Source organism: Rhodococcus sp. NPDC059969 (assembly GCF_042738325.1).
Taxonomy (GTDB): Bacteria; Actinomycetota; Actinomycetes; order Mycobacteriales; family Mycobacteriaceae; genus Rhodococcus_F.
Genome location: NZ_JBHWUF010000002.1, coordinates 114,567 through 170,265 on the forward strand (window position 1 = coordinate 114,567; position 55,699 = coordinate 170,265).

Consider the following 55,699-nt stretch of genomic DNA (forward strand, 5'->3'; position numbering starts at 1 on the left):
AGTACCGTTGACGAGTTGCTGACCGCGACGCTTGGTGGCGAGGTCGAACATGTGCTTGGTGACTCGAACACCGCAGTGCGCAAAGGCTTTCGGTGACCGCGTCGAGTGGAGGAACGCCTGCAGATCGGGGCCGGCCATGATGCCCATTCCGAGGAACGACGTCTCGTACAACTGCCGACGGAGCAAGGCCGCAACATCTGGCCCGAGCTTTCGCAGACTCACCGGTTTCGGTCCGACGGACCGGTGACCGGTGCCGGCACCCGGTGTGTCACCGTGAATGTCGGCGATCTTGGCTCCGGGAACGAACTTCAGCGCGGTCTTGCGTTCGAAGAACTCGACCATCTCCGGTGCGCCGTCGAGGAGTGCATCCACCTTCGCGGCGTCGAAGTTGTCGCCGAGTCGGTTCTCCAAATATGTCCGCGGTGCCGAGCGATCCTCGACAACACCATCTGCGATGGCAAACATGTTGCGCGGAGTCCACATCCACCCACCCGACCATGCCGTTGCGCCGCCGCAGGTGTCGGCCTTGTCGACCACGAGGACGGACGCGCCGCCATTTGCTGCGGCAATCGCTGTGGAAAGCCCACCTGCGCCGGAGCCCACGACAACCACGTCGTAGGTGAGGGGGGTACTGCTGCTCATTTCTGCTCCTTGGCAGTTGTTGCGAGGGTCGGCGTCGACGACAGTTCGACAACCTTCCCGGTTCGTGACGATTCGTAGATTGCGGCGATGATGGCCAGCGACGCGCGGGCGTCGCGTCCGGTGACGGCGGGTTCGCGCCCGGTCAGGACGGCGTCGGCGAAGTCCTGCACCTGCAATGTATGGAAGTCGGTCAGTGCCGCATTGACCGCGCCCACATCAAGATTCGCGTCGGCGTCCGCGGAGTACGGCGACTGGAATTCCACTTCGCCTGTTACGGTCCAGATTTCGTTGACACCCTCGTGCCCTTCGGGGAACTCGAGGACACTGGCAATTGCTCCGGAGCGCCCGATCACCGTGACGCGGTTGCCCAAATTGTGATTGGCACCCGTGGTCGCGGTGACGGTGGCGGTGCCGCCCGAGGCAAAGGAAATCACCGCCGACGCGCTGTCCTCGGTCTCGATGTGCTCACCGTGAGTATGGGTGCGGATGAAGCCACTGACCGAGACGGCCTCGCCCATGAACCAGGCCAGCATGTCGATCTGGTGCACGGCCTGCGTCATGAGCACGCCGCCCCCGTCGGTGTCCCAGCGTCCGCGCCACGCGTCGGCCGAGTAGTAACTCGATGGACGATGCAGGATCACCGACGCCTCACCGAGCGTGGGAAGCCCGATCCGGCCGTCGTCGATCGCGTCCCGGATACGACGCGCTGCCGGCCAGAAGCGTCGTTGGAAGAGGACGCCGAAGGTGATACCGGCTCGGTCGGCGGCCTCGATCATGCGGTCGGCTGCGGCAACATCCACCGCGATGGGCTTCTCGCACAACACATGTACACCGGCCTCGGCCGCGGCAACGACGACCTCTTCGTGCACCGGGTGAGGCGTGCAGACGGTGCAGGCATCGAGACCGAGAGCAAGTAGTTCGTCAACGGAACTGACGGCTGCGGGAATGCCGTGGAGTGCCGCGAACTCCTGAGCGCGCCCAATATCGGGATCGCAGCAGCCGATCACCTCGACGCCGGGTACTTGTTGCAGAGCACGGGCATGGTTGCCGGCGATCTTGCCGCAGCCGACGATTCCGACTTTCAACGTCATCAGAAATGCTCCTCTGCTTCGACGTCCCGCGCCGCGGACTCGCCGCGGTCGAGACTGTTCAGTGCGGTGACGTCTTCGGCGGTAAGTGTCACGTCGAGAGCCGCCAGATTCTCGGCCTGGCGGGTCGGGTTAGCTGACCTCGCGACCGGGACCACGCCCTGCGAGGAGTGCCACGCGAGAACCACCTGCGCTGGGGTGCAACCGATTCGACCGGCAATCTCCCCGACGACGGCGTTGTCGAGCACGTCACCCCGACCGAGGGGGCTCCACGACTGGGTGAAAACGCCGAGCTCGTCGTTTGCCCGGCGCACCGGAATGCGAGCGAGCGACGGGTCCATCTGAATCTGGTTGACTGCCGGTGCCTCACCGGTTTCGGTGACGAGTCTGTGCAAGTGGTGCTCCAGGAAGTTCGACACACCGACGTACCTGACCAGTCCGGCATCGCGGCAGGCCAGCATCGCCTCGAACGACGCAACATAGCGATCGATTCGCGGGAGCGGCCAGTGGATCAGGAAAAGATCCAGCCGGTCGAGCCCTAGTCGTTCCAGGCTCTGCTCGAGGGCGCCCCGGATGTCGCCGGAAACCTGGTCGTTGCCACGAAGTTTGGTGGTGACAAACAGTTCTTCTCGCGGTACACCAGATTCTGCCAGCGCCACACCGACAGCATCCTCGTTGGCGTAGATCGCGGCGGTGTCGATGAGGCGGTATCCAGCCTCGATGCCGGAGAGAACGGACGTCGTGGCGTCCGCGCCGACGAGGGGCCAGGTTCCGAGTCCGATGGGCGGCAATGCAGTTGCGACCGGTGCGGCTGCCTGCGTAGTCATGCGTGAATCTCCTGACGGGCCGCAGCGGCGGCCGTGATCGTGACGGCGACATCGGCGGCGGTGACGAGTGCAGCGTGAATGGACCCGCCGTCTCCGCTCGCATCGCCGACGGTATGGACACCGAGGCGCGGTGCCAGTGAACGTAGTTCGGTCAGAAGCTCCGAGCGTGGCTCGACGCCCTGTGAGATCAGCAGTTCGCCGGGAGCGTCGACCTCGCTCAGCACACCGGCCGTCGAGATCGTGACCGAGTCGGTGTCGACCTTGGTGATGATCGAGCTCAGGTAGGTCGTGAGGTTCTCACTTGCGGCCAGGCGCGGCAGCAGCACGATCTTGCCGCGTCGTCCGACGTCGTGGGCGATGGTTTCCTGGGGACCGATCATCACGACCTGAGTGCCCTTCTGGAGGAGATCGTCGGCGACGGCCGCAGCCTCGCGATCAGCACCGAAGATCGTGATCGCATCGGGGGCAGGATCTTCGAGGACTAGGAATTCGCGGATGTCACGAACGGTGCGCGTTGCTGCTCGGGGGAGATCGACCGTGGGGCCTACGCCGCCGGCGGCCAGGACTATCGCGTCGAAGTCACGGCCGGCGAGTGAAGCGGCATCTGCCCTGGTCGACGTGTGGCACTGCACTCCGAGATCAGCCAGCTCGGCGAGATACCACTCCACGATCCGCCCGTATTCGGGATACTCGTGCAACTTTGACGCCAAGGCGAAGTCGCCACCGAGACTGGGGCGTTCGTCGTACAGGTCGACGCGGTGGCCGGCGAGTGCGAGGTCGCGGGCAGCAGCCATTCCGGAGGGGCCGGCTCCGATGACGGCGACTCGCACGGTGACATCAGCAGGCGTCGTGGGCTGGTCCAATTCACGTCCGACCCAGGGGTTCACCGAGCATGGGATCGGGCCGGCCGCCAGGCTGTCGATGCAGTAGTTGCATGCGATACACGGGCGGTAGCGGCCGCCGTCGATCGCGCGCTTGGGGAAGTCGGGATCAGCGTGCAGAGTCCGTGCCATGCTGACGAAGTTCGCCTGCCCGGATTCGATGATCTGCGCAGCGATTTCGGGCGATGTAATGCGGCCGGCTACGCCCACCGGGATGTCGAAGTCGCGCTGGTACTGCTCGGAGTACGGCGCGAGGAGGCCACGCGACCACTCGCCGGGCTGGATGATCCACTGTCCCGCTTCGTAGTTGCCCGCCGAGACGTCGAGGAAATCGAGTCGGTCGGTGTCGATGGCGTCGATGCGGGCACGGGTCGTCTCGGCGTCGAGCCCGCCGTCGATTCCCTCGAAGGCTGAGAATCGAAGTCCCAGAGTGATTCCCGGAGCATGCTCGTGTACCGCCGCGATGACCCTGTTGACAAAGAGAGTCGGGTCCGCCCACTCGTCGTCACGATGGTTGTAAGCGGGGGAGAGGAACTGGTGGATCAGATACCCATGCCCGCCGTGCAGGGAGATGACGTCGACGCCGGCCTTCTGGCATCGTGCAGCAGCCTCACCGAAACATTCGATGATGTGCTCGATGTCGTCACCGTCGAGTTGTTCGGGCATCTCGCCGCCGACCACCAAGCACGGAATCGGAGTCGGGGCAACGGGAACGAAACCGCTGACCGAACCTTGAGCCGTGCGACCACCGTGGTTGAGTTCGACTCCGACGAGCGCTCCATGCGCGTGAATAGCGTCGACCATCTTCTTGATGCCCGGAATCCGCTCGTCGACGTCGACGCCCATCTGCCGGATGCGCCCCTTGCCGTCGGCGCGCACGTAGCTCGCCTCGGTGAAGATCAGTGCCGCACCACCTTCAGCGCGGCGGGCGAGGTACGCGATGTACTCGTCCGTCATGGTTCCGTCGACCTCGCAGTAATTGCGCTCCATCGGAGCCGACACGAATCGGTTTCGAAGGCGGACGGTGCCCATGTCGAGAGGTGCGGCGAACGGCGCAGTCACGTTCATCAGCGCTCCTGGTACTTCGCGAGAAAGTAGGTGCTCGGTTGTGCTCATGCGTGTGCCGCCTCGGAGAGCAGATCGCGCAGATGACTGCGCATGCGGTCCGTATCGGCTTCGACACCGGTCAGGAGAGTGAAGGTGTCCGAGGCTTGTGCCACCAGCATCTGACCACCGTCGAGAACCGAGCATCCGAGAGTGAGTGCAGCGTCGAGTAATTCGGTCCGCATCGGCCGATAAACGATGTCCGCGACCCATAACTCGGAGTGCAGCGCCGCGGGGTCGAAGGGGGTTCCGGGATGACCGACCATGCCGATCGGCGACGCATTGACGACTCCGTCGCACGTAGCCAGATTGTCGCCGATCTGATCGATCGTCAAAGCCGTTGTGCACGTTGCAGGGAAGGCCGAGGACACGCGCGAGCACACATCGGCAGCACGTTCGGGATCGACGTCGGCGATGCGGAGGTCCGTCGTACCGGCCGCAGCGAGTGCGTACGCCACCGCGGAACCCGCGCCACCGGCTCCGGCGAGGACAACTCGATCCAAGGTGGCGTCAGGTAAACCGCGTTGCAGTGCGGTGAGGAATCCACTGTGATCGGTGTTGTGGCCGATCAGACGGCCGTTGTCGACGACAACCGTGTTGACGGCACCGAGCAATCGGGCATTGTCGGACAGTTCGTCGAGCGCGTCCACGACAACCTGCTTGCACGGATGGGTGATGTTCAACCCGGTGAAACCACCTGCGACGGCGCTCCGCACCACCTCGCCGGTCTTCTCGACCGAGACCGTCAGGTTCTCGAGATCGATCAGTTCGTAGCTGTAATCGACGAGTGCGAGTGCTGATGCTTCGTGCGAATGCAGCGCCGGCGAGAGGGAGGTCGAGATCCCCGCTCCGACAAGGCCGATTCGGTGACGTGTGAATTCGGTAGTCATGACATTCTCCTGCATAAGTGGGGACGGCCCCTCGCGGAAAATCAACGCGAGGGGCCGGTCCGGTCAAGCGTTGTTGCTGGTGAGCTCTGAGTCCTGCTTGGTCGGCAGTTTCGGCTTCGGTTGGCCCAGTTCAGCTGTGGGCGTCCGGTACGTCTCCGGCCCGGTCATGGCAGCGATGGCTGACACGACTGCAAAGCCGAGGCACATCCAGGCAACCGGCGTCCAGTTGCTCTTGTCTCCGGCCGAAATCGCTTGGGCGATAGCCGGTGTGAAGCCGGCGACGAGTAGACCGAGCATGAGGCTCACAGCCATACCGGTGTATCGGACCTTCGCGGGAAACTGCTCCGGGAAGTACGCCGGGTAGGTACCGTTGGGCATCGCGTAGAAGATGCCGATCATGACGATTCCCGAAGCGAAAACCATGGGAACGCTCTGGGTTCCGATGGAATGGAAGAACACGAAGATCATCAGCCCCGCTCCGATCGCACCGATGACGAAGATCGGCTTGCGCCCGTAGCGATCGGAGAGAATGCCGAACAGTGGCTGCGTCAGTACGGCAACAAAATTGGCGGTCGCGATGGCCCACAGCATCGTGGAGCGTTCGAATCCGGATTCGACGGCGTACGCCAGCGCGAAGACGTTGACGATGGTGTTGATCATCGCGAAGGTCGAGCTCATGCTGATGCGGATCACGGTGCGCCAGTGCGAGCGGAACATCTCGACGACGGGGATTCCCGCTGTCTCGTCCTGCTCTTTGAGTTCTTCGAACACTTCGGGCTCGTCGAGGGCACGACGCAACCAGAGCGCGACCACGGTCACGATGATGCTGAGCCAGAACGGAACTCGCCAACCCCACGAGTAGAGGTCTTCGTCGGGCAGGCTTGCCACCGGGATGAATACCAGGCTGGAGATGACGATGCCGAACATGATCCCGCTCATGGTGAACGAGGTGAAGAACGAGCGACGGTGATCAGGTGCGTGTTCGAGTGTCAGCGCCGACGAGCCGGGGGATTCACCGCCGGCGGAGAGCCCTTGAAGCAGGCGGAGCAAGACGAGGATGATCGGTGCGGCTATGCCGATCTGGTCGTAGGTCGGCAGGCAACCGACGATGACGGTCGCGACTCCCATGAGGAGAAGACACGCGAGAAGTGCGTTCTTACGTCCGTAGCGATCGCCGAGGTGACCCCACAGCACCGCGCCGAGCGGGCGGGCGACGTAGGCAACACCCAGGGTGCTGATCGAGAGCAGGGTTGCGGTTGATCCGCCGCCGGGGAAGAAGATCTTGGGGAACACCAGCGCGGCCGCGGAGCCGTAGATGAAGAAGTCGTAGTACTCGAGGGTGCTGCCGAGGAAGCCCGAAACGGCGGCGCGGCGCGCGTTCGCATTCGGATGTTCCTCGGTCGAGTTCGTGGAACCGGTGGAGGTAATCGGAGGTGCCATGTGAAGTCCTTTCGTCCCGATGGGCCGGCCGTGGTGGCACGTGTGGAGATGCACCACGCATCGGTGACGTCCCTCACCTTTCGGCGGCTGAGACGACAGTGCCACGAAGGACTATGGCGCGTCCAACACTAAATGAGTCTCAGATAATGACGTTATTGGTCTCAATGTCCGGGGTAGGCAGAATCTCCTCCGACGTCTCCAGTGCGACGGCGAGCGCATCGGTCATGTGCCGTGGTGACCAGGCAATTCCGTGATTCATGTACGTCGGGTCGCCGGTGAGCGGGACGAACACACTGCCAGGGGGCGTGATCGCAGCCATGCCCGATGTCATCAGGGCTACGCCGACGCCGGCAGCAACAAGCATCAGGATCATGTACGGATCGGTGATCTCCTGGACTACGCGAGGTCTGAAGTCGGCGTTCATGCAAGCCCGCATCGCGGTCTCCTGCAGTGCCGAGCCGGCCGAGAGCGGGGTGGTCACGAATCCGTCGCCGGCCAATTCGCGGAGATCGATCGCGTCCCTCTCGGCAAGGGGATGGTCGATCGGAAGCACGGCGCCGAACGCCTCCCGTCGAATGAGTCGGGTAGAGAGCGATGCGGATTCCACCGGTAGCCCGACGAAGGCGAGATCGAGGGCGCCGCTCTCGAGTTGAATGACCGCGTCGCGCGTCATGATCCGGCCGAGGAGTGTCAGTTCGACTTCGGGATAGCGCTGACGCAACGCGCGGGTGAGTGGCGGAAGTGCTTGATAATTGAGCACTCCGGTGAATCCGATCGTGACTCGTCCGTAGACGCCTCCCGACGACGCCCGCGTAGCGTGCCGTGCGGTCTCCATGTTCTCGATGACGCGATAGGCGTGGGGGAGAAAGGCATGTCCGCCGGACGTGAGTGCGACGCTGCGGGTGCTCCGTTCGAACAACTTGACGCCGATGTCCTTTTCGAGCTTTCGGATCATTTGGCTCAGCGGCGACTGCGCCATCTGGAGCCGTGACGCGGCCCGTCCGAAGTGAAGTTCTTCCGCAACCGCGACGAACGCGTGCAACCAGCGGGTTTCCATCGACAACGCCTCCAGGTATTTGACGTCGACGACAAACGCCATATATTCAGAATTTCTACACAGTGTGACGGCAATTATGCCTATTTGCAACATAAATTGAGTGCGTAACGCACAGAAACTCAGGAGTGAAGAGGATGCAGAGTTATCCGGAAGGTGTCACCGCGCTCATCACCGGCGGTGCGAGCGGAATCGGTGCCGCCAGCGCAAAGTTGCTGACGGAGAGGGGAGTTCGGGTGATCACGGCAGATCTTGCCGAGGGAGCGCACGAACAACTCGACGTGAGTGACCCGGTCGCCGTCGACGCGCTTCGTGCCCGAGTCGGCAGTGTCGACATCTTGATCAACAGTGCGGGAATTGTCGGGCCGTCAGCGCCGCTGGTCGAGGTTGATCTTGCGGCCTGGCAGCGTACGTTCCGCATCAACGTCGAGGGAACATTCCTCATGTGCCGGGCATTCGTACCGGGGATGGTTGCGTCGGGGTGGGGACGGGTCGTCAATCTCGCGAGTATTGCTGCTAAGGACGGAAACCCGAATCAGAGTGCGTATTCGGCGTCCAAAGCGGCCGTTGTCGCGCTGACGAAATCACTCGGCAAAGAGGTCGCCACCACCGGAGTGCTGGTCAACGCGATTGCGCCGGCGGCGGTGGAAAGCCCCATGAATGCCGGCACCGATCCTGCCATTCTCGCCCGTTCGCAATCTTTGACGCCGATGGCGCGGATGGGGAAGGCGGACGAGATCGCCGAACTGATCTCCTGGCTGTCGTCGTCTGCGGTGAGTTACTCGACCGGTGCCGTGTACGACGCCAGCGGTGGCCGCGCAACGTATTGAAATACCTTCTGGAGGAAGCCGATCAGAATTGGAGCAGTGACTGCCACAGTTCACGAGATGCATCCTGGTACTCGAGCATGTGCGAGATCAACTCTCGCAGTGGCTGCGTTGGTTCGAGCTCTTCCGGAAGTAGTGGATTGCGGACGATGACCGCGATGATCGCGCTGCCCAGGGCAAGTGATTCGCGGGCGGCTTCCTCGCGGCTGATTGCCGCCAGGCGGGTTTGCGCCTGTGTGAGTGCTTCGCGAGCCTCGGCGATGTCGGCCAACAGCGCCTCCGAGTTCCAGAGCGTACGGATAGTCGAATCATCCTCGGGGGTAAGGTGATCAACCTCCATCAGCGACGATTCGGGAGCGGCGCCGAGTCGGCGGAGAGTGCGGCGAGCGCTGTCGATTCCGCCGCCTAGATTGTTCGGACGGACGGCGAGTGTGGGCTTCCAGTCCTCGTAGCCCGCCAGGCGCAACGCTTGATCGTGCCGGCGGGCGGCGGTGCGGTCGCTTCGTTTGAGCCCTGAGTGCTCGACGGCGATCCAGGTGCCGTCCCAGGGGCGTATGCGATCGGTGCGAGTTCGCCACCCCTCGACCTCGCTGTAGGTGGGGATGCCGTCCGGGTTGAGGACGTACGTTCCCCGGGCGGTGCGACGCAGTTTGTCCTCGCGGCACAGACGGCCCGCTGCCACGCGAATGCTCGATGCGCTGACGCCGACAATCTCGCCGGCCCGGGTCAGCACAGCGGTGCTGAACTCGGTGTCCGGGCTTGCCGTTGCGAGGTCCAGCACAACTCGGGTTGCGGACATTCCTCGATCAGTTTGTAACAACTTTTGAACAACTCCTGACAAATTCTGTTACAAGTGGCATGGTGGGTACCGGGAAACCTTATCCGCGAGCAGTGAGGAAATATCGTGACCGACTCCGATCGACCAGGTGGCGATGTCTATGTGGAGCGTGACGGTGGCGTCACCGTCATCGTGATGAATCGCCCCGATCGCAAGAACGCGGTTGACGGACCGATGGCGGCGCAATTGCGTGATGCCTTCCTGGAGTTCGAGTCGGACGAGAGCCAGAAGGTGGCGATTCTGTGGGGTGCGGGCGGCACATTTTGTGCCGGTGCGGATTTGACCGCAGTCTCCGACCCCGCCCGCGTGCACGAGTTGCACCCGGAAGGCGGCGGCACCGGTCCGATGGGGCCGAGTCGGTTGGTGTTGTCCAAACCGCTGATCGCCGCGGTCAGCGGATACGCGGTGGCCGGAGGGCTCGAACTTTCGTTGCTCGCGGACCTGAGGATCTGCGAGGAAGATTCCGTGTTCGGAGTCTTCTGCCGACGCTGGGGAGTTCCTCTCATCGACGGAGGGACCGTGCGACTGCCGCGAATTGTCGGGCAGGGGCGAGCACTCGACATGATCTTGACCGGTCGTCCGGTCGACGCTCCGGAGGCGCTGTCCTTCGGTCTGGCCAATCGTGTTGTTCCAGTAGGGCAATCACTCCAGGCAGCCAAGGAACTTGCACACCAGTTGACCGCGTTTCCGCAACTTTGCATGCTCGCGGATCGCGCGTCAGCCTACCGATCGTTTGATCTACCACTTGCCGAAGCGCTGCGCGCCGAGGGCGTTGCAGGAAATCCCATTGTCATCGCTGAAGGTGTACGCGGCGCTGCTGCGTTCGCCGCGGGCGCCGGCCGGCACGGCCGATTCGAGAACAACCGGAATTCGAACGAGGAAACTGAACCATGATGCCCATAACCAGAGACCTGATCGTCCGTGGCGCGCGACAGCACGGGGCGCGAACGGCCGTCGTCTTCGGCGATCGATCGATGACGTTCGCGGAAGTGGACGAACTCAGCAGCCGATTGGCACACGCGTTCATCGCGCTCGGTATCGGGCATGGCGCACGGGTTGCGTTGCTGGTCAACAACTCTCTTGCCAGCGTGCCCGTCGATTTTGCCTGCGTCAAAGCCGGAATCAATCGGGTTCCGCTCAACTCGCGACTCTCGGTCGACGAGCACGCGAGGATGCTCGAGGACACCGACAGTTCCCACGTCGTCTTCGGTCACGACCTCGCGGACCGAGCCGCTGAACTCTCGGCCAGGTTTCCCGAGCGGACATTCATCGGGCTGGAAACGAACTCGGAGGGACAGAGTTCTCTGCTCGACCAAGCGCAGAGCATGCCTTCGGACATGCCTGACGTCGAGGTGGCTCCCGACGATGTGATCCTGACTCTGTTCACGTCCGGCACTACGGGAACGTTGAAGGCCGCGCAGCACACCCAACGCAGCTACGCCGCCATCTGCCGCAATGTGCTGCTCAATCTGCTTCCGGCGACTCAGGACGACACGATGCTGCATGCGGCATCGCTGATCCATGCCAGCGGTGTGTTCGTGCTTCCGTTCTGGCTCCGCGGCGGAAAGACCGTCGTCCTTCCCGGTTTCGACCCATCGACGTTCTTGAACTCGATAACCGAGCATCGTGCCACCGCAATCAATTTGGTGCCGACGATGATTCAGATGCTCCTCGAACGCCCTGATTTCGCGAGCGCAGACATCTCGAGTCTGAAATCCGTGATCTACGGTGCCTCGCCGATGCCGCTGGACACCATCGAGCGGGCAATGCAGGCATGGGGGCAACACCGCTTTCTGCAGTACTACGGGCAGACCGAGGCGCCTCTGTGTATCGCAGTCCTTCGGCCCGAAGACCACACGGAGGATCGACTACTGTCCTGTGGTCAGCCTGCCATCGACGTCGAGATCAGGCTGCTCGACGGCGAGGGACACGAAGTGCCGCAGGGAGAACCGGGTGAAATCGTGATCCGTTCGCCATCTGCGATCGCCGGATACTTCAACGCACCGGAACTGAATGCGGACACCTTCACCGAAGACGGTTGGGTCCACACGCGCGACATCGGCCAGTTCGACGCCGACGGATTCCTGTTCCTGAAGGACCGGGCATCGGACATGATCATCAGCGGCGGATACAACGTCTACCCCCGTGAAGTCGAGGATGCGCTCCTGACGCATCCGGCTGTTCGTGAGGTTGCCGTGGTCGGCACCGCCGACGTCAAGTGGGTGGAGGCGGTCACCGCCGTCGTTGTCCTCGAGGACGGAACCGTCGAAAACGACGCACTGCAAGCATCATTGGTCACTCACGTCGGCGAGCGACTGGCGTCGTACAAGAAGCCGCGCCGGGTGGTTTTTGCCGAATCGGTTCCGAAGACGGCCGTCGGCAAGCTCAATCGGAAGGCGCTGCGAGAGCAACTTCGCGACGCTATCTGACTCCGCGAGTACGGAATTGAACGCTGATTCTCGGCCCGAGTGCCCGCGCACTCTTGGGGACGCAGTGTTCCCAGGTGCGTTGGCACGATCCACCCATCACGAGTAGATCGCCGTGACCGAGATTGAACCGGATCGATTCGCCACCCCCGCGGGGGCGCAGTAGGAGCGGGCGAGCGGCACCGAGAGACAGAATGGCAACCATTGTGTCCTCGGTGCGGCTTCGTCCCGTGTCGTCCCCGTGCCAGGCAACGCTGTCGGAACCGTCACGATAGAAACACAGCCCCGACGTCGCGAAGGGCTCGCCGAGTTCGCCGAAGTAGTGGCTGCTCAGTACGTCTTTGGCTTCGGTGAGAAGCGCGTCCGGCAGCGGCTGATTCTCCGCGTAGAAGCACACCAGACGAGGTACGTCGACAACGCGGTCATACATCTGGCGCCGTTCTGATCGCCACGGAACCGTAGCTTCCAGGTTGTCGAACACGGCTTCCGATCCCGTCAGCCAGGCTGGGCGATGGTCGACCCATGCGCCGGCGGTGAGAATGCGTCGCTGCACCGTGCCGTCGAGATCGGCCAAAGAAACGCCGAGGTCACCGTTGTCGAAGAGAGACGGTTGCATCGTGGCGGTCATAGGGACCACAGTACACCGAAATCGAACATATGTTCCCATGAATTTGACATGTGGTGCTGGACGGCTGTTCATCCTTGCTGGGTGATGTTCGTCGGCGCGAACCTTTGAATACTGTTCTCACGCTATTTCGCCGATGAAGGGGATGTCATGACTGCTCCGCACCAATCTCATGCGAACCATCCTGTCCGACAAGGCTTTGCCATCGGGACCACGGTGGCGGCAGCCTGCCTGCTCTTCGTAGCGGGAATTGTCGCGCTGCTGCAAGGCATAGCGGCTCTCGCGGACAACGATCTTCTGATCGTCGGAGTCAATTACACCTTCGAATTCGACGTCACTACGTGGGGTTGGATTCACATCGTCCTCGGAATCATCGGCATCGCGGTGTCGCTGGGATTGTTCGTGGGAATGACATGGGCTCGCGGGATGGCCTTCGTGATCGCAGCTCTCTCGATCGTGGCCAATTTCTTGTGGTTGCCGTACTACCCGCTGTGGTCGATCGTGATCATCGCTCTCGACGTCGCTGTGATCTGGGCCGTCGCGACGTGGCGACCCGACGAGGTCTGATCAACTGACGAGAGTGAGTGGTTCACCTGCGACAGGCGAACCACTCACTCCGCTGTGTCCGGGCCTCCACGGTTGGCCACATCACTGCACGGCGTCAACGGCGCCTCGGTGATTCGCGATCCTGGTCCTCGCGCGGACGCATGTCCTTTGTCGATCGGTGTGGGAAGCCGTGGATCATCGAACAAGAAATCCAGCAGATCACGACCGTTGCGATTCCGAGTCCGATCGACGCGAATGGTTCCTGTGTGGCCAGCCACACGCTCAGTCCGATTGCCGTCCCGACGATCAGAATCAGGATGGTGTCGATTCGTGTCGTTTGCATCGAAATCATCGCCTGGCGCAGATTGTTTTCGGCGGCTCGCTTGCTTTGGCGGCCCGCCACCCGGCGAGTGACAGCCGGGGGCAGACCTTGCGCGGCTGACCCCTCGCTCTGGAAATCGCCGCCGCAAGTGATCAATACCCGCCACATTCGTCTGCGAAACTCCCCGCAGGAAGAACGGGACCTTGGACCTGCGGCCAGGGATGCCGTGCCTTGACTATGACGTAGCGTCATAGTTGATCCTGTTCGTATGCGAATCAGCGACGTGGCCAGGGCGGCGGGTGCCACTCCACGGACCGTTCGGCACTATCACCGACTAGGCCTGTTGGCCGAGCCGAGGCGGCTGTCCAACGGATACGGAACTTACGAGCTGCCCGATCTGGTCAGGCTGATGCGGATTCGTTGGCTCTCTGCCGCCGGCGTTCCGCTCGGCTCAATTGCCGCCATGATCGAGCCGAAGCCGATCGATGCAGGAGAACCGGACGACTTCGCCGACGACCTTTCCTCCCTGATTGCAGAGATAGACAGGAAGCAGCGTGTCCTCGCTGACCAGCGGGTGCGCCTCGAGGAAATGCTGTCGGCGCGAGGTGCCGGGCGGGTGGTCTCGCCGCTTCCCGTGGAGCTGGTGTCGGCGTTCGAAGAGTTGATCGCCTCGTCTCCGACGGACTCGGTGCGGCGCCTGTTCGAACGGGAACGCGACATGTGGGAGCTGGTGGCGATCTCGGGGGCAGCGCCGCACAAGCTGTTCTCCACGGCCACGCAGTTGCTGTCCGACGAGGATGACCGGAAGCGCATTGTCGATCTGTACCGCCGCTTTGCTGCATTGGCTGGGCGCGAGGTAGCCGAGGCTGCGGACGAGATCGCGGACTTGTCGGGTGAACTGGAGGAATCGTTGGCCGGGGTGCTGGGCGACGTGTCCTCAGACGGAGGATCCGCAGGTACGGGCTTCTCGGTCGGGATCGCGGATCTGGTGCCCGATCCGGCGCAACGGGAAGTGGTCGCGCGCGTCGCTGCATGTCTCATGTCAGGCGGTACGGCGTGATCCGATCACTGTGGTTGCTCTCGAGGGGCAGGGTAGACGGAAGTTCTCGTGATACAGCGACTTTCGGCTACTCGAGGGGGACCATGTCGATACCGGCGGCTTTTGTCGCGGCGAGTGTGATCGAGGCCGTGGCGATTCACTTCCTGGTTCCGTGGCAGTGGCTACGCGTCGTGCTGCTCCTCGCAACGGTGTTGTCGCTGATTGCGATTGGCGGTTGGCTCGCCGGACGGGTCGTGCACCCGCATCTCGTGTCGGCTCGAACGGTGGTGTTTCGATCCGGCACGGGCATTCGTGTCGAGGTGGACCGATCACGGATTTCGCGGGTGAGCATGGTCCGAAGATTCGGTGATACCGCCAATGCGGTGGTCGACGAGCATCTCGTTCTCCCGGGGCCCGACGGGACTGTCGTGGACGTCGAATTCGATCGACCGCTGCCGGTCTCGCTACCGAAAGGGCTGTCGAAGGGATCTAGCTTCACCATGATCGGTGGGCTGCGGTTGCATGTCGACCAACCTCGAGAATTCTGTGCTGCCTTGTCGCCGAACTGAACTCACATCGCGTCGTCTGCTGTCGCTCGTCGTGCGACTGCCGCACGAGGCTGGGACTGCCACCGTTTTCGATTGGCCGGTCAGATCGATTCCGCGCGGTTGGCAGCCTCGATGAATCGGGACCAGAACGGCACGCGGACGCTACTGGGAGTGAGTGTCTTTCGGCCCTGTCCGAGGGGGAACTCATTGGCGAGATATTCGAGGAGGTTTGCCCCGTAGTAGACGATGTCGGTCTGCCATGCGGAGATTACCGGCGATCCCGAGGGAGAGGGTGCGGCGGGCGTGAAGCGGTGTGCGAAGACCGGGACAAGGGGCGGCCACGCTCCGGTCTGTTGACGCACGATTGTGGCGACGTCCTCGGGTGAGGCGGGCATTGTGCCCCACGATGCCGGCCAGAACGGTGGTTGTTGATGCAGTGCATCCCAAATGAAACCTTCGGTGACTTTATCCAGCCAACTACTCAACTCGAGGTCGTCGGCGCTACGCCAGTTCGGCCAACGGTCGCCAAGTGGTAGCGCAGTGGCAAGAAGGCTCCGGTGGTCTGGGTTGAAGTGAAATCCAAACCGTTCGTGGAGGGAATCGAACTCGGCGTCGGTCAGGCCCTCGCTGAGTTCTATCCCGACTCCGTTGAGCAGTGCCGCTGCTTCGCGCCCGACGTGCTTCATTTCAGGAGTCTTGCAGATGCCACGTCCATAACGGCAACGATGCTCTGGTCGATCGCCGCACAATCGCCCGGCCGGCCTGTCGGTCAGACCTACGTTGAGGTTGTACATACTAGTTGTTACAGTCGAATCGTGAACTCAAAGGACCAGCTGACGGGTGCGATGGCAGAGCTGTTGTGGGAGCGCGGCTATGCGGCGACGAGCCCACGTGACGTGATGGCACGTGCCGGGGTTGGTCAGGGGAGCATGTATCACCATTTCAGTGGAAAGCACGAACTCGCGGTAGAAGCGCTGTCTGCAGTTACCGGAGAAATGACGGGCAAGTCATCTCCATTGGGTGGAGAAGGCTCGCCCCTCGAGCAGATGAAGCGCTACCTCTCGTTGCCGCGGCCGGGTATTCGGGGGTGCCGGGTGGGTCGGATGACCCAGGACCCGGAAGTGGTCACGGACCCAGAACTGATCGCAGTCGTCGCGAATGCCTTCGACACCATGCTGAACGATTGGGAGCGGGCGATCACTGCCACGATTGCTGCAGGAGAACTTCCGACGAGCATCGTCCCGGCGGATCTCGCGCGAACGCTCGCAGCCGTCCTGCAGGGCGGCTATGTACTTGCCCGCGCGCAGGGTGAACAGGGCCCGATGGACGCGGCGGTTCGTGGAGCCATTTCCCTGCTCGACGCCGCCCAGTCCGCTCTCCGCACCGATCACTGACCAACTCGAGAAAGAGAAATCAATGTCCGTTCGTATCGGAATCAACGGCTTCGGCCGTATCGGTCGCAGCTACCTGCGGGCTGCGCTACGCAGCGATGCGGATGTCGAGATCGTCGCGATCAACGACATCGCCGACGCCGCAACCCTCGCTTCGCTCCTGGAGTGGGACTCGGTGTCCGGTCATCTGGACGGCGTTGAGGTCGACGGGGACGCGATTCTCGTTGCAGGAAAGCGCATTCGCGTCACCTCCGAGCGCGAGCCGTCCCTCATCCCCTGGCGAGCCGAACGCGTCGATGTCGTCATCGAGTCGACCGGCCGATTCACGGACTCGGTCAACGCTCGCCGACACCTGACAGCGGGAGCGCGAAAGGTGATTATTTCGGCGCCGGCCGACAGCGATGTCCCCGCAGTTGTACTTGGGGTAAACGATGACACTCTCGACTTGACGGAGGACGTGTTCTCGAACGGATCCTGCACGACCAACTGTCTCGCGCCGATGGTGAAGGTGCTGCACGAGGCGTTCGGCATCGAGTCCGGACTTATGACGACGGTCCACGCCTACACCAGCGACCAGCGCCTCCACGATGCTCCTCACAGCGATCTCCGGCGCGCCCGCGCCGCGGCATTGTCCACGATCCCGACTTCATCCGGCGCCGCCGCCACCATCGGGCGGATCATCCCAGAGTTGGACGGAAAATTAACCGGACTCTCGCTACGCGTCCCCGTGCCAGTCGGTTCCATCACCGATTTCACTGCCCATCTCTCACGACCGGCGACTGTCGTGGAGATCAACGAAGCGTTTCGCGTCGCATCGCAGACTCCCGAACTCTCGTCTTACCTTGCCTATTCGGAGGCGCCACTTGTCTCTGCCGACATCGTCGGCAATCCCCACTCGGCAATCTTCGATGCGCCCCTCACACAGGTCGTCGGCGAACAGGTGAAGGTTTTCGCCTGGTATGACAACGAATGGGGATTCTCGAACCGGCTCGTCGAGCTTTCGCAGCGGGTTGGCTCATAGCGAGTAGACGCAGGGGCGGAAGGCTTCGGTCGTGGAGAATGTGGGACGGAAACTGATTTCCCATGGGGGATCCTCGCATGGACCGCACTGGTGCGTGGTGCCCGCATGATTGGCCGCGATGTGCCCTCACCTGTTGCAGAGGGCGCTGAGTTGTCGAGCGAGTCCGCCATCGTTGCCGTAGATCGGAAGCCGGTGATCTCACCGTACTAGTCTCACCGTACTAGTCGGAAAGAGGGCTGGGCTCGAGGAAATCGGGAGGTGCGGCTGCCGCCGACCTGCATCAGATCGGGACGCAGTCGTTGTACCGTGAGCCATGCCGACCCTGCTTCGACGTGCATTCAAGATCGGCGCGGTAGCGCTGGCAACGATTGTGGTGGCGGCCTACCTTTATCTGGCCTTCATTTATCGCAGCGCTGATGTCTTTACACCGCCAGGACGCATCGAGTCTCTCGGCCGGACCTACCTGATCAGCAATTTCCCGCCGCGCACTCGGGAAGATCTCGAACAGCGATTCGCGCAGGGCCATCGTGAGCAGTACACCTTGGAGCAAGTGAGTTCCGTATTTCCGTGGCGCGATGTCTACCAGTGGCAGAATGACCAGATCCGCGGCCAGGCGACGTCCAGTGCATACCTGAAATGGGGCGAGACGTACATCAGCTATTCGCTATCGGGCGGCCCATGATTCCGCGGGGACCGAGTCGAACTCAGATCGCGTCGTCTGCTGTCGCTCGTCGTGCGACTGCTGCACCAGACTGCGACTGCCACCGTTCTTCGATGCGGCCGTACCGCCACACAAGGAGGGCGATCATCCAGGTGACGACGAAGAGTCCGACGATGATGAAGCCCATCGCGCCGAGATCCAGGTTCCCGATTGCGCCGAGAATTCCGTCGTGGATGTCGAGTTTGTCGGTGAAGATCGAGATTATTTCCTGGGTCCCGATCAGTAGGGCTACTGCCACCGAGAGCCCCGTGATCACCATGTTGTAGTAGATCTTTCGTACCGGTTGGGCAAACGCCCAACCGTAGGCGAAGTTCATGAACGATCCGTCGATGGAGTCGAACAGCGCCATCCCGGCGCAGAAGAGGATCGGTAGAACGAGGATCGAATACCACGGGAGCCCTGTCGCCGCTGCGCCGCCGGCGATCACCAACAGTCCGACTTCGGTGACGGTGTCGAATCCCAATCCGAACAGTAGGCCGACCGGATACATGTGCCAGGGCTTTCGGACCATCTTCATGACCGGGCCCAGGATCTTGTTCAGGGCGCCGCGGTTGTCGAGTTCCTTTTCGAGTTGTTCCTCGTCGAAGGTTCCGGCCTTGTACTTCGTGTACACCCGATGAATCCCGATGAGAGACAGAAGGTTCAGCATTCCGATCAAAATCAGGAACGTGCCGGAAATGGTGGTGCCGAACAAGCCGGTCCATTTCTCCAGATCGGAGTTGTCGTCGGAAAGGCTGGTGGCCAATTGCCGCACACCCAACGCCAGAAGTGCGACGAGAACGAAGACGATCGTGGAGTGTCCGAGTGAAAACCAGAACCCGACGGACATCGGTTTCTTGCCGTCCGCCACCAACTTCCGAGTGGTGTTGTCGATAGCGGCGATGTGATCGGCGTCGAAAGCATGGCGCATGCCGAGCGTGTACGCCGTGACGCCGAGCCCGATACCGAAGACACTGCCTTCGATCGTGTAGTGGCCGGGTACGACCAGACCGAGCAGAACCGCCCACCCGACGACGTTGAGTGCAACGACGGTGACGGTCATTCCGATGATGCTCCGACGCTGGCCTCGATCCAGACTGTGCCAAGCTCCGGCGATTCGGGTGCCCGTCGTCGTACTCGTCGTCGTGGACATCGAACCTCACCGATCTTTCAGTCGCGGCCGGCGGCCACACTACTGAAATCGTATAAGTGTTCAACTGTTCAGATAAGCGCCTAGAGGTTACAAATCACCCATCCAGGAGTAAAGATTCTTTTGCTCCCGGATGGGAAATCTTCAGGCGAACACGGTATTGACCAGGGCGACGTAGATCGTCGTTCCGACGACGATGCTCAGGACGGCATTCTTTCGCCACAGATGCGCGGCGATCGTGGCGCACACTGCGATCAGTTCGGGTATGCCGTGCGACGGTGCGGTGATCGACACGCCTTTGAGCGAATACATCACGAGGATCAGCATGACGCCGGCCGGCATGTAGATGCCCAGGTAGCCGACCAGAGCGGAGGAGCGCAGCGGCATGAGCGCGGCAAACGGTATCGCGCGCAGAGCGAAGGTGACCACGGCCATGACGGCGACCGCCGCAAAGATGTACGAGGTGTCAGGCATCGATCTTCGCCTTTCGTGAGTCGTAGACAAAGCGGCCGATCAGGAAGAGTACGAAGGCACCCATCGCAATTGGCAGCATGTGTTCCGGTGCCGCGAGCCGCGCGACCAGAGCGCAGGTGACCGCTGCGACCGGCACCGCGAATCCGTTTTGCGCGCGAATCGCTTCGATCGAGAGGACAACGAACAATGCCGTCAGGGCGAAGTCGAGGCCGACGATCGAGTCCGGAATCCATTGTCCTGCCGTTGCGCCCAGGATCGCGCCACCGATCCAATAGGCGTGCAGGTACAGCTGGGAGTAGACGATGGTGCGGCCGGTGAGTGCCTTGGGATCGGCAGTCACCGACATCGCGTACGCCTCGTCGGTCAGCGCGAACATGCTGTAGAAGCGAGCGAAGGGATTTCGAATCTTTTCCAGCGGAAAGCTCAAGGCGTAGAACACATGTCGGAAGTTGACCAACAGTGCGGTCAGTGCGACGTACGGCAGTGGCGTCATGGCCGCGACCATTCCGACGGCGAGGAACTCCAGCGATCCTGCGTAGATCAGCGACGTGAAAACAACTGCCCACCAAGGATTGAGCCCCTGTTGGACCACGAGAACTCCGAGAGCTATCCCGAGTGGGAGCAGGCCGAACCCGACCGGCAGCGACAGCTGGAAGGCGTGCCGCCACGCCGGAGTTCGAGGCGGGGATTCGACGGCAGGTGCGGCCGTCGACGATGCTGGTTCGATCACGACGCAAATCTATAACAAAGATCGAGGTGATCGATTGCTCAGAATGCCCACATAGTGAACGGTGCGCAATAATAGTGCGATGGATGCCATGGATGACGCAATTTTGTTTCACCTTCGCCAAGACTCGAGTTTGACCAACACCGAGTTGGCGGATCTGGTGGGGTTGACGCCCTCTCCTTGCCTGCGTCGGGTGAAGAAGCTCGAAGCCGACGGAATCATCACCGGGTACCGCGCGATCGTCAGTCAGGAAGCGCTCGGTCGAGGATTTCAGGTGATCGTCACTGCCGAGATCGGAGTCAACGACCAGGCGACCATCGAGGACTTCGAATCTCAGGTCGCGGCGTTCGACGAAGTGATCGAATGTCGGCGACTGTTCGGAATACCCGACTACTTCATCCGTGTCGCCGTGAAAGATCTGGCGACGTACGAGAACTTCATGGTCACCAAGCTCAGCGGGCTTCCGGCCGTCTCGCGGGTGACATCGCTGATCACCATGAAGACCATCAAGAGCGTCGACTGACGCCCAAACTCACCCGAACCTGCTCTTTCGTGTCGGTGCTCGGCGTTAACGTCGGAACATGGGATACGAATTTCAAGTCACAGTAGATTCGGCGCACCCGCACGAACAGGCGAAGTGGTGGGCCGCGGCACTCGGGTGGGCAGCGGAGCCTAGCGACGAAGACTTCATCAGAGGCCTCGTCGCCGCTGGTCACGCCAAGGAATCCGACACCACGACGTTCGAGGGAGTTCTCGTCTGGCGTGAAGGTGCGGCCATCAGCGATCCGGAGCATCCCGAACGTCCCCGCGTTCTGTTCCAACTGGTTCCGGAATCGAAAACGGTGAAGAACCGTCTCCACTTCGACATACGAGTGGGCGACAAGCGCGAGGATGTTGCAGCGCAACTCGAGGAGGTGGGAGCGACGATCCTGCACCGAGGAGCACAGGGTCCGAGCGTGTGGATCACGATGACCGATCCCGAAGGTAACGAGTTCTGCATCAGCTAGCGGTAGGAACTCGGCGTATCGCCGGTCCATCGTTTGAAGGCACGACGGAAGGCGCTGGGCTCGGAGAATCCCAATCGCGCCGAGAGCACTTCGACGGATTCTCCGCGTCGCAAACCGGCGATGGCTACGTCGCGGAGCACTTCCTCGCGTAGTTGATTCAGTGAGGTGCCGTCACGCCGCAGTAGTCGACGCAGATGGGGAACGCTGATCGAGAGCATCTCGGCGATCTCCTCGGCCGTGGAGGTTCGTCCCTTCACTCCGAGTTCGAGGACCCGTCGCACCTGTGCCGACGCGGTGCTGTCGTAGTCGCGTTCGGACATGAGCTGAATCGGCGATTCTCGGAGGTATTCCTCCAGTGTTTCTTCGGTCTGGATGATCGGTGCACGCATGGCCGAGTTGTCGAACTCCAGTGCCGCTCGCTGCGCGCCGAAGGTGACGGGCGCTCCGAAGATGTAGTCGTAGTCCTGGGCCAACCGCGCATCCGGCGCAGAGTACGGAAATTCGACGGCCCGCAGTCGGACGCGCTTTCCGATCAACCATGCGGAAAAGCGGTGGAGCAAGATCAGGACAAAATCGGTCGTCACACGTTCCGCAACATCCCGCTCGGCGACACCTTCGCGTGCTCGGACAGCGAAACTCACCCGGGTGCTTTCTTCGCCCTTCTCGATCGACAGTGGGGCCAGTGCCGGTAGTGCACGGATCACGTCGGACATTCGGACAAAGGCCGATCCGAGATCAGGGCAATGGATCAACGTCAGGCAGATCAATCGGAAAGTGCCACGGGGCACCGGGGCGGATCCGAGGCCGAACAATTCGTCGTCGGTGATCTGCCAGGTGGATTGGATGAACGTGGTGACCTGAGTCGGAGTCAGCCGGGCGCGAGGGTCGGACAATGTCTCGAGGTCGATCCCAGCAGCGCGCAGTGCGCCGGACAAATCGACGTTGTTGTCCGGTGAGAACGCGAGGTAGCGGTGGACGAAGGCGGTCGGGATTGTCCGCGCTGTCATGGGTGCGCTGCTCCTTGGAGCAGGTGGAGACGGCGTGCCGCTTCGGACAGAATGTGGTCCTGCTTGCAGAAGGCGAAGCGCACCAAGTGCTTCCATTCGTCGCGGTTGTCCGCGAACACGTCGACCGGTACCGCCGCGACGCCGATACGCTCGGGCAGCGCGCGGCAGAACTCTCCCGCGTCGGTCTCACCCAACGGTCTGATGTCGGCAAGGAGGAAGTACGTGCCGCCGCCGGAATGCACCGTAAAACCGGCTTCGGCCAGGGCTTTGCCGAGCACGTCCCGTTTGCCTTGCAAGCTCTCTCGAAGTTCGACCACCCACGGCTGTTCGTTGGTCAGCGCATACGCAACGGCAGGTTGGAATGGTGCGCCGGCGACAAATGACATGAACTGCTTGGCAGCACGAACGCCGTCGATGAGTTCGCGAGGGCCGATCGCCCATCCTGTTTTCCAGCCGGTGACATTGAAAGTCTTTGCGGCACTGGACACCGTGACGGTGCGCTCACGCATACCCGGAAGAGACGCCATCGGTGTGTGGGTGAGACCGTCGAACACCAAGTGCTCGTAGACCTCGTCACTCAACACGATCAGGTCGCGTTCGCACGCGAGTTCGGCGATCGCTCGAAGTTCTTGATCGGTGAACACGGTGCCGGTGGGATTGTGAGGACTGTTGACGATCAGCATCTTCGTCTTGGCGGTGATCGCGTTGCGCAAGGCATCGAGATCGACCGCGAATCCGTCTCCCGAGGCGACCAGAGGAACAGTGCGACGCACCGCGCCGGCCAATGCGACGGATGCTGCGTAGGAGTCGTAATACGGCTCGATCAGCACTACTTCTTCGCCGGGTTCGACCAGTCCGAGGATCGCAGCACTGATCGCCTCGGTGGCACCGACGGTGACCAGAACTTCGGAGTCGGGATCACTGTCGAGCCCGTAGCGGATGCGCCGATCCTCCGCGATTGCTTGACGCAGGACGGGCATGCCCGGCCCGGGTGGGTATTGGTTGACGCCCTCGGCGATGGCTCGACGCGCTACTTCGAGCATGGCCGCAGGACCGTCGGTATCCGGAAAGCCCTGACCGAGGTTGACCGCGTCGTGAAGTGTGGCCAACGCTGTCATCTCGGCGAAGATCGTGGATGCGAACGGCTGCAGACGCGAGACGGTGCGGTTGCGGGGCGTCGAAGGCATCTTTGCAGCTTAGTCGGCTGAGACCGCATCCTCACATCTGCTCGGGCGCGGTGCTTGTCACGTTTGAATCGCCGCCGTCGTCCAACTCTGTAGAGAGCATCGAATCCGGTGCTGTAGAAGATACGGAGGCTTGCCATGACTCGCATTCCCGCAGTGACACCGTCAGAAGCCAGTCCGTTGATCAAGGTGGCCTACAAATTTGCCGCCAGGCAGTACGACGAAGTTCCCGAGCCTTTTGCCGTCCTGGCCAATCATCGGAAATTGTTCGTCGCCGCTGCCCGTCACGAGATGGCCGTGCAGAAGGCGTCGAAGGTGCTGCCGTCGAACATTCGTGAACTGGCCGTCTATCGCGTCGCCTGGACTGTCGGCTGCTCGTGGTGTGTCGACTTCGGGACGATGCTCTCGCGCCTGGACGGTTTGGACATCGACAAGCTGAAAGGGATCGCGAATTACCGGGATTCACCGAAGTACAGCGAGGACGAGCGGGCCGCGATCGCCTACGCCGACGCGATGACCGGCGACCCACACGGCGAGCATGGCGTGACGGACGAGCAGGTCGCAGACCTCGAGCGCAGGTTCGGACGCGCGGGCGTCGTGGAACTGACCTATCAGATCGGGCTCGAAAACATGCGCGCCCGGATGTACTCGGCGTTGGAGATCACCGAGCAAGGGTTCAGTACCGACTCGTGCCGCGTGCCCTGGGCGGAAGAATGATGCGGTAGCTCGTCTACGGCAACTATCGACAATGCTCCGCAGATACGTGATCAGGATTGACTAGTTCACGCATCTGCGGAGCATTTCGGCTTGTTAGGTCCGCACTTGCGACCTACGATCACCTCGTGCCCAACATTCGAATCCGCGAAGCTGCCGGTCTGCTCGGTGTCAGTGACGACACTGTTCGGCGGTGGGTCGACGGTGGGCTTCTCGAAGCGACGACGGACGACTCCGGCCGCAAGGTCATCGACGGCGCCGAGTTGGCAGGCTTCGCCAGGTCCAATGCCGGACCCGCACCGGCCGATCCGCTCACCGGTGCAAGTTCGGCCCGCAACCGGTTCGCCGGCCTCGTCACCAAGGTCGTCACCGACAAGGTGATGGCACAGGTCGAAATGCAGTGTGGGCCCTTCACCGTCGTCTCTTTGATGAGCACCGACGCGGTTAGGGAACTCGGACTCGAAGTCGGAAGCATCGCCGTCGCGATAGTGAAGGCCACCACGGTCATAGTGGAAACCCCGTAACTCTGAAAACGCCGTAGTTCTGAACATACTGGAGGATATTCGTGAAACGCGTACTCGGACTTGTTGCAGCAGGCGCATTTTCGCTTGCTCTGGTGTCAGGTTGTAGTTCCTCCGACAACTCTTCGCCGGAGACGTCGTCGGCTGCTCCGACCACAACCACTTCGAGCGAGAGTGCCACGGGAAGCATCACCGTCTTCGCGGCGGCGTCACTCAAGAACACCTTCACCGAACTCGGCAAGGAGTTCGAGTCCGAGAACCCCGGTTCCAAAGTCACTTTCAGCTTTGCGGGATCTTCGGACCTCGTCGCCCAGATCACCCAAGGTGCGCCCGCAGATGTGTTCGCTTCGGCTGACGCCGCCAACATGACCAAGGCCACCGATGCCGGTGTCGTTGCAGGGTCAGCCTCGGACTTTGCGAGCAATACCTTGACGATTGTTGTGCCTCCGGGCAATCCGAAGGGCATCGCGTCGTTCGCCGACCTGGCGAAGGAGGGGACACAACTGGTGATCTGTGCTCCGCAGGTTCCGTGTGGCGCGGCCACGAAGAAGGTCGAGACGGCCACCGGTGAGACCCTCTCGCCGGTCAGTGAAGAATCGTCGGTGACCGACGTTCTCAACAAGGTGACATCCGGCCAGGCCGATGCCGGCATCGTCTACGTCACCGACGCGAAGTCCGCCGGTGACAAGGTGCAGACCGTCGCGTTCCCGGAAGCAACCGCGGTGGTCAACCTGTACCAGATTGCGGTGCTGAAGGATTCGAAGAATTCGGCTACGGCAACCAAGTTCGTAGACTTCGTGAAGGGGCCGAAGGGCCTGGCAGTTCTGAGTGACGCGGGATTCGCTGCTCCGTGACACGCCTACGACCGGCAACCCGCGCTCCGCTCGGGTTGCCGGTGTGGATTTACCTTCCTGCGCTGATCGGCGGGGCCTTTGTCATAGCTCCCTTGGTCGCGATGCTGGCCACCGTGCAGTGGTCGCAGTTCTGGGAACTCGTGACCTCCGAATCATCGGTTGCTGCACTGAAATTGAGTTTGAAGACGGCGGCGATGAGCACGGTGCTGTGCATCCTGTTCGGGGTACCGATGGCCGCGGTGTTGGCACGCAGTCACTTTCGGGGACTGTCCGTTCTCCGGTCCTTGATTCTGCTCCCGCTGGTTCTGCCGCCGGTCGTGGGCGGTATCGCGTTGCTGTACACGTTCGGCCGCAAGGGGTTGATCGGTGAGCAGTTGGAAGTGCTCGGCATCCAGATAGCCTTCTCGACAACTGCGGTCGTCCTGGCGCAGACGTTTGTTGCCCTGCCGTTCCTCGTCGTCAGCCTCGAAGGTGCGCTACGCACTGCAGGCACGCGATACGAGGCAGTGGCCTCGACGCTCGGTGCCCGCCCTACCACCGTGCTTCGCCGGGTGACGCTGCCGTTGGTTCTTCCCGGTCTGGTGTCAGGGGCAGTTCTGGCTTTCGCTCGTGCGCTGGGAGAATTCGGTGCGACGCTGACGTTCGCGGGAAGTCTGCAAGGGGTGACGCGCACCCTGCCGCTGGAAATCTATCTCCAGCGTGAGACCGATCCGGATGCAGCGGTTGCGCTTTCGCTGGTGCTGGTAGTCGTCGCGGTCATCATTGTGGTTGCGGTGCGTGGACGCGGATCGGCGGGTTCGTTGTGAGTGGCCTCCACGTCGACATCGAGATTCCTGAGCGCGACGTCGTCGCGGCGTTCGACGTCGCGGCCGGTGAGGTGACCGCCATCCTCGGACCCAACGGCGCAGGCAAGTCGACCGTTCTGGCGGCAGTTGCCGGACTGCATCATCCGCGGCGCGGGTTGATCGAACTCAATTCCCGCGTTCTCACCGATACCAGCAGGGGAGTCGCATTGGCGCCGCATCGGCGCGGCACCGCCCTACTCGCGCAAGAGGCACTGCTCTTTCCACATCTCAGCGCGGCGGCGAACGTGGCGTTCGCGCCGCGCAGCGCAGGACGGTCGCGTCGCGATTCCGCCGAGACTGCTCGCCATTGGCTCGACGCAGTCGACGCCGGCGAATTGGCTGACCGCAAGCCTTCACAGCTCTCCGGCGGCCAAGCACAACGCGTCGCAGTGGCGAGGGCATTGGCTGCTGAACCCGAACTGCTGCTGCTCGACGAACCGATGTCCGCGCTCGACGTCGCGTCGGCCCCGGCGCTGCGGTCGTTGCTGCGCAGAGTGCTCCGGACCGGGGATCGCACAGCCGTACTCGTGACGCACGACGCTCTGGATGCGCTGGCCCTTGCCGACACCGTTGTCGTTGTGGACGGTGGCCGGGTTGTCGAACGTGGTGACGTGCGAACAGTTCTGACTCGCCCGCGAAGTGCGTTCGCCGCACGCATCGCGGGGATCAACTTGCGCAGTGGCACGATGGCAGGCGACGGTGTTCTCAGGAGCCCGACCGGAGTGGACATCGCAGGTCAGACCGAGTCCGAATTACTCGCCGGCAGTGCCGCTGTGGCGGTCTTCGAACCGCGAGCGGTATCGGTCTACCTTGAACCGCCGCACGGCAGCCCACGAAACGCGTTTGCAGTCACGGTCGCCGAGATCGAAAACCGAGGCGATGTCGTCAGAGTCCGAGCCGAGGACGACGCCGGCCAGCCTGGTTTGTCTGCCGACATCACGGCCAGTGCAGCGGCCGAACTCGATCTGGTTCCGGGAACGGCCGCTACGTTTGTGGTCAAGGCCACCGAAACACTGATCTACGCTCAGGGCGCCGGCTCGTAGACGTCCTCTGCGATCGAATCCGCATAGAGAGCAACGATTTCGGAAACATACTTCTCGGCTATCGGCTTGCGCCTGAGTTTCATCGTCGGTGTCAGCTCCTCGCCGCCAGGCTCCCAGAACGTGGTGAGCACGTGAAACCGCTTGATCTGCTCGGCCCTCGAAAGTCGCGAGTTTCCCTCGGCGACAGCAGCTGCAACGATGTCGACGATCCGAGCGTCCTTGGCGAGCACCGCGGCGTCGACCGCAAGTCCCAGTGAGCGTGCCGCTTCGACCGCGGCGTCGGCGCTCAGAGTGATCAATGCTGTGTTGAACTTCCGGCCGTCACCGATCGTCACTACTTCACCGATCAACGACGACGACGTCTTCACCGCCGTCTCGATGGCTGCGGGTGACATGTTCTTTCCCGACGCATTGATGATCAACTCCTTCTTGCGATCGATCACCGTGAGGTACCCGTCCGCGTCGGCGGTGACGATGTCTCCGGTCGAGAGCCAACCGTCGGCGCTGATCGCCTCTGCCGTCTTCGCGGGTTCGCCGCGATACCCCTTCATGACCAGCGGTCCTCGAACCAGTAGCTCGCCATCGGCCTCGATGCGCATTTCCATGCCCGGGAGCAACTTTCCGACCGTTCCGAGCTTGGTCGGCTCGGCCGGCGCTGTACTCGCAATGCATGTCAGTTCCGACATTCCCCAGATCTCCGAGATCGGAACTCCGAGGGCCGCAAAGAATGCCAAGGTGTCCGGCGGAATGGGCGCTGCGCCGGAGATGGCCCACTTCAATTCGGCAAAGCCCAGTTTCGCACGCAGGGCGGAGAGGACCATCGCATCGGCTCGGGCGTAGTCCGCTTCCAGTTCGGCGGGGACTGTTTCACCGGCTCGCAAGTGTGCGAGCCGAGTGCGACCGACGTCGAGTGCCCACTGCAATGCCGCTCGCCGCGCGTCGTCCGGTTCGTTGGCGACGGCCGATTCGACGGCAACCTTCAGCTTTTCCCACACACGGGGGACGCTGCCCCAGATCGTGGGGCGACAGTCCGGAAGCGCAGCCGCTACCTGGCTCGGATCCGGCACGACAGTGATCTGGGTGCCGAACACCATTTGCATGTACAGGCAGGTGAGCCGATCGGCGATGTGCGCCGACGGCATGTACGAGGTGATGCGGTCACCGAACTCGACGGGGAGTACAGCACTGACGGCGGTGGTTTCGAACAACAGACAGGCATGAGTCGTCTCGACGCCCTTGGGGTTGCCGGTCGTGCCGGAGGTGTAGATCAACGTGGCGACGTCGTTCGGTTTCACCGCACGCCAGGTGCTCTCGAAATCGAAATCGGCGGCAGCAGAGGACTTCATCTGCTCCAGCGTCAGGGTGCCGGACTGCTGGGCAGACGGTTGCGCGTCGACGACCACGATCGTGTCGAGTGTGGCACCGGATCGGCGAACGGTATCCACGTACTGGGCCTCGCAGACGAGCACTCGCGCACCGGAATTGGCGAGGATGTAGTGGATGGCTTCGGGTGCCGACGTGTTGTAGATGGAGAAGGATGTCGCGCCGAGGTGTTGGGCGCCGACGTCGATCGGGTAGAACTCGATGCGGTTACTCATCATCAAGGCAACCGTATCGCCATGTCCCACGCCGATTCCGGCCAATCCCGCGGCAACATCGCGAACCTGTTCGCCGTACGCGCGCCACGTCAGTGTTCGCGCATCGCCGATGTCTCGCAAAGCCACCGCGTCGGGCGCTACCGCCGACACTCGTTGGAAGGCTGCACACAACGTGGTCATGACGTTCTCCTGGATGCATTCGTCGGGGCTGCTGTGTTTTTCGGTACTGCCGCCGTGGTTCTGGCTTCGAGTTCGCGGATCAGGTCGTGTGCCTGTTTGTCCCTGGCCAGGTAGCCGTCGGCAAGGACATTGACGAAACCGCGTCCCCACGCCCAGGGCTCCCAGGCCGCGGGGGCAAGGGTCCGGCCGGCGCGGCGCGCGATCGCGTCGGCGATGACCGTCGCGGCACGGTCAGGGGAGATTCGATGGCGGAGGGGTCCGGGCAGTCGAGCGTCGAGCTTGCGCCCGATCTCGTCGTCGTCGAGAGTTGCGCGCGCAAGTTGTGTGTCCACCATCCCGAAGTACGCGACACCGGCCGTGGCGCCGTAGCCGGCAACCTCCAAACGCAGAGCCCGCCCGAGCGCTTCGACGCCGGCCTTGCTGATCATGTACGACGCTCCGCCCAAACCGGGGGCGAACGACGCGGCCGAGGACACGACGACGATGTGCCCACTGTTGCGGATCACCTCGTCGATGGTCGGATGCACGGTATTGAAGACACCGGTGAGATTGACGTCGACTACTCGATCGAAGGCGTCGGGATCGATTTGGCGCAATGTTGCCGGGGGAGGGGTGATTCCGGCGTTGGCCACCACGACGTCGATTCTGCCCAGCTGATCGACAACCGTGCGCGCGGCTGCTTTCATACCGTCCCGATCGCGGACGTCGGCCGTCACCGTCACGACTCGCCGTGACTCGAATGCGCGCTCGGCTGCTGCCAGCGAACTCTGGTTGACATCGACCAGCGCCACCGTCGCCCCACGTCGGTGGAGAGTGCGCGCCAACGCCGCTCCGATACCGTCGCCTCCGCCGGTGATCAGTACGACCTTACCGGCGACGTCGAAGTCGATCCGGCGTCCGGGCAGTGGAATGCCCAGATCGCGGACTGTTCCTGCAAGCGCGGACAAGCGTCCCGTCATGGCTTCAGTGCCTTCCGTGTAGAGCGCGTATGAGAACCTTGACCAGCCAGTCGATTCGGGCGGTCCGTCGAAACGTCGTCAGTGGTAATGGCGAACGGAACCGTTGCCTGGTCATCGAACGGGCATAGGTGAACTCTTTCAGTCCGTCGGGGCCGTGAACGCGTCCGAAACCGGATGCTCCGACCCCACCCAGCGGCAGGTTGGGAACTGCGGCATACATCACGTAGGAGTTCACCGACGCTCCTCCCGATCGGAGTCGATCTGCAATTGATACTCCGTCCTTGCCGAACACGCTTGCTCCCAAGGCGTATGTCGACGCATTGACCAATTCCACCGCCTCGTCCATCGAGCTGACTTTGGTGATGGTCATCGTCGGGCCGAAGGTCTCCTCCGTGACGGCGAGGCTGTCTTCGGGCACGTCGACCATGATGGTCGGTTGCACGTACTGACCGGAGATCGTGCCGAGCCCGCCGAGAACGACACGTCCGCCCCGCGATACCGCGTCGTCTATGTGGCGCCGGATGACGGCGACTTGCGAGGGCATGGTGATCGGACCGATCTTGTCGTCGGCATCAGGACCTGCATGAATTCGAGCGGCCAGAGTGGTTGTCTTGTCGAGGAACTCGTCGTAGACGTGTTCGTGCACGTACACACGCTCGACGCCCAGACAGGTCTGACCGGAGTTGGACAACGCTCCCCACACCGCAGCATCCGCGGCGGCGCCGACATCTCCGTCGGAATCGAGGACGAGTGCGTCCTTACCGCCACATTCCATCAACACCGGTGTGAGGGTCTCGGCGCACGCTGCCATGACTTTCTTGCCAGTCGCGGTCGATCCCGTGAACCCGATCTTGTCGACACCGGCCAGGCACAGTGCCGCGCCGACCGCACCGTCACCTGTGACAACTTGCAGCACAGGATGTTCAGGGACGACCTCGGCAAACGCTCGGACCAACCATTGCCCGACTGCCGGCGCGAACTCACTCGGCTTGTAGACCACGGCATTGCCGGCAGCCAGCGAAAACGAGAGCGAACCGAGCGGGGTGAAGACCGGATAGTTCCACGGACCGATCACACCGACTACCCCGAGAGGTCGATACTCCACCGAGGCGGCCTGATTGACCGTCAACAAACTGGAGCGGACGCTGCGCCTGCCCAATACCTTTCGAGCATTCTTAGACGCCCACGCGAGGTGTTCGAGCGCCATGGCAATTTCGAGCATTGCGTCGGGGTGAGGCTTGCCCATGTCCCGGTGCACGACGTCGGCGAGTTCGGATGCTCGACGAGCGATGATTCCTCGCCACCGATCCAGTCGGTGGGCGCGTTGCTCGAATGTCAGTTCTGCCCACCATTCGGAAGCCGTACGGGCGTCGCGCACTGCCTGTGTCACCGTGTCGTCGGACGCCTGTGTGGTCGTGTCGATCTCGGTCGCCGTCATTGTGGAGTTCCTTGAAGTGTGTGGTGGACGGCGCCGTCGGCCCAGTTGCGGGTCACGCGGTCGAGGATCGTTCGGGACAGAGACAGAATCGGGGCGAACCACGGCTGCGCCTGCACCGCGAACGTCCAGGTGAGAAGGCTTCCAGTCGAAGTCGGTTCCAGCACCAGATCTTCGGCGAAACGCTTGAATCCCGGGATTGACGCAGACTCCACGTAGAACGTCATCCGGCGCCCCTCGTCCCAGCGGAAGAATCTCTCGCCCAGTGCGGCAAAAGCGCCGGCCCGCACAGTTCGCGTCGTACCGATGCCGAATGGTCTGGCCGAGGTCCAGTCGGATCCGGTGATCCCGCGCGCCCACGACGCGAGCGCACCGTCCGAGGTCAACGTCCGCCACAAGCTTTCACACGTCGCTTCGGACTCGATCCGGTGAGTGATCACCAGCGGAGCGGAGCGGATGAAGTCTGCGTCGGCCGCCGCGAGCGGGAATTTTCGCTTCACAGGTCCACCACCAAAGACCCACCGGTGGAACGTGATCGACAGGTCAACATCGAATCGGTGCGTTCCGATTCGGTGAGAAGGGTGTCCCGATGGTCGACGGTCCCCGCGAGCACCCGGACCTTGCAGGTACCGCAGAAGCCCTGTTGGCAGGAATACGCGACGCCGGGAAGTGCGCGTCGTATTGCCGCCAAGGCACTTTCGGACTCGCCGACATCGACGGTGAGACCGGTGCGCGCCAGGTGCACAGTGAATTTTTTGCCGTCGACTACCGGTAGCGGCGAGAAGCGCTCACTGTGTACCGATCCGGTCGGGTTGCTCGTGAAGGCTGCCGCGCGCACCTTGTTCATCAGCGGCGTCGGTCCGCACGTGTACACCGCGGCGCCGGGATCCGCAGCGGAGAGCAGTGTTTCGACATCCGGCGGACCCAACTCGTCGTCCGGCCGGATGGTTACCCGGCCGCTGGAATACTCCTCGATCTCGTTCAGGAATGGCATGGCTGTGCGGGTTCGTCCGAGATAGTCCAATCGCCACGGGATTCCGCGACGGTGGCAACGCTGCACCATCGGAAGGAGCGGAGTGATCCCGATTCCGCCCGCAACAAAGAGATACGACGGAGCCGCGACAAACGGAAACGCATTCCGTGGCCCTCTGACGTCCACCGCCATTCCAGGTTTCAGCGACTCGTGGATCTCGCGTGAGCCGCCACCGCCCTCGTCTATCCTTCGGACGGCGATCCGATACGAGGTCAAGTCGTCGGGGTCGCCGCACAGCGAGTACTGTCGTTGCCTTCCCGAGGGGAGAAAGACGTCGAGGTGGGCGCCGGGAATCCACGACGGCAGGGCGATGCCTTCCCTCGGGGTCAAGGTGACACTCAGGACGTCGTCACACTCGAACCGGACGGACTTCACGTCCAGCGTCATGTCGAACCCGCTGTAGCGGACCGGGTTGGGACGCGAAAGTATCTGCGCTGCAGGACTGGTTGCGAAGATCCGACGGTATGCGCTGGTGGCCTGCGCGGCAAACCTCAACGACCGGGTCGGTGTGAAGCCGTGTGCGTCGTGAGGACGGTCGGCAGCCGTCTTGTTCATTCTTCACTCTTTTCGGAAGAACGATTGGCGGCAGGTGAGCGAGCGAGGTAGCGCATGGCTACGTCCATGTCCCCGATCTGGGACGGATGGAAGCTCGGCCGCAGATACGGAGGAATCTCGGTGATCAGGAATTTCATGTTCGGTACCAGTCCACGACGAGTGGCGCTGATCAGCTGCAGAGGCCACAGTCGACCCTTCGCCTTCGACGGGTCCTGCCGGAAAAGGTAATTCATCGAGGCGATGAACAGTACGAACAACGTGAAGCTGGCCAGCAGCGCCGTGCGAACGCGTCGGGAGTAGCTACCGTCGACGTACATGTAGGCGTCGAAAGCGACGTTGCGGTGCTCGACTTCTTCAGCGCCGTGCCACTTGACCATGTCGAGCATCACCGGGTGCATGCCGGCATCTTCGAGGGCGGGATCGGTGAGCAGCCATTCCCCGACCACTGCCGTGTAGTGCTCCATGGCAGCAAACAAGCCGAGACGTTCACAGAGCCAGGCGTGCTTGGCTTTTCCGGTCAATCCTTTGTCGCCCAATATCTTGTCCACGAGCCAGTCCATGCGGCGTGCCATCGGTTTCATGTCCATGCCGAGGTCCGCAAGGTGTTCGCGTGCACCTTTGTGCGACGACGCGTGTGTTGCTTCCTGGCCGACGAAACCCACCACCTCTTCGTGCAGTCGGGTGTCCTCGATGAGAGGGAGCGCTTCGGCGAGCGTCGCGGACATGGCCCGCTCTCCCTCGGGTAACACGAGATGCATGAAGTTGATGACGTGGGTGACCATCGGTTCGTTCGGCACGTAGTGCAGTGGTACACCGTCCCAGTCGAATTCGACGTCACGGGCGGCGATGGCATGTGCTTCGTCGGTGTAGCGGCGAGCGCCGGACGGTGCGATGACGGGTGTGCCTCGGAAGGCGTTGATGCCGAGCATTATCGGCTCCTCACGGTTTCTCGAGCAGTGGTGAGTGATGTGGACGAGACAGGTTGTACCTGCGTGTAGTGAGTGAGGTCAGCCTGTTTGGTCCTGGCGCGGAAGGATCGGTTGAATCCGGGATAGAAGGTGTAATTGCGGCCGCCGTCGACGAGGTAGTAACTACTGCACCCGCCGGCGTTCCATACGCTGGAGGCGAGTCGGCGGTCGGTCGCGCGCACGAACTCTCTCTGCACGTCTGCCCGGACGTCGATACTGCCGATGCCGCGCTCGTCCATCTGAAGAATGCAGCTCACGATGTATTCGACCTGCGCTTCGATCGTGACGACCTGCGAGGTGTAGACCACCGAGTTGGGGCCGAGGATCATGAAGAAGTTCGGAAACCCGCTGATGGTGGTGCCGAGGAAGGCTTCGGCACTGCCGTTCCACGCCTGCGCGAGGCTGCGGCCGTCCGTACCTCGGATGATGTCGAAGGACGGGTTGTCTCCCATGCGAAAACCGGTACCCATGACGATGGTGTCGACTTCGCGGAAAGTGCCGTCCGCGGTGAGTACACCGCGCTCCTGTACCTCGACGATTCCGTCCGTCACCACCTCCACGTTGGGTGACGCCAGCGCGGGATAGTAGGTATTCGAGAACGTCGGACGCTTGCATCCGAATGCGTAGTGAGGGAGTAGCTTTGCGCGAAGCTCGCGGTCGCGTACCTGCCGGCGAAGGTGTGCTCGGCCGAGTGCGGCCAACCCTTTGAGCAGTGACGGCTTGTACACGAATCCGGGTACCAGGGCTTCTTGAAGTAGGTCGAGTCCCTTGCGTGCGAGTCGCTGGGTGAGCGGTACCCGCTCGAACAGCGCGCTGGGCCAGCCCGTCATCGGCTGATCCGGGTGCGGCAGGATCCACGTCGGTGTCCGCTGGAATACGGTCAGCGAGTTCGCGAGCGGTTGCAGTCTGGGGATGATCTGCACTGCGGAGGCGCCGGTGCCGACCACGGCTATGCGTTCACCGCGAAGGTCGTGGTCGTGGTTCCAGTCTGCGGTGTGGAACATCTGACCACGAAACGATTCGAGTCCGGGGAGGTCGGGTGTGGCGGGGGCGCTGAACGGGCCGGTGGCCGCCACCAGGAACTGTGCCTCCCACACGGTTTCCGCGGTGTGCACCCGCCAGATCTGGGCCTGCTCGTCCCACGAAGCTTCTGTCACGTCCTGGTTGCAGTGGAAATGACCGGCCAGTCCGAAGCGATGGACGCAATCCCGGAGATAGTCGTAGATCTCGGGCTGTAGCGGATACAGCCGCGTCCAGTTCGGATTGGGCGCAAACGAGAACGAGTACAGAATCGACGGGATGTCGCACTGTGCACCGGGGTAGGTGTTGACCTGCCAGGTTCCCCCGGGCTCCGCAGCGCGTTCGAGAACGACGAAGTCGTCGATCCCGGATTGCTTCAAGCGGACAGCAGTTCCGATGCCGCCGAAGCCTGCTCCGATGACGACGACTCGTGTTCGGCGAGTTGGAGTTTCCTCTTCACCGGCCGATGGCCCCGAGGTTGGGTCGATGTCGACCATGTGTGACGCCTCCTGATTGGTGCGTGAACAACTGAACGAAGAGTAAGTCTGACATCAAGTGATGTCAACAGCGATTGATGTCAGAATTGAATTGATTGACATCGTGCGATGTCAGTTCGCTTGCCGAGGTCGCCGCGATAACCTGAGGTCGAGAGCACTGCCTGTCAGTGAGAACATGGGGACATGACGGATACCGAGGCTCGGCGCACCGGCCCGCGCAGGTGGCGTGGGCAGGAACCAGAAGATCGCCGCGCCGCGCGCCGGGCACAGCTGATCGAAGCCGGGTTGCAGATCATGGGCACCGAGGGTGCGGCCGCCGCGACCATGCGTGCGACCTGCCGCGAGGCTGCGCTGACCGAACGGTACTTCTACGAGAGCTTCGCCAATCGTGACGAACTGCTGGTCGCCGTGCTCGACGAGGTCGTTCTCGGGGCACGCGACACTATTCTGGACGCTCTCGAGGCGGCGCCTTCCGAACCGTCGGCCCTGATCCGTCACGTGGTGAAGGCCTTCACCACCTACGTATTCAAGGATCCGCGCCGTGGACGCATCATGTTCGTCGAATCCCAGGCGGAACCTGCGCTGTGGGATCGAGGGCGAGAATTGATGGCGGAGTTCACCAATCCGATCTCCGCGTCGCTCGAGCTGATGTACGGCGGCGAGGCAACCGACTCCGCGAACTCCGAACTCAATTCGGTGGGGCTGTTCGGTGCCCTCGCGTTCATCTATCAGGCGCACACCCCGTCCTCCAAGATCTCTCGAAAGCGTTTGGTGGAACACATTTCGCTCATGGTCGAGGCGCAGGCGACGGTCAACAGCACGCCCGCGAGAAAAGAATGACGTCCGCGTCGGCCACAGGCGGAAAGCGTCTCGGTCCCGAAGACCGGCGTGAGCAGATCATTGTCAGCGCGGCAAAGGTTTTCGAGGAGAAGTCTTTTGCCGACGTCTCGATGACCGAGTTGGCCAAGGCGGCCGGGGTCGGTCGTCCGCTGCTCAATCATTACTTCGGCTCCAAGCGGGAGTTGTATCTCGACGTCGTGCGGCGGTTCGTCTTCATTCCCGAAGTGGCGGTGGACCGCATTCCGCGATCGGCGAGCCAGGAGAAGCGGATCGGCGCCGTGATCGATCGGTGGCTCGACGTCGCCTGGCGTCATCGCGACATGTGGATCTCGACAGTCATGTCCGACGACCTCCGCCGTGATCCCGAGATGGATCGGATCCTGCAGGATGCTGACGACGTTGCTGCGCGACGCATGATGGATGCGCTCGAGATTCGACCGAGTGAAGGCAGCGAGGCTGCTGTTCATTCGATGATCGTGGCGTACGGAGGACTGGCGAAGGCCGCCAGTAAGCAGTGGTTGGTGACGGGAGCGCTCGACCGCGAACAGGTGCACCTTCTGCTGGTACGCAGTTTGCTCGCCATCGTGCGTGACGTTCTGCCGGCGTGCGAGGCGGATTCCTGATTACTCAGAGTGATCTCGCCACGAGGTCTTTCATGACTTCGTTCGATCCGGCGTAGATTCGCTGAATACGAGCGTCGGCGTACATCTGAGCGATGGGATATTCGAGTATGTAGCCGTACCCGCCGTGTAGTTGCACGCAGCGGTCGATCACGGCGCACTGCTGATCGGTGAGCCAGTACTTGGCCATCGCGGCGGTAGTCGCATCGAGCTGCCCGGCAAGGTATTTGACGATGCAGTCGTCGATGAACGTTCGTGAGATACGAGCGATGGACGCGCACTCGGCAAGTTCGAAGCGCGTGTTCTGCAGATCGAAGAGCGTTTGCCCGAACATGTTTCGGGATTTGGTGTACTCGACGGTGAGGGCGACTGCACGCTCCATTGCCGCAGTGGCTGCAACTCCGCAGATCAATCGTTCAGGCAGTAGCTGCTGCATCAGCTGGGCAAACCCTGTGCCTTCGCGGTCCCCGAGCAGGTTTGTTGCAGGCACCCGCAAGCGGTCGAAGAACAGCTCGGTGGTGTCCTGGCCCTTCTGTCCGACCTTCTCGAGTATTCGCCCGCGCTCGAAACCCGGTGTGTTGTCATCGACCTCGGCCACGATGAGCGACACTCCACGCGCTCCGAGGCTGGGATCGGTCTTGGCGGCAATGATCACCAGATCACAATTGCGACCGTTGGAGATGAATGTCTTTGCGCCGCTGATCAGATAGTCGTCACCGTCGCGGACGGCGCGGGTGGTGATGTTCTGCAAGTCGGATCCGGTGCCGGGCTCGGTCATGGCGATTGCGCCCACCCACTCGCCACTCGCCAGCTTCGGTAGCCAGCGCAGTTTGTGCTCGTGATCGGCGTAGGCATTGAGGTAGTGCGGCACGATTCCCGAGTGCACACCGAGTTGGAGTGAATGATCACCCGCCATCACCTGCTCGTGGAACAGCACGGCATCATGCGCAAAAGTTCCTCCTCCGCCGCCGTACTCGGTGGGGATCGACATGCCGGCGAGGCCGAGCGTCCCGAGTTCCCGATAGGCGGATTTGTCGGGAAAACCCTGGGACGCGAAGCGTTTCTGGTGCGGTGTCACGTGTTTGGCGAAGAAGTTCCTCGCCAGTTCGCCAACGGCCTCCAATTCGTCGTCCATCCACGGGGAGCGTCGTTCGGTGGTTCGGGTTGCGGTTGATACTTGCGTCATCGTGATTTCTCCCGATCGATGAAGTGCGACCCACGAGCGGATCTGGCTCCACCTATCATCCACACTGTTGACGCAGTGTCAATAAGCGGGTGGCCGAATCGACCTCCAGACCCGCTTCGGATACCAGGGCAGCCGCCCGCAAGAATGGGACGGCACAGACACGATCGAACCGGCGCGAAGGATGGGCAGTGGACCCCGAAGAAACATCAGCGGGTCACGAGTCCAACCTCCCGGCGCCGCGTCCGGCTCGCAGCGTCCTGTTCGGATTGCCGCCGGTGGGAAACCGGTATCCCGGAGCAATTCGGGTCGCACTCGCCTTGGCGATTCCTGCGGCTGTCGCGACACTGCTCGGATTCGGGCCCTCGTCCCTCCTGGTCGGGCTCGGTGCATTCGCGTCGATCTACGGTGAGGGACGTCCGTACCGGAGCAGATGGAAGGCAGTCGGTATCGCCGCGGCGGCGTTGACGATCCTGTCCTTCATCGGGGCATCGGTGGGGGAGCCGGTCCACCGAGCGATCTCCGAAGGCGCGCCGACGGTGCTGCTCGTCTTTGTCGTGCTGATCATGGCCATCGTGGTGTCGACCTGCGCCTTTACCGTCGACGCGCTTCGATTAGGCCCACCGGGCGCGTTCTTCCTGCTGCTGACCACCGAGATCAGTTCGGTGATCGCCACTCCCGGGCAGCCGCCGATCGAGGTTGCGATGTGGACGGCAATCGGCGGGATCAGCGCGGTGGTCGTCTCGATGACGGGAATCCTGTGGGCACCGCGAGCGATCGAACGCAGCGCGGTACAGGCAGCCGTCTCGGCTGTTGCGGAGTACACGGAAGCGCAGGCGAAGTACGCCCCGCCGGAGCAGACGCGAGACAAACGGCACGCTGCAGCACTGCGGCTGCACGACGCGTGGCAGTGCCTCTACCGCGGCGCAATCGTCGGGAAAGACCACCCGTTGACCCGTGAACTCGAACGAGCACAAATCGCGATGGCCAGGGCGATCTCCGACGACCACGATCCCGAACTCATGGCGGACCCCGCGTTCGACGTCGACGAGGTCGGGGCGCATCCGCCCCTGCCCGACCCGACGATCCGGTATCGGTTTCTCCGCGCCTGCAATCCGTCCAGCCGAGCGTCGATCACGGCACTTCGGCTGTCCATCGCCTGTATGGCGGCGGGAACCCTCACCGTTCTACTCGGTATCGATCGCCCGGACTGGGCGGTGATCGCCGCGGCGATGGTCCTGCATCAAGGACCGGATCGAATACTGGGCACCTATCGCGGAATCCATCGCATCGGCGGAACCGTCCTCGGGTTGATTCTGTTGGGCGCCATATACGCCTGGAGTCCGACCGGTCTGTGGCTGGTGGCTGTACTTGCCGTCCTGATGGCGGGGATCGAACTGTTCCTGGTGCGGAACTACGGGATCGCCGTCATCTTCATCACCGCTCTGGCAATTCTCCTCGGCGCTGCCGGTGGTGCACACGGGACCGTCCAGCATCTGATCCTCAGCCGCATGCTCGAGACGGCAATCGGCGTCGTCGTGGCGTTGATCGTCCTGTGGACGGTCGGGCGCGGGGCACATCGACGCACTCTGATCTGGGTCGACGAGCGTGCCGACAGCGTCCTGTTCAAGCTGCTGACCGAAATCCGCGCAAGGCACTATGCACCACAAGCGAATTGGTCCGAGCTTTCGGAGCTTCGACGCGACCTGGACTTCGAACTACGAGGCAGCACGATGGCCGGGATCGACGCCGCCCACAACGAACCCGAGTGGGCGTCGCAGCAGTGGAGAACGCACACCGCACTGCATCACCTGGGATCGGATGTGCTGCACCGACTGTGGTTCGGCACGCAGGTGTCCAGGTCTCACCTCGAAGAATGGGAGTCTCGCTACCTGCGCTCGGGTTCGGTGTGATCGAGCATCGGGACGGCACTGAACTTGGCTGGGTTCGCAATGTCGTAGGCCGCACACACAACTCCGTCGCGAACCGTGAAGCCGGCAACGCGAGCGGCGAACTGCGGGTACCGGTCATCTCCGGGGGAGCCGGCGAATACACCACCGAGCTGTCCGTTGACGAGAACCGGTGACATCGAAAACAGCGCCGCCGGTCCGTACTTGCGTGCCAGGCCCAGGTAGAACCGTGCCACACGATCACTGCCGCGCACGACGTTGACCGCCGTGCGAGTTGTTCCGCCTGCGTCGCCGATCAGCACGGCATCGGGATCGAGTGCTTCGATCACCGCGTTCAGATCCCCACTCGCGATAGCCATGACCAGTCTTTCGACGGCGGCAGCATGCTCCTCGCTGCTGACCGGGACGGGCGCCGACGCTGCGGCTCTACGGGCTCGCGAGGCCAACTGACGGGCGGCGGCGACTTCGATGTCGAGGATTCGGGCTACCTCGGCGAACGGTACGTCGAAGCCGTCGTGCAGGACAAAGGCAACGCGTTGCGCGGGAGTAAGAGTGTCCAGGACGACGAGGGCCGCAAAACGATTCTGTTCCTGCGTCACGACGTACTCGAGGGGATCGGGTGTCGCTGAGGGTGTGCTCACGGTGGCGTCGACGGGCGTGACGATCGGCTCCGGAAGCCACTGTCCTACATAGCTTTCTCTCCGGACTGCGGCCGATTTGAGATGATCGAGGCAGATGCGACCCACAACAGTGGTGAGCCATCCGCGCAGCTCGCGGATCTCCAGCTCTTCACCTCGCGTGGTTTCGGCTACTTGGAGTCGTATCCATGCTTCCTGCACCGCGTCCTGAGCGTCGCTGAAACTTCCGGTGAGACGGTAGGCCACCGACGTCAGATGGCCACGGTGTTGCTCGAAGTCCTGCGCGGTAGTCGGCGAAAGCATGCCCTCATGATACGGACTTCACACTTTAAATCCGGCATGAATGTAACCGTTGACCCAGGTAGTGGGTGCCGACGTATGGTTTCGACACTGCTAACGGCTCGATTCTGTCTTCACATTCATTGGAGTCTCACGTGTTTCGGTCTTCGCTCTTGTCGTCATTGAACTGTTGTCGTTGAACTGACTTTCCCAACACCTGCCTGTGCCGATCGCCGCACAAGGCGATCCGGACAGGTGTCGTCGTAAATTTCACCAATCATCCTCTAAAGGAAGCAACTTCATGATTCGCCCTCGCCTTGCGCGCTCCATAGCCGCAGTCGTCGCTCTTGTCACACTGTCCAGCCTTGCCGTGGCCTGCTCGGGCTCTTCCGACGAAGTCGTCAAGACCGCCGACGGCAAGACCGTCCTGCGGTACGAGGGCAGTACCGGACAGGTCATCTACCCCGAACTCGCTGCCGATCTCGGCTACTTCGACAACGTGGAACTCAACTGGATCGGCGACACGACCAGCGGTCCTCAGAGCATTCAGAATGCCGCGACCGGTCAGACCGAATTCGGTGGTGCGTTCAACGGTGCGGTGGTGAAGTTGGCTTCCGCGGGTTCACCGATCACCTCGGTGATCGGGTACTACGGCTCCGACAAGCAGAGCTTCAATGGGTACTACGTTCTCGACGACAGTCCGATCAAAACGGCCAAAGACCTGATCGGTAAGAAGGTCGGGATGAATACACTCGGCGCCCACCACGAGTTCGTCGTTCGTGAATGGCTTGCGCGGGAGGGGCTTACGCCGGACGAGATCAAGCAGGTTGAACTGATCGTGGTGCCTCCCGTCAACACGGAGCAAGCGCTGCGCCAGGGACAGATCGACGTTGCCACCCTCGGCTCGGTCTTCCGTGACTCCGCGCTCGAACGCGGTGGTCTTCGCGAGCTGTTCACGGACGAATCACTGTTCGGCTCGTTCACCTACGGCACGTTGGTGTTCCGTGACGACTACATCGCGAAGAACAAGGAAGCGGTCGCCGATTTCGTACAGGGAACAGCGCGAGCGATCCGCTGGACCCAGACGCACCCACGTGAGGAAGTGATCGCGAAGCTGACGTCGATCATCAACAGTCGCGGACGCAACGAGGACACCAAGCTCATCAGTTACTGGAAGAGCCCGGGAGTCGCCGGCCCCGGCGGAACGATCACCGATACCGAGATCAGCACGTGGATCGACTGGCTCACCCGTAACGGCGAACTCGAAGAGGGGAAGTTGAAGCCGTCGGACATCTACACCAACGAATTCAATCCATACGCCAACGGAACGTATTCACCCGACAGCGGCGCTGACGGACAGGCACTGGAGGCCGCAAAATGAGCACAGAACCGAAACTAAGGCTCGAGCACGTCACCAAGCAGTTCGACATTCGTGGGACCGACGAAGTTTTCACCGCGGTCGAGGACATCAACATCGACGTGGCGCCGGGGGAGTTCCTGGTCCTCGTCGGGCCGAGTGGGTGCGGTAAGTCGACTCTGCTGGACCTCCTCGGCGGACTGAGTTCGCCGACTTCCGGTCGAATCCTTCTGGACGGCAAGCAGATCACCGGACCCGGCTTGGATCGGGGAATCGTCTTCCAGCAATACGCGCTACTTCCATGGCGAACTGCACGTCACAACATCGAGTTCGGACTCGAAGCGAAGGGCGTGAAGAAGAGCGAGCGACGCGAGCTCGCCGAGCATTACCTCGAATTGGTCGGTCTGCAAGGTTTCGCGGATCGCTATCCGCACGAGTTGTCCGGTGGAATGAAGCAGCGAGTCGCGATCGCCCGCAGCCTGGCCTTCGACCCCGAAGTGTTGCTGATGGACGAACCGTTTGCAGCGCTGGACGCACAGACGCGAGAGTCTCTGCAGGACGAGCTTCTGCGCATCTGGAAAGCCACCGGTAAGACGATCTTGTTCATCACTCACGGAATCGACGAGGCCATCTACCTGGGGCAGCGCGTTGCCGTGCTGACGTCGAGGCCGGGGCGTGTCAAGACGATCGTCGACATCGACATCGACAGGTCCGGCGACGACGTGCGATCCGGCGAGGAGTTCCGAGTGTTCCGGCACCGGATCTGGACGCTGCTGCACGGTGAAGTGGAACGCGCACGGGCGGGCGAGCTCGACCCAGCCAAGGAGGTTGCACATGTCTAGCGCATTGGCGACACCGGAAGTGGTCGCGGACCCCGAACCGTTGCACGACAAAGCACCTGGCATTCAGCAGCGGAGCCAGGCCGGCGGCAAGGCGGCGCGGTACGTTGGATCTGCCGCGTGGCGGATTGCCAAGCCGTCGATAGCGATCGCGATTTTCCTCGGGATCTGGGAAGCCGCACCTCGGTTGGGCTTGGTGGACAAGGTTTTCCTTCCGCCCTTCAGTGAGGTTGTGTCCGCGTTCTTCACTCTTGCCGGGAACGGTCAACTGCAAGAGCACGTCTCGGCCAGTCTGACGCGTGCGTTAACCGGATTCTTCGTGGCCATCGCGATCGCGATTCCGTTGGGAATTGCGATCGCCTGGTATCGTCCGGTCTCCGACTTCCTCAACCCGATTCTCGAATTGTTCCGCAACACAGCAGCCTTGGCTCTGCTTCCCGTTTTCGTACTGATTCTGGGCATCGGTGAAGAGTCGAAGATCGCCCTGGTGATTTACGCCTGCACCTTCCCGATTCTGCTCAACACCATCTCCGGTGTGCGCACGGTTGACCCGCTGCTGATCAAGTCCGCTGCCTCTCTGGGGTTCTCGTCGATTCGACTGTTCCAGAAGGTAGTTCTGCCCGCTGCGGTGCCCACGATCTTCACCGGAATTCGCATGGCCGCCGCGTCGTCGATACTCGTGCTGATCGCCGCCGAGATGGTCGGTGCCAAAGCCGGTCTCGGATACCTGATCACTGCCTCACAACTCAATTTCCAGATCCCGAACATGTACGCGGGTATCGTCGCGATCTCGTTGTTGGGTCTGACAATCAACGCGATTCTGGTCCTGATCGAACGTCGGCTCTCACGCTGGCGCGTCACCACCTGATCTGCACCTTCACGGAAAGATTCTGCGAACTCATGTCCGAACGACAATTTCATCTGAACGCCTTCCTCATGGGCGTCGGCCATCATGAGGCGGCGTGGCGCCACCCTCGCACAAATGCGGCCAACTTGTTGGACGTCAAGCACTTCCAGGAGTTGGGGAGGATCGCCGAACGAGGAAAGCTGGACTCGGTGTTCTTCGCCGACGGCCTGGCAGTGGGCCCGCGGGTCAAGTACAACACGCAGGCGATTTTCGAACCCGTCACGTTGCTCTCCGCGATCGCTGCTGCCACCGACAAGGTGGGGCTGATTGCAACCGCGTCGACCAGTTACAGCGATCCGTACACTCTTGCAAGGAAGTTCGCGTCCCTCGACCACATCAGTGGGGGACGTGGCGGGTGGAACATCGTCACATCGGCGGGCGCCGACGAGGCGGCCAACTTCGGTCTCGATGCGGTACCGGCGCACAGTGGTCGTTACGAGCGCGCCGAGGAGTTTCTCGACGTGACACTCGGACTCTGGGACAGTTGGGAAGAGGGGGCGGTTGTCCTGGACGAAGAGTCCGGGATCTTCGCCGACCCGGATCGTGTCCATCGGATCGACCATGACGGCGAACGATTCACGGTGGCCGGTCCACTCAATTCGCCGAGGTCTCCACAGGGACGTCCGCTGCTCGTGCAAGCCGGTTCCTCCGAGAGCGGTAAGGATTTTGCCGCGCAGTACGCCGAAGCCGTGTTCACCGCTCAACGAACACTCGAGCATGGGCAGGATTTCTACACCGACCTCAAAGCGCGGCTGATCAAGTACGGGCGTAGTCCCGACGAGATCAAGGTGCTGCCAGGCATCGTTCCCTTCATCGCGGATACGGAAGAAGAAGCCAAGGCGCTGGAGCAGTCGTTCACGGATCTCATCTCACCTGAGTACTCGCTGCGCCAACTCTCGAACATGGTGGGCGTCGACCTCACCGAGCATTCGCTGGACGCTCCGTTGCCGCCGCTGCCGGACATCGATCGCATCCAAGGGAACAAGAGTCGATACCAGCTCGTCAAAGATCTTGCGGAGAGCGAAAACCTGACCGTTCGTGAACTGATCGGCAAACTCGGCGGTGGCCGTGGGCATCGGACATTTGCCGGGACACCGGAGCAGGTCGCGGACGAGTTGACCGAATGGTTCGACAAGGGCGCCGCGGACGGCTTCAACATCATGCCGCCCTATCTGCCCGGAGGGCTCGAGGTGTTCGTCGACCGGGTCGTGCCGATTCTGCAGGCGCGTGGGCTCTTCCGTACCGAATACACGGAATCCACCCTGCGGGGTCACTACGGCCTCGATCGTCCGGCGAATCGGTTTTCGCGGGCCGCTGACGCGGCAGAAGTGAGCGCGTGACGGAAACACTGCCCAAGGAACAGCCGGCGATTGCCGGGCTCAAGCCACTGGTCACAACGGTTTTCGTACCGGCGGCTATTTTCGGAATCGGTCAGGGCGCGGCCGCCCCCATCATGGCCGTCACCGCCCGCGACCTCGGTGCATCGGTCGCCGTCGCCGGATTGATCGTTGCACTCGGCGGTTTGGGTGCCGTCCTCGGCGATCTCCCGGCGGGCCGGATAGTGTCGCGATTCGGCGAGCGTCGGTCCATCATCGGCGGAAGTTCCTTGGGCGCGACCGGAGTGGTGATCTGTCTGCTTGCGCAGACTCCGTGGATGCTGGGTATCGGTGCTCTGCTGACCGGACTGGCGAATGCTGTGTGGGGTCTTGCCAGGCAGAGCTACCTCGCTGAGACGGTGCCGCTCGGCCTGCGGGCCCGAGCAATGTCGTCATTCGCCGCGATGTGGCGGTTGGGTTTCTTCCTGGGCCCACTCATCGGCGCCGGCGTGATTCTGCTGGTGGGCGCGCGCGGAGGATTTCTGGTCCAGTTGGTGGGCGTCGTACTCGCCGGGGCGCTGATGGCCCGCGTTCCCGACCCGCCACGAAAGGCGCAGGCGGGCAACGGCGATCATAGCCACGTCACGCTCCCGCAGATCCTTCGCCGCCACCGCGCCGCCCTGTCGACGCTCGGGACAGGCTCCCTGCTGATGGGCGCCGCTCGTGCTTCGCGGGAGGCAGTGCTGCCGCTGTGGGCATTGCACCTCGGGTTGGATGCGGCCCAGGTGAGTGTGATCTTCGGTATCGGTGCGGCAGTGGATCTGCTGTTCTCGTATCCCGCCGGGCACATCATGGACCGATACGGGCGCAGGTTGGTCGCGGTGCCTTCGCTGACGGTGATCGGTGTGTCGTACCTACTGTTGCCGTTCTCGACGAGTGCAGTGGGGCTGACCGTGGTCGCTGTCGTCATGGGGATCGGCAACGGACTGGGCAACGGCGTGATCATGACTCTCGGCGCTGATATCGCTCCACCCGAAGAACGCGCCGAGTTCCTCGCTGCCTGGCGATTGACCCACGACACCGGCATGTTCGGTGGGCCGCTCGCGATCGGTCTCCTTGCCGCGGTGTTCCCGCTCGGGTGGGCGTTCGCCGCACTGGGCGCGACCTCGTTCGCGGGCGCAGCGATGATGTTCCGCTTCATTCCGGTCTACTCTCCGCGGGTGTCACCCCGCTCGCGCCTCGGGAAACGATAGGTAGGCTCGCTGCATGCGATTCGGACTGTTCGTACCTCAAGGCTGGCGTCTGGACCTGGTCGGCATCGACCCCGCGAAGCAGTGGGAGGTGATGCGAGACTTCACGCTCCGCGCGGAGGCAGGACCGTGGGAATCGGTGTGGGTCTACGACCACTTCCACACCGTTCCCCAGCCGACGGAAGAAGCGACTCACGAGGCGTGGACGTTGATGGCCGCGCTCGGTGCGTCGACGTCGCGTATCCGGCTCGGCCAGATGTGTACCGCCATGAGCTACCGCAACCCGGCGTACCTCGCCAAGGTCGCCGCGACCACCGACCTGATCACCGGTGGACGCGTCGAAATGGGAATCGGCGGCGGTTGGTACGAGCAGGAGTGGCGCGCGTACGGCTACGGATTCCCCTCTGCCGGTGAGCGTCTGGGTCGACTCGACGAAGGAATCCAGATCATGCAGCAGGCGTGGTCGAAGGGAAGTGCGACGCTCGACGGTAAGTACTACCAGGTCGACGGAGCGCTGTGTCGTCCACTTCCGTTGCAAGAGGGCGGAATTCCCATCTGGGTTGCCGGCGGCGGCGAGAAGGTCACACTCAAGATCGCGGCGAAGTACGCGCAGTACACCAACTTCGACGGCACCCCGGACGGCTTCGCACACAAGTCGGAGATCCTGAAGAAGCACTGCGACACCGTCGGTACCGACTTCGACGCCATCGTTCGTTCGGCCAACTACAACGTCGCCATCGGCGCGACGGAAGCCGAAGTAGCTCAGCGGTTGGAGACACTGAAATCCCGGCTGACGCCGTTGGTCGGCGAAGCTGCTGCGGATGCGTCGCTCGACGCCTTCCGCGGAATGCCGGCGGTGGGTACACCGGAGCAGATCATCGAGAACCTGTCGGCGCTCAAAGCGCAGGGCCTCGAGTACGGAATTTTCTACTTCCCCGAGGCCGCGTACGACACCTCGGGGATCGAGATGTTCGAGAAGGAAGTACTGCCCGCGCTCGCGTAGCGGTACGGCTATCGCAGGGAGTCAGGAAGATCGGCCGGGTTGATCAGGACCCGGCGATCGGGGTGGGTGCGAACTTCTTCGGAATCGGGGATCCGGCTCTGCAGGAAGTTCCACTCGCTCGCACTGACAGCCGCGACAGCGCGTGCCAGCACCGCCGAGTCCTTGGTTCCCCATTCGATCGGCATGGGGCTGACCATCTGCCAGGTGTCAGCCTTGCTTCGGGTGGAACGATCCGAACGCAGTGCAACCGACGGAATGCGGTCGCCGACTCGCCACTTCGGATTGAGTCGTACATTGCGGCTGACGAGTGCGTACTTCGGTGCCCCAGCGGCGGGCTTCGCGATGTCGATCAGTGCGGTCAGCGTCGCCGCACGCGGGTGGACCTCGGTGACGATCGCCGGGACCAGCGGGTTGTCCGCATACAGAGATTCGACGCTCCCCACCTTGCGAGGTGCCCACACGGCCACCCACAGGGAACTGACCGCACCGATGACCAGGACTGCGCCGATGATGATGGACCACACCTCGCCCATGCTGATCAGCCAGGCGCCGACCGCGGCGAGGACGATCGCGAAGATCACCGCAGAAATCTGCAGGCGGCGTACGTCGGCCAGTGTGTCGTTGACCGACTTGGCGTGAGCCTTGTCGACAGTGAACTGGAAGTCAGCCACGAAAAATCCTTCGGGTGGTGCCGGACGATCTAGGACCGGCCCCCGATCGCCCGGGGACCGTCCACCAGCGTAGCTAGTTTCGCGCGCGCTCCCACATCTGCAGGTAAGCCTCGGCGCCGCGGCTCATGTCCTCGACGATGGTGTCGCCGTCGGCTCCCGCGGCGATGCGCATGTCCGCGATCCAGTCGGGAATCATCCCGTACTGCGCCACGCCGTCGGTGTTCACGTCGAAAACCCGGGTGCCGGCGCGCTGCTGGTCCATGACCGTGCCGTCGAAGGCGGTGTATGGATATTGCAGCGGGTTTTCGGCGGCGTCACCGCGCGGTGCGGCTTGGGGACCGAAGCCGTTGGTGTCGGCGCCGTAGCCGAAACCGAAGTAGTAGTTCTCGCTTCGCATTGCCCGCGCGTCGCGCCACTGGTCGATGAATCCGCGCTCTTCGGGCTTTTCGTCCGATGCGTCCAGTTGCCCGGCGTACAGGGCGACAAATCCGCCGAGCGCGTAGATCCGCTTGTACAGGCTCGGGTCGCTCCAACTGTGACTCGAGACGACACCGGAGTAGTTCGCAGCTTCGAGAATGTCGAGGGCTGCTTCGGCGGTCTTGACGCTCATGTGGTCGATGTCGACGATCATTCCTCGGTCCATCAAACCTCTGATCGTGTAAGCACCCAGGTCGGTCAGGCCGTGCGAATTGCATTGCGGACCAGAGGGGTACACCGGAAGCGTCACTCCGGGCGGGAGTACGGCGAGAAGATTCTGCGCGCCGTCGACCTTGGTGGGCAGCACGTTGTCCTCGGCAACTCCGGTGCAGGGTTCCGACTGCCAGAACTCCCCGGTGCCGAGGTAGTTGCCGATATTGACGGCCACGCCGGTAATTCCGCCGTCGAAACGAGCACCGCCGAGAGCGTTGTCGAACTTGTGCGTGACGATCATCTGCCGGACACCCAGGTCGTACAACTCGTCCAGACCGCGGTCGATGTCGTCCTCGGTGCACTGCGGAATCCCGTTACGCACAGAGCAACCGAAGGGTTCGGATACCTCCACCCCGAGGGTGACGGCCAGCTTTCCGTCGGCAGCCACCTTCCTGGCTTGTTCCGGGGAGCTCACGATGCGGAACCATCCGCGGCCGGGTCCGCCGTACTGGGCGTCGATGTAGTCCTGGAGTTCGCGTGTCTGCTGCGCCTGGATCCGGACGGTCTCCATCTCGTCGCAGGGATTTCGCTTGCTCGGATACAGCTCGCACAGGACACGGTTGGCGACAAAGAGATTGGTGAAGATTCGCAGTCCGCCGCGCCAGGCCCGCTCGACCCACTTGTAGTAAGTCTGCTCGTGCGTCAGCGAATCGTGAGCCGGCCAGTCGGCGAAGCTCGGCCAGCCCGTGGTGTCGTGAGTTTCGAAGGGATTTCCGTACGACAGAACATTTTCGAGGAGTGCAGGTATTCCGTCGGGTTGGTGGTCCGGGCAGTCGACGAGTGCAGCTGTGACACCTTGGGGGTCGAAAGGTCTGCCGCAGTGCAGGTTTCCACCCATGAACTCGGAAGCATTCATGTGCACGTGTGTGTCGATGAATCCCGTGACTTCACCATTCGGCCCGATTTCTCCGGGAATACCGTTTGCACCCACTTCGGCTTCGGGGAAATCGGCACAGTCATCGCGGGGGACGAGAGTGAACGCAGATTCGGGAACGTCACCGGGATCGGACATCGTGAGCGTCGAATCTCGCGAGATCAGTTGGCGGCCGTTCGAGGTTGCGGTCAGAACGAAGGACTCGCCGGTGGACATCACGGTCCAGTCGGTGGCTGGAGTTGCTTCGGAGGCGGCGAGAACGGAGTCTGCTCCGTCGTGCGAGAGCATCGACCCGTCGGGGCCGTACAGCATGAAACGACCCAACTGGGCCGCATGCAGGCGGAAAGGCTCGGCGTCGGCGGCTTTCGTGGCGTCGGTGAGGTACGCCGGTCCGCCACGACGCACGAAGTCGCCGGACTCCGTGCGAAGCGCGTAGCAGCCGTTCGCAAGTACGTACACCGAGTTCTGCGCGGTAGGAGATGGGCTCGGTGCCGCTGCACTGACGCCGGTCGTGGCAACGACGACGGCGGCAGTCAGCAGCGAGATGGTTCCGGCGAGCCGACCCCGTAGACGTGGAACTGAGCGCATGATGCTGGTGACCCCCGGCCGATGGACACGACTGTGACAGGGCACACTCTACAGATAACTGGACGTATGTCCATTTGTTTCTGGAACGTGTTGCAGAAATGCTCAGCCGATTGCAGGTCCGAGCAGGTCGTCGGCGTCGGTGATCCGGTAGGCGTAGCCCTGTTCGGCGAGGAATCGCTGACGATGTGCCGCATACTCCGCATCGAGAGTGTCGCGGGAGACCACCGAATAGAAGTGCGCCTGACCGCCGTCGTGCTTGGGTCGCAGGAGGCGCCCGAGTCGTTGAGCTTCTTCCTGTCTCGATCCGAAGGTTCCCGAAACCTGCACGGCGACAGACGCCTCCGGAAGGTCGATCGAGAAGTTCGCGACCTTGCTCACGACCAGCGTCTGGATCTCACCGTTCCGGAACTGATCGAACAGGATCTCACGTTCCTTGTTCTTGGTGGATCCCTTGATCACCGGGGCGTTCAGGGCTTCGCCGAGTTCGTCGAGCTGATCGAGATACGCGCCGATCACCAACGTCGGGGAATCCGGGTGCTTGGCCAGAATCGACTTCACGACAGCAATTTTGGTGTGCGCCGTCGAGCACAGTTTGTAGCGCTCCTCCGGTTCGGCGACGGCGTAGGACATGCGTTCGGCGTCCGTCATCGTCACGCGCACCTCGACGCAGTCGGCCGGTGCGATCCAGCCCTGCGCTTCGATGTCCTTCCACGGAGCGTCGTAGCGCTTGGGGCCGATGAGCGAGAAGACGTCGCCTTCGCGGCCGTCCTCACGAACCAACGTCGCGGTCAGACCGAGGCGGCGGCGTGACTGCAGGTCTGCCGTCATCCGGAAGACCGGCGCGGGGAGCAGGTGTACCTCGTCGTAGATCACCAGTCCCCAGTCGCGGGAATCGAAAAGTTCGAGGTGCTTGTACTCACCCTTCGTACGACGCGTGATCACCTGGTACGTGGCGATCGTGACCGGCCGAATCTCCTTGCGCTCGCCGGAGTATTCGCCGATTTCTTCCTCGGTCAACGACGTGCGGGCAATGAGCTCACGCTTCCACTGGCGACCGGCAACGGTGTTGGTCACCAGAATGAGTGTGGTGGCCTTGGCCTTTGCCATCGCTGCGGCGCCCACCATCGTCTTACCGGCGCCACATGGCAGCACGACGACGCCCGAGCCGCCGGCCCAGAACGAATCCGCTGCCATCTGCTGGTAGTCACGCAGTTCCCAGTGGCCCTCTTCGAAAGCGAGATCGATCGGGTGCGCTTCGCCGTCCACGTAGCCGGCGAGATCCTCGGCCGGCCAGCCGACCTTGAGCAGCATCTGCTTGAGGCGGCCGCGCTCACTCGGATGCACGATCACGGTGTCGTCGTCGACTTTCTCACCGAGCATCGGCGAGATCTTCTTGTGCCGCATCACCTCGGTGAGCACTGCGCGGTCGAGGCTGACCAGGATGAGACCGTGCACCGGGCTCTTGACCAACTGCAAGCGTCCGTACCTGGCCATCGTGTCGACGATGTCGACCAGGAGTGGCTGTGGCACGGCGAACCGCGAGAACGACACCAGTGCGTCGACAACCTGTTCGGCGTCGTGCCCGGCAGCGCGGGCATTCCACAATGCCAGGGGAGTGATGCGATACGTGTGGACGTGCTCCGGGGCCCGTTCGAGTTCCGCGAAGGGGGCGATTGCCTGCCTGGCCTCGCCGGCACGCTCGTGGTCGACCTCCAACAGCAGCGTCTTGTCGGATTGGACGATCAACGGTCCGTCGGTCACGGAATCCTCCTAGTGAAACAAACGCGGCAGCCACAGAGCGTTGCGCCGCGTTGTCGGCTGACGCCAACCCTGCCATTGTCCTGGTATCGGAGCGCATACGCCAACAGGCGACGCTCGCACAGCCCGAAGCAGGGGTGCCCGAGTGCGGACACCCCTACGTCAACAGGGCAGGACCGACCGCTATTCCGGGAGACCGGAGCCGGGTAGCACGAGGATCTTCACGTGTTCGTCGGGTGCGCGCAGAGCTGCGAAAGCGTCCGAGACACCATCGAGACCGACCCGGCCGGTGATGATCGCTTCCGCGTCGATCTCTCCATCGGCGAGTCTCTGCAGGGTGATGTCGTAGGCACTCTCGTAGGGGCCGTGACCGAAGTTGATCGAGATCCTCCGGAACTGCCCGACGACGGGAATGATCGTCTCGTCGCCGAACGGCGCAGCCAGCACCTGTATCCGCGAGTTGAACGGCAAGGTGCGCATCAGTTCCCCGATAACCCCCGCCCGGCCGCTGCATTCGTAGGCGATCAGGATGCCGTTTGCGGCCTGACCGACGAGTGGGTTGCCCTCGGCGACCATCTGATTCCACAGTTCGATCGGATCCTGCTCGGCCGGATCGACGACGATGTCCGCGCCCATCTTCTCGGCGAGCTCGCGTCGTTTGGGGGAGGGCTCGGACGCGATGACGATCTGTGCTCCTCTCGCCTTCGCCGCGACGACGGCACCAAGTCCGATCGTCCCGCAACCGATGACGAGCGCCGAATCGGCCGAGGTGAGGCCGGACTGTTGAAGGTGCATCTCGCCGACGTGGAGAGGTTCGGCAAGTGTGGCGTGCTCGAGTGACAGGTGATCGGGAACTTTGCGGACCCAGAACGCGTCGACGACGATGTGGTCGCCGAACGCGCCGTGGTATTCGTTCGAGTAGCCGATGATCGTCGGGATCCCGGTGGCAGTGTCGGTGGCCAGGCCGATGCCCGCCACCCTGTCGCCGATCGCGAAATCGTCTACTGCAGAGCCGGTTTCGGAGACGATACCCGCGTACTCGTGTCCCAGGACTACGGGGCGGTCGGGGTCGAAGGTGGCGAGCGGGTAGCCCCCGTCGTGTGCGACCTCGACGAACCGGCACGGATCTTTCGACATGCACAGATCACTGCCACAGATCCCGCAGGCGACGACGTCGACGCGGATCTGCTGTGGCGCCAGCGGAGGTGCGTCGGCCACCACCGCTACTGCGAATTCACCGTTCTGGAATCGGACAGCCCTCATGCGCGTACCGCTCCCGTCTCGGCGGACCGGCCGTAGTAGTCGGTGTGGGCTTTGGTGAGCGCTCCGACAAGCCCGCCGATCAGGTACTCGCGATTGTCCTCGGCGAACTGCATGCTCGCCTGACGCCCGACGTTCCGCTTCCGGAAGTGCGGGACCACCTCGGAGGCGAACAATTCGTAGCTGCGTTTGGTGTCCTCCCAGCTCGCCATGTCGACGTGAAGGATCAGGAACGTGCCGAACCCTCCCGTCTTCTCGATCAGGCGCTCGATCTGTGCGATCGCATCCTCGGGGGTACCGATGATCGCCTGACCGAACTCGCCGAGAGTGTCGTTACGCCACTGGTCGATGATCCCTGCCGGCGTATCTGCCCAGGCCGGGGTCTGGCCGGTCTGCCGATTCACGTAGGAGGCCATCGATCCGATCCGTCGGCTCACGGCGCGCTCGGCCTCGGCTCGGGTCTCTGCGATGAACATCGGAGTGACCACACGCCACGTCGCTCGGTCGGCGTGGTGGCCGTGCTCGGCCGAGACCTTCTCGTACACATCCCAGTTGCGATCCAGTGCGTCGAATCCGCTGGGTGAACTCGCCGCCAACGAGAGCAAGGAGAGGCCGTTCTTGCCTGCGAGTACCGAACCGTTGGGCGAAATCGTCGACGCTGTCACGGTCTCGATGCCATCGGCGCGGTACGTGGGCAGCTGTGCACGAGCATCACGCAACGTGAACCAGTCGGTTTCCATGTTGACGACCTCGCCGCGGAGCAACGCAAGGATGGCCTCGAGTGCTTCGCCCTGGCGGCGGCGCTGATCCGACGGGTTGATACCCATCATGTGTGCGTCGAGGGGGATCTTGCCCGGGCCGGTGCCGAAGATGACTCGCCCGCGGGTCTGCAGATCGAGTTGAGTGATGCGGTCGGCCGTGATCAGCGGGTGGTGATAGGGCAGGGACGTCACGCCCGTACCGAACTGGATGCGCTCGGTCCGCTCGGCTGCGGCGGCGATGAACATGTCCGGCGCGGGCACGATTTCGGCGCCGGTCGAATGATGCTCACCCATCCAGGCTTCCTCGAAGCCGAGGTGATCCAGGTGCGCCATGAGATCGATATCGCGTCTGAGCTGCAAGGCGGGATCGGCGTCGAGCGGGTGGTACGGGGCAAGGAAGGCTCCGAAGCGGATGGACGATGCGGACCACACGATGACATCTCCTGTCGACAGGGAAGTGATTTGGCTCACTCGCTCTGGTGGAGATGTCTAACATGGATCACCTGATCCAATAAGTTGAATCTCCCGCACAGTGGGAGGTTTGTAATCACTTGTAGCTCAACGCTATTTGGTTTAGTCACGTCGTCTAATGTTGTTTCAAGTCGATCAACTGATTCAGGCATTTCGAGAAGGAGCGTTGAAGAGGTCATGCATTTGGACGTCACCATCACCCCCACCTCCTCGACCGTCGAACTGAACGGGGTCGACGACTTCACCAGTCTCTCGGTCGTCGTAGGCGGCGACGATCAGTCCGAGACTCTGCGTCGGGTATTGGAACCGTGGGGGGAACTCGAGGACGATCACGTCTGGCTCGACATTGCTCACCTGGAACAAGCCGTCGCGGCCCAGGTCGGAAACGCGCAGTGGAGGCAGAAGTTCTCCGCGATGGTGGACTACGCACGCGCCCACGGCTGGGTCGATCGCGACAACAGGGTGCGGGCACACCGTGAATCACTCTGACTCCAGGGTCAGCGC

General features: G+C 62.5%; 56 protein-coding genes (1 of these 56 running past the window's edge). 26 read left to right on the plus strand and 30 right to left on the minus strand.

Going from position 1 to position 55,699, the window contains the following annotated elements; translation table 11 throughout:
* From ACFWAD_RS09435 to ACFWAD_RS09465, 7 genes are all read right to left on the minus strand, one after another.
* A protein-coding gene (locus tag ACFWAD_RS09435; RefSeq protein WP_378543128.1) for an FAD-dependent oxidoreductase crosses the window boundary here: on the minus strand, positions 1–642 show its beginning. The gene continues 1,086 nt to the left of window position 1, outside the view; only the first 642 of its 1,728 coding nucleotides appear in the window; the start codon lies at positions 640–642; the stop codon falls past the left edge of the window.
* Positions 639–1,733 (minus strand): Gfo/Idh/MocA family protein, encoded by a 1,095-nt coding sequence (locus ACFWAD_RS09440; RefSeq protein WP_378543130.1) that lies wholly within the window; start codon positions 1,731–1,733, stop codon positions 639–641. Before ACFWAD_RS09440 ends, ACFWAD_RS09435 begins: the two co-directional genes overlap by 4 nt.
* Entirely contained in the window at positions 1,733–2,557 is an 825-nt protein-coding gene (locus ACFWAD_RS09445) for an aldo/keto reductase (protein ID WP_378543132.1), read from the minus strand. Before ACFWAD_RS09445 ends, ACFWAD_RS09440 begins: the two co-directional genes overlap by 1 nt.
* On the minus strand, positions 2,554–4,506 hold the full coding sequence (locus ACFWAD_RS09450) for an FAD-dependent oxidoreductase (protein ID WP_378543832.1): 1,953 nt from the start codon (positions 4,504–4,506) through the stop codon (positions 2,554–2,556). Before ACFWAD_RS09450 ends, ACFWAD_RS09445 begins: the two co-directional genes overlap by 4 nt.
* Before the next feature lie 44 nt (positions 4,507–4,550).
* Positions 4,551–5,432 (minus strand): shikimate dehydrogenase, encoded by an 882-nt coding sequence (locus ACFWAD_RS09455; protein ID WP_378543134.1) that lies wholly within the window; start codon positions 5,430–5,432, stop codon positions 4,551–4,553.
* Positions 5,433–5,495: 63 nt separating this feature from the next.
* Entirely contained in the window at positions 5,496–6,872 is a 1,377-nt protein-coding gene (locus ACFWAD_RS09460) for an MFS transporter (RefSeq protein ID WP_378543136.1), read from the minus strand.
* 139 nt (positions 6,873–7,011) lie between these two features.
* A complete protein-coding gene (locus ACFWAD_RS09465) occupies positions 7,012–7,929 on the minus strand; it encodes a LysR substrate-binding domain-containing protein (protein ID WP_378543835.1) in 918 nt (305 codons plus the stop codon).
* A 134-nt stretch (positions 7,930–8,063) separates the two neighbouring features.
* Between ACFWAD_RS09465 and ACFWAD_RS09470 the strand changes: the two genes are divergently transcribed.
* Positions 8,064–8,756 (plus strand): SDR family NAD(P)-dependent oxidoreductase, encoded by a 693-nt coding sequence (locus ACFWAD_RS09470; RefSeq protein WP_378446191.1) that lies wholly within the window; start codon positions 8,064–8,066, stop codon positions 8,754–8,756.
* A 22-nt stretch (positions 8,757–8,778) separates the two neighbouring features.
* Here ACFWAD_RS09470 and ACFWAD_RS09475 read toward each other — a convergent pair whose 3' ends face one another.
* A complete protein-coding gene (locus ACFWAD_RS09475) occupies positions 8,779–9,552 on the minus strand; it encodes a hypothetical protein (protein WP_378543138.1) in 774 nt (257 codons plus the stop codon).
* 105 nt (positions 9,553–9,657) lie between these two features.
* Between ACFWAD_RS09475 and ACFWAD_RS09480 the strand changes: the two genes are divergently transcribed.
* Positions 9,658–10,485, plus strand: a complete 828-nt coding sequence (locus ACFWAD_RS09480) for a crotonase/enoyl-CoA hydratase family protein (protein ID WP_378543140.1) — start codon at positions 9,658–9,660, stop codon at positions 10,483–10,485.
* The gene (locus tag ACFWAD_RS09485; RefSeq protein ID WP_378543142.1) at positions 10,482–12,020 is read left to right on the plus strand and encodes a class I adenylate-forming enzyme family protein; all 1,539 of its coding nucleotides are present in this window, start codon (positions 10,482–10,484) and stop codon (positions 12,018–12,020) included. The genes ACFWAD_RS09480 and ACFWAD_RS09485 overlap by 4 nt, the downstream gene beginning before the upstream one ends.
* On the opposite strand, the gene ACFWAD_RS09490 is transcribed toward ACFWAD_RS09485, so the two are convergent.
* Entirely contained in the window at positions 12,013–12,645 is a 633-nt protein-coding gene (locus ACFWAD_RS09490; RefSeq protein ID WP_378543144.1) for an alpha-ketoglutarate-dependent dioxygenase AlkB, read from the minus strand. The genes ACFWAD_RS09485 and ACFWAD_RS09490 overlap by 8 nt on opposite strands.
* A 147-nt stretch (positions 12,646–12,792) precedes the next feature.
* On the opposite strand from ACFWAD_RS09490, the gene ACFWAD_RS09495 reads away from it, so the two are divergent.
* Entirely contained in the window at positions 12,793–13,209 is a 417-nt protein-coding gene (locus ACFWAD_RS09495; RefSeq protein WP_317556243.1) for a hypothetical protein, read from the plus strand.
* 94 nt (positions 13,210–13,303) lie between these two features.
* Here the strand turns inward: ACFWAD_RS09495 and ACFWAD_RS09500 are convergent, their stop codons facing one another.
* Entirely contained in the window at positions 13,304–13,531 is a 228-nt protein-coding gene (locus ACFWAD_RS09500) for a hypothetical protein (protein WP_378543146.1), read from the minus strand.
* A gap of 247 nt (positions 13,532–13,778) precedes the next feature.
* On the opposite strand from ACFWAD_RS09500, the gene ACFWAD_RS09505 reads away from it, so the two are divergent.
* Together ACFWAD_RS09505 and ACFWAD_RS09510 are read left to right on the plus strand one after the other, a co-directional pair.
* The gene (locus ACFWAD_RS09505) at positions 13,779–14,570 is read left to right on the plus strand and encodes a MerR family transcriptional regulator (RefSeq protein ID WP_378543149.1); all 792 of its coding nucleotides are present in this window, start codon (positions 13,779–13,781) and stop codon (positions 14,568–14,570) included.
* Positions 14,571–14,653: 83 nt separating this feature from the next.
* On the plus strand, positions 14,654–15,118 hold the full coding sequence (locus ACFWAD_RS09510; RefSeq protein WP_378543151.1) for a hypothetical protein: 465 nt from the start codon (positions 14,654–14,656) through the stop codon (positions 15,116–15,118).
* Between the two features lie 80 nt (positions 15,119–15,198).
* Here ACFWAD_RS09510 and ACFWAD_RS09515 read toward each other — a convergent pair whose 3' ends face one another.
* A complete protein-coding gene (locus tag ACFWAD_RS09515; RefSeq protein WP_378543153.1) occupies positions 15,199–15,783 on the minus strand; it encodes a hypothetical protein in 585 nt (194 codons plus the stop codon).
* A gap of 129 nt (positions 15,784–15,912) precedes the next feature.
* On the opposite strand from ACFWAD_RS09515, the gene ACFWAD_RS09520 reads away from it, so the two are divergent.
* From ACFWAD_RS09520 to ACFWAD_RS09530, 3 genes are all read left to right on the plus strand, one after another.
* Positions 15,913–16,491 carry a TetR/AcrR family transcriptional regulator gene (locus ACFWAD_RS09520; RefSeq protein ID WP_378543155.1) on the plus strand — a complete coding sequence of 193 codons (579 nt, stop codon included), beginning with the start codon at positions 15,913–15,915 and terminating at the stop codon, positions 16,489–16,491.
* 22 nt (positions 16,492–16,513) lie between these two features.
* Positions 16,514–17,509: a type I glyceraldehyde-3-phosphate dehydrogenase gene (gap, locus tag ACFWAD_RS09525; protein WP_378543157.1), complete on the plus strand. Its 996-nt coding sequence runs from the start codon at positions 16,514–16,516 to the stop codon at positions 17,507–17,509.
* 313 nt (positions 17,510–17,822) lie between these two features.
* Positions 17,823–18,191 carry a hypothetical protein gene (locus ACFWAD_RS09530; RefSeq protein WP_378543160.1) on the plus strand — a complete coding sequence of 123 codons (369 nt, stop codon included), beginning with the start codon at positions 17,823–17,825 and terminating at the stop codon, positions 18,189–18,191.
* 22 nt (positions 18,192–18,213) lie between these two features.
* Here ACFWAD_RS09530 and ACFWAD_RS09535 read toward each other — a convergent pair whose 3' ends face one another.
* From ACFWAD_RS09535 to ACFWAD_RS09545, 3 genes are all read right to left on the minus strand, one after another.
* Entirely contained in the window at positions 18,214–19,362 is a 1,149-nt protein-coding gene (locus tag ACFWAD_RS09535; protein ID WP_378543162.1) for a HoxN/HupN/NixA family nickel/cobalt transporter, read from the minus strand.
* 141 nt (positions 19,363–19,503) lie between these two features.
* Complete coding sequence (locus tag ACFWAD_RS09540) at positions 19,504–19,833, minus strand: branched-chain amino acid transporter permease (RefSeq protein ID WP_378543164.1); 330 nt, start codon at positions 19,831–19,833, stop codon at positions 19,504–19,506.
* Entirely contained in the window at positions 19,826–20,563 is a 738-nt protein-coding gene (locus ACFWAD_RS09545) for an AzlC family ABC transporter permease (protein ID WP_378543166.1), read from the minus strand. The genes ACFWAD_RS09540 and ACFWAD_RS09545 overlap by 8 nt, the downstream gene beginning before the upstream one ends.
* Positions 20,564–20,642: 79 nt before the next feature.
* Between ACFWAD_RS09545 and ACFWAD_RS09550 the strand changes: the two genes are divergently transcribed.
* Both ACFWAD_RS09550 and ACFWAD_RS09555 read left to right on the plus strand, forming a co-directional pair.
* Positions 20,643–21,083: an Lrp/AsnC family transcriptional regulator gene (locus ACFWAD_RS09550; RefSeq protein WP_020970517.1), complete on the plus strand. Its 441-nt coding sequence runs from the start codon at positions 20,643–20,645 to the stop codon at positions 21,081–21,083.
* A gap of 58 nt (positions 21,084–21,141) precedes the next feature.
* Positions 21,142–21,567 (plus strand): VOC family protein, encoded by a 426-nt coding sequence (locus ACFWAD_RS09555; RefSeq protein ID WP_378543168.1) that lies wholly within the window; start codon positions 21,142–21,144, stop codon positions 21,565–21,567.
* Here ACFWAD_RS09555 and ACFWAD_RS09560 read toward each other — a convergent pair.
* Entirely contained in the window at positions 21,564–22,574 is a 1,011-nt protein-coding gene (locus ACFWAD_RS09560) for an AraC family transcriptional regulator (RefSeq protein ID WP_378532216.1), read from the minus strand. The genes ACFWAD_RS09555 and ACFWAD_RS09560 overlap by 4 nt on opposite strands.
* Positions 22,571–23,761: a pyridoxal phosphate-dependent aminotransferase gene (locus ACFWAD_RS09565; RefSeq protein ID WP_378543170.1), complete on the minus strand. Its 1,191-nt coding sequence runs from the start codon at positions 23,759–23,761 to the stop codon at positions 22,571–22,573. The genes ACFWAD_RS09560 and ACFWAD_RS09565 overlap by 4 nt, the downstream gene beginning before the upstream one ends.
* A gap of 135 nt (positions 23,762–23,896) precedes the next feature.
* Here ACFWAD_RS09565 and ACFWAD_RS09570 point away from each other — a divergent pair, with 135 nt between their 5' ends.
* The 5 genes from ACFWAD_RS09570 (at position 23,897) to ACFWAD_RS09590 (ending at position 27,735) form a co-directional block, all read left to right on the plus strand.
* Complete coding sequence (locus tag ACFWAD_RS09570) at positions 23,897–24,475, plus strand: carboxymuconolactone decarboxylase family protein (RefSeq protein ID WP_378543172.1); 579 nt, start codon at positions 23,897–23,899, stop codon at positions 24,473–24,475.
* A gap of 125 nt (positions 24,476–24,600) precedes the next feature.
* Entirely contained in the window at positions 24,601–24,996 is a 396-nt protein-coding gene (locus ACFWAD_RS09575) for a molybdopterin-binding protein (RefSeq protein ID WP_378446207.1), read from the plus strand.
* 41 nt (positions 24,997–25,037) lie between these two features.
* Positions 25,038–25,847 carry a molybdate ABC transporter substrate-binding protein gene (modA, locus tag ACFWAD_RS09580; protein WP_378543174.1) on the plus strand — a complete coding sequence of 270 codons (810 nt, stop codon included), beginning with the start codon at positions 25,038–25,040 and terminating at the stop codon, positions 25,845–25,847.
* Complete coding sequence (locus tag ACFWAD_RS09585; RefSeq protein WP_378532223.1) at positions 25,844–26,653, plus strand: ABC transporter permease; 810 nt, start codon at positions 25,844–25,846, stop codon at positions 26,651–26,653. The genes modA and ACFWAD_RS09585 overlap by 4 nt, the downstream gene beginning before the upstream one ends.
* A complete protein-coding gene (locus tag ACFWAD_RS09590) occupies positions 26,650–27,735 on the plus strand; it encodes an ATP-binding cassette domain-containing protein (protein ID WP_378543176.1) in 1,086 nt (361 codons plus the stop codon). Before ACFWAD_RS09585 ends, ACFWAD_RS09590 begins: the two co-directional genes overlap by 4 nt.
* Here the strand turns inward: ACFWAD_RS09590 and fadD11 are convergent.
* Genes fadD11 through ACFWAD_RS09625 form a run of 7 tightly spaced genes read right to left on the minus strand, consistent with a single transcriptional unit; the run spans position 27,717 to position 35,980 of the window.
* The gene (fadD11, locus tag ACFWAD_RS09595) at positions 27,717–29,513 is read right to left on the minus strand and encodes a fatty acid--CoA ligase FadD11 (RefSeq protein WP_378543178.1); all 1,797 of its coding nucleotides are present in this window, start codon (positions 29,511–29,513) and stop codon (positions 27,717–27,719) included. The genes ACFWAD_RS09590 and fadD11 overlap by 19 nt on opposite strands.
* Positions 29,510–30,472 (minus strand): SDR family oxidoreductase, encoded by a 963-nt coding sequence (locus tag ACFWAD_RS09600; RefSeq protein WP_378543180.1) that lies wholly within the window; start codon positions 30,470–30,472, stop codon positions 29,510–29,512. Before ACFWAD_RS09600 ends, fadD11 begins: the two co-directional genes overlap by 4 nt.
* 4 nt (positions 30,473–30,476) lie before the next feature.
* The gene (locus ACFWAD_RS09605) at positions 30,477–31,910 is read right to left on the minus strand and encodes an aldehyde dehydrogenase family protein (protein ID WP_378543182.1); all 1,434 of its coding nucleotides are present in this window, start codon (positions 31,908–31,910) and stop codon (positions 30,477–30,479) included.
* The gene (locus ACFWAD_RS09610; RefSeq protein WP_378543184.1) at positions 31,907–32,407 is read right to left on the minus strand and encodes an SRPBCC family protein; all 501 of its coding nucleotides are present in this window, start codon (positions 32,405–32,407) and stop codon (positions 31,907–31,909) included. The genes ACFWAD_RS09605 and ACFWAD_RS09610 overlap by 4 nt, the downstream gene beginning before the upstream one ends.
* Entirely contained in the window at positions 32,404–33,495 is a 1,092-nt protein-coding gene (locus ACFWAD_RS09615) for a PDR/VanB family oxidoreductase (RefSeq protein WP_378543186.1), read from the minus strand. Before ACFWAD_RS09615 ends, ACFWAD_RS09610 begins: the two co-directional genes overlap by 4 nt.
* Complete coding sequence (locus tag ACFWAD_RS09620; protein WP_378532239.1) at positions 33,492–34,424, minus strand: metal-dependent hydrolase; 933 nt, start codon at positions 34,422–34,424, stop codon at positions 33,492–33,494. The genes ACFWAD_RS09615 and ACFWAD_RS09620 overlap by 4 nt, the downstream gene beginning before the upstream one ends.
* Positions 34,424–35,980, minus strand: coding sequence for a flavin-containing monooxygenase (locus tag ACFWAD_RS09625; RefSeq protein WP_378543188.1), 1,557 nt, complete (start codon positions 35,978–35,980; stop codon positions 34,424–34,426). Before ACFWAD_RS09625 ends, ACFWAD_RS09620 begins: the two co-directional genes overlap by 1 nt.
* Before the next feature lie 183 nt (positions 35,981–36,163).
* Between ACFWAD_RS09625 and ACFWAD_RS09630 the strand changes: the two genes are divergently transcribed.
* On the plus strand, positions 36,164–36,820 hold the full coding sequence (locus ACFWAD_RS09630) for a TetR/AcrR family transcriptional regulator (RefSeq protein WP_020908817.1): 657 nt from the start codon (positions 36,164–36,166) through the stop codon (positions 36,818–36,820).
* Positions 36,817–37,443, plus strand: a complete 627-nt coding sequence (locus ACFWAD_RS09635) for a TetR/AcrR family transcriptional regulator (RefSeq protein WP_020970505.1) — start codon at positions 36,817–36,819, stop codon at positions 37,441–37,443. Before ACFWAD_RS09630 ends, ACFWAD_RS09635 begins: the two co-directional genes overlap by 4 nt.
* 4 nt (positions 37,444–37,447) lie before the next feature.
* Here the strand turns inward: ACFWAD_RS09635 and ACFWAD_RS09640 are convergent, their stop codons facing one another.
* On the minus strand, positions 37,448–38,575 hold the full coding sequence (locus tag ACFWAD_RS09640; RefSeq protein ID WP_378532766.1) for an acyl-CoA dehydrogenase family protein: 1,128 nt from the start codon (positions 38,573–38,575) through the stop codon (positions 37,448–37,450).
* Positions 38,576–38,814: 239 nt separating this feature from the next.
* Here ACFWAD_RS09640 and ACFWAD_RS09645 point away from each other — a divergent pair, with 239 nt between their 5' ends.
* Positions 38,815–40,536, plus strand: coding sequence for an FUSC family protein (locus ACFWAD_RS09645; RefSeq protein WP_378532243.1), 1,722 nt, complete (start codon positions 38,815–38,817; stop codon positions 40,534–40,536).
* On the opposite strand, the gene ACFWAD_RS09650 is transcribed toward ACFWAD_RS09645, so the two are convergent.
* The gene (locus ACFWAD_RS09650; protein WP_378532245.1) at positions 40,512–41,474 is read right to left on the minus strand and encodes a sigma-70 family RNA polymerase sigma factor; all 963 of its coding nucleotides are present in this window, start codon (positions 41,472–41,474) and stop codon (positions 40,512–40,514) included. The genes ACFWAD_RS09645 and ACFWAD_RS09650 overlap by 25 nt on opposite strands.
* 277 nt (positions 41,475–41,751) lie before the next feature.
* Here ACFWAD_RS09650 and ACFWAD_RS09655 point away from each other — a divergent pair, with 277 nt between their 5' ends.
* The 6 genes from ACFWAD_RS09655 to ACFWAD_RS09680 are packed head-to-tail and all read left to right on the plus strand — an operon-like array spanning position 41,752 to position 48,122.
* Positions 41,752–42,831: an ABC transporter substrate-binding protein gene (locus ACFWAD_RS09655; protein WP_378532247.1), complete on the plus strand. Its 1,080-nt coding sequence runs from the start codon at positions 41,752–41,754 to the stop codon at positions 42,829–42,831.
* Positions 42,828–43,649: an ABC transporter ATP-binding protein gene (locus ACFWAD_RS09660; RefSeq protein ID WP_003940477.1), complete on the plus strand. Its 822-nt coding sequence runs from the start codon at positions 42,828–42,830 to the stop codon at positions 43,647–43,649. Before ACFWAD_RS09655 ends, ACFWAD_RS09660 begins: the two co-directional genes overlap by 4 nt.
* The gene (locus tag ACFWAD_RS09665; RefSeq protein WP_378543190.1) at positions 43,642–44,514 is read left to right on the plus strand and encodes an ABC transporter permease; all 873 of its coding nucleotides are present in this window, start codon (positions 43,642–43,644) and stop codon (positions 44,512–44,514) included. The genes ACFWAD_RS09660 and ACFWAD_RS09665 overlap by 8 nt, the downstream gene beginning before the upstream one ends.
* A gap of 32 nt (positions 44,515–44,546) precedes the next feature.
* The gene (locus tag ACFWAD_RS09670) at positions 44,547–45,893 is read left to right on the plus strand and encodes an LLM class flavin-dependent oxidoreductase (RefSeq protein ID WP_378543192.1); all 1,347 of its coding nucleotides are present in this window, start codon (positions 44,547–44,549) and stop codon (positions 45,891–45,893) included.
* A complete protein-coding gene (locus ACFWAD_RS09675; RefSeq protein WP_378543194.1) occupies positions 45,890–47,122 on the plus strand; it encodes an MFS transporter in 1,233 nt (410 codons plus the stop codon). Before ACFWAD_RS09670 ends, ACFWAD_RS09675 begins: the two co-directional genes overlap by 4 nt.
* A gap of 13 nt (positions 47,123–47,135) precedes the next feature.
* Positions 47,136–48,122, plus strand: a complete 987-nt coding sequence (locus ACFWAD_RS09680) for an LLM class F420-dependent oxidoreductase (protein WP_378446226.1) — start codon at positions 47,136–47,138, stop codon at positions 48,120–48,122.
* 8 nt (positions 48,123–48,130) lie between these two features.
* Here the strand turns inward: ACFWAD_RS09680 and ACFWAD_RS09685 are convergent, their stop codons facing one another.
* From ACFWAD_RS09685 to ACFWAD_RS09705, 5 genes are all read right to left on the minus strand, one after another.
* Positions 48,131–48,793: a DUF3239 domain-containing protein gene (locus tag ACFWAD_RS09685; protein ID WP_378532255.1), complete on the minus strand. Its 663-nt coding sequence runs from the start codon at positions 48,791–48,793 to the stop codon at positions 48,131–48,133.
* Between the two features lie 73 nt (positions 48,794–48,866).
* Positions 48,867–50,945, minus strand: a complete 2,079-nt coding sequence (locus tag ACFWAD_RS09690) for a peptidase (RefSeq protein ID WP_378543196.1) — start codon at positions 50,943–50,945, stop codon at positions 48,867–48,869.
* Positions 50,946–51,047: 102 nt separating this feature from the next.
* Positions 51,048–52,706 carry a DNA repair helicase XPB gene (locus ACFWAD_RS09695; protein WP_138872200.1) on the minus strand — a complete coding sequence of 553 codons (1,659 nt, stop codon included), beginning with the start codon at positions 52,704–52,706 and terminating at the stop codon, positions 51,048–51,050.
* Between the two features lie 180 nt (positions 52,707–52,886).
* Positions 52,887–53,966 carry an alcohol dehydrogenase catalytic domain-containing protein gene (locus ACFWAD_RS09700; RefSeq protein ID WP_378543198.1) on the minus strand — a complete coding sequence of 360 codons (1,080 nt, stop codon included), beginning with the start codon at positions 53,964–53,966 and terminating at the stop codon, positions 52,887–52,889.
* The gene (locus tag ACFWAD_RS09705) at positions 53,963–55,156 is read right to left on the minus strand and encodes an LLM class flavin-dependent oxidoreductase (protein ID WP_378543200.1); all 1,194 of its coding nucleotides are present in this window, start codon (positions 55,154–55,156) and stop codon (positions 53,963–53,965) included. Before ACFWAD_RS09705 ends, ACFWAD_RS09700 begins: the two co-directional genes overlap by 4 nt.
* A 216-nt stretch (positions 55,157–55,372) precedes the next feature.
* Between ACFWAD_RS09705 and ACFWAD_RS09710 the strand changes: the two genes are divergently transcribed.
* The gene (locus ACFWAD_RS09710) at positions 55,373–55,684 is read left to right on the plus strand and encodes a hypothetical protein (RefSeq protein ID WP_378532265.1); all 312 of its coding nucleotides are present in this window, start codon (positions 55,373–55,375) and stop codon (positions 55,682–55,684) included.
* Positions 55,685–55,699: the final 15 nt, after the last annotated feature.

Bases quoted from the DNA above. Each gene is read 5' to 3' on its own strand.
- ACFWAD_RS09450 (WP_378543832.1), bottom strand. From the start codon at position 4,506: ATGAACGTGACTGCGCCGTTCGCCGCACCTCTCGACATGGGCACCGTC.
- ACFWAD_RS09440 (WP_378543130.1), bottom strand. From the start codon at position 1,733: ATGACGTTGAAAGTCGGAATCGTCGGCTGCGGCAAGATCGCCGGCAAC.
- ACFWAD_RS09700 (WP_378543198.1), bottom strand. From the start codon at position 53,966: ATGAGGGCTGTCCGATTCCAGAACGGTGAATTCGCAGTAGCGGTGGTG.
- ACFWAD_RS09640 (WP_378532766.1), bottom strand. From the start codon at position 38,575: ATGGACGACGAATTGGAGGCCGTTGGCGAACTGGCGAGGAACTTCTTC.
- ACFWAD_RS09665 (WP_378543190.1), top strand. From the start codon at position 43,642: ATGTCTAGCGCATTGGCGACACCGGAAGTGGTCGCGGACCCCGAACCG.
- ACFWAD_RS09555 (WP_378543168.1), top strand. From the start codon at position 21,142: ATGGGATACGAATTTCAAGTCACAGTAGATTCGGCGCACCCGCACGAA.
- ACFWAD_RS09630 (WP_020908817.1), top strand. From the start codon at position 36,164: ATGACGGATACCGAGGCTCGGCGCACCGGCCCGCGCAGGTGGCGTGGG.
- ACFWAD_RS09635 (WP_020970505.1), top strand. From the start codon at position 36,817: ATGACGTCCGCGTCGGCCACAGGCGGAAAGCGTCTCGGTCCCGAAGAC.
- ACFWAD_RS09680 (WP_378446226.1), top strand. From the start codon at position 47,136: ATGCGATTCGGACTGTTCGTACCTCAAGGCTGGCGTCTGGACCTGGTC.
- ACFWAD_RS09560 (WP_378532216.1), bottom strand. From the start codon at position 22,574: ATGACAGCGCGGACAATCCCGACCGCCTTCGTCCACCGCTACCTCGCG.
- ACFWAD_RS09460 (WP_378543136.1), bottom strand. From the start codon at position 6,872: ATGGCACCTCCGATTACCTCCACCGGTTCCACGAACTCGACCGAGGAA.
- ACFWAD_RS09710 (WP_378532265.1), top strand. From the start codon at position 55,373: ATGCATTTGGACGTCACCATCACCCCCACCTCCTCGACCGTCGAACTG.
- ACFWAD_RS09470 (WP_378446191.1), top strand. From the start codon at position 8,064: ATGCAGAGTTATCCGGAAGGTGTCACCGCGCTCATCACCGGCGGTGCG.
- ACFWAD_RS09465 (WP_378543835.1), bottom strand. From the start codon at position 7,929: ATGGAAACCCGCTGGTTGCACGCGTTCGTCGCGGTTGCGGAAGAACTT.
- ACFWAD_RS09570 (WP_378543172.1), top strand. From the start codon at position 23,897: ATGACTCGCATTCCCGCAGTGACACCGTCAGAAGCCAGTCCGTTGATC.
- ACFWAD_RS09515 (WP_378543153.1), bottom strand. From the start codon at position 15,783: ATGAAGCACGTCGGGCGCGAAGCAGCGGCACTGCTCAACGGAGTCGGG.
- ACFWAD_RS09660 (WP_003940477.1), top strand. From the start codon at position 42,828: ATGAGCACAGAACCGAAACTAAGGCTCGAGCACGTCACCAAGCAGTTC.
- fadD11 (WP_378543178.1), bottom strand. From the start codon at position 29,513: ATGACCACGTTGTGTGCAGCCTTCCAACGAGTGTCGGCGGTAGCGCCC.
- ACFWAD_RS09500 (WP_378543146.1), bottom strand. From the start codon at position 13,531: ATGCAAACGACACGAATCGACACCATCCTGATTCTGATCGTCGGGACG.
- ACFWAD_RS09600 (WP_378543180.1), bottom strand. From the start codon at position 30,472: ATGACGGGACGCTTGTCCGCGCTTGCAGGAACAGTCCGCGATCTGGGC.
- ACFWAD_RS09565 (WP_378543170.1), bottom strand. From the start codon at position 23,761: ATGCCTTCGACGCCCCGCAACCGCACCGTCTCGCGTCTGCAGCCGTTC.
- ACFWAD_RS09535 (WP_378543162.1), bottom strand. From the start codon at position 19,362: ATGTCCACGACGACGAGTACGACGACGGGCACCCGAATCGCCGGAGCT.
- ACFWAD_RS09690 (WP_378543196.1), bottom strand. From the start codon at position 50,945: ATGCGCTCAGTTCCACGTCTACGGGGTCGGCTCGCCGGAACCATCTCG.
- ACFWAD_RS09530 (WP_378543160.1), top strand. From the start codon at position 17,823: ATGCCGACCCTGCTTCGACGTGCATTCAAGATCGGCGCGGTAGCGCTG.
- ACFWAD_RS09455 (WP_378543134.1), bottom strand. From the start codon at position 5,432: ATGACTACCGAATTCACACGTCACCGAATCGGCCTTGTCGGAGCGGGG.
- ACFWAD_RS09670 (WP_378543192.1), top strand. From the start codon at position 44,547: ATGTCCGAACGACAATTTCATCTGAACGCCTTCCTCATGGGCGTCGGC.
- ACFWAD_RS09505 (WP_378543149.1), top strand. From the start codon at position 13,779: ATGCGAATCAGCGACGTGGCCAGGGCGGCGGGTGCCACTCCACGGACC.
- ACFWAD_RS09490 (WP_378543144.1), bottom strand. From the start codon at position 12,645: ATGACCGCCACGATGCAACCGTCTCTCTTCGACAACGGTGACCTCGGC.
- ACFWAD_RS09605 (WP_378543182.1), bottom strand. From the start codon at position 31,910: ATGACGGCGACCGAGATCGACACGACCACACAGGCGTCCGACGACACG.
- ACFWAD_RS09540 (WP_378543164.1), bottom strand. From the start codon at position 19,833: ATGCCTGACACCTCGTACATCTTTGCGGCGGTCGCCGTCATGGCCGTG.
- ACFWAD_RS09650 (WP_378532245.1), bottom strand. From the start codon at position 41,474: ATGCTTTCGCCGACTACCGCGCAGGACTTCGAGCAACACCGTGGCCAT.
- ACFWAD_RS09475 (WP_378543138.1), bottom strand. From the start codon at position 9,552: ATGTCCGCAACCCGAGTTGTGCTGGACCTCGCAACGGCAAGCCCGGAC.
- gap (WP_378543157.1), top strand. From the start codon at position 16,514: ATGTCCGTTCGTATCGGAATCAACGGCTTCGGCCGTATCGGTCGCAGC.
- ACFWAD_RS09550 (WP_020970517.1), top strand. From the start codon at position 20,643: ATGGATGCCATGGATGACGCAATTTTGTTTCACCTTCGCCAAGACTCG.
- ACFWAD_RS09620 (WP_378532239.1), bottom strand. From the start codon at position 34,424: ATGCTCGGCATCAACGCCTTCCGAGGCACACCCGTCATCGCACCGTCC.
- ACFWAD_RS09510 (WP_378543151.1), top strand. From the start codon at position 14,654: ATGTCGATACCGGCGGCTTTTGTCGCGGCGAGTGTGATCGAGGCCGTG.
- ACFWAD_RS09655 (WP_378532247.1), top strand. From the start codon at position 41,752: ATGATTCGCCCTCGCCTTGCGCGCTCCATAGCCGCAGTCGTCGCTCTT.
- ACFWAD_RS09485 (WP_378543142.1), top strand. From the start codon at position 10,482: ATGATGCCCATAACCAGAGACCTGATCGTCCGTGGCGCGCGACAGCAC.
- ACFWAD_RS09615 (WP_378543186.1), bottom strand. From the start codon at position 33,495: ATGAACAAGACGGCTGCCGACCGTCCTCACGACGCACACGGCTTCACA.
- ACFWAD_RS09495 (WP_317556243.1), top strand. From the start codon at position 12,793: ATGACTGCTCCGCACCAATCTCATGCGAACCATCCTGTCCGACAAGGC.
- ACFWAD_RS09625 (WP_378543188.1), bottom strand. From the start codon at position 35,980: ATGGTCGACATCGACCCAACCTCGGGGCCATCGGCCGGTGAAGAGGAA.
- ACFWAD_RS09445 (WP_378543132.1), bottom strand. From the start codon at position 2,557: ATGACTACGCAGGCAGCCGCACCGGTCGCAACTGCATTGCCGCCCATC.